This is a genomic window from Amphritea japonica ATCC BAA-1530 (assembly GCF_016592435.1).
Lineage (GTDB): Bacteria > Pseudomonadota > Gammaproteobacteria > Pseudomonadales > Balneatricaceae > Amphritea > Amphritea japonica.
This window is the reverse complement of the sequence record NZ_AP014545.1, coordinates 921,568-979,238: the sequence shown is the minus strand read 5'-3', so window position 1 is coordinate 979,238 and position 57,671 is coordinate 921,568. Positions and strand designations below refer to the sequence as shown.

At 46.2% G+C, this 57,671-nt stretch carries 39 protein-coding genes, 2 tRNA genes, 3 rRNA genes and 1 pseudogene (2 of these 45 only partly in view); 16 read left to right on the top strand and 29 right to left on the bottom strand.

Features of this window, described 5'->3' with window-relative positions:
• Window positions 1–1,800, top strand: partial view of a sulfate adenylyltransferase subunit CysN gene (cysN, locus tag AMJAP_RS04480; RefSeq protein ID WP_019621873.1) — the 3' portion only. It extends 102 nt beyond the left edge of the window; 1,800 of the gene's 1,902 nt are visible here — the last part of the coding sequence; the start codon falls outside the window, past its left edge; the stop codon is at window positions 1,798–1,800.
• 675 nt (window positions 1,801–2,475) lie between these two features.
• Here the strand turns inward: cysN and AMJAP_RS04475 are convergent.
• Complete coding sequence (locus AMJAP_RS04475) at window positions 2,476–3,891, bottom strand: mannose-1-phosphate guanylyltransferase/mannose-6-phosphate isomerase (protein ID WP_019621872.1); 1,416 nt, start codon at window positions 3,889–3,891, stop codon at window positions 2,476–2,478.
• Between the two features lie 1,103 nt (window positions 3,892–4,994).
• On the opposite strand from AMJAP_RS04475, the pseudogene AMJAP_RS04470 reads away from it, so the two are divergent.
• Window positions 4,995–5,192: pseudogene (locus AMJAP_RS04470) on the top strand (transposase); the annotation flags it as partial.
• Between the two features lie 121 nt (window positions 5,193–5,313).
• Here AMJAP_RS04470 and AMJAP_RS04465 read toward each other — a convergent pair.
• From AMJAP_RS04465 to AMJAP_RS04430, 8 genes are all read right to left on the bottom strand, one after another.
• A complete protein-coding gene (locus tag AMJAP_RS04465; RefSeq protein ID WP_019621870.1) occupies window positions 5,314–6,303 on the bottom strand; it encodes an acyltransferase family protein in 990 nt (329 codons plus the stop codon).
• Window positions 6,300–7,313 carry an acyltransferase family protein gene (locus AMJAP_RS04460; protein ID WP_019621869.1) on the bottom strand — a complete coding sequence of 338 codons (1,014 nt, stop codon included), beginning with the start codon at window positions 7,311–7,313 and terminating at the stop codon, window positions 6,300–6,302. The genes AMJAP_RS04465 and AMJAP_RS04460 overlap by 4 nt, the downstream gene beginning before the upstream one ends.
• A complete protein-coding gene (locus AMJAP_RS04455; RefSeq protein ID WP_019621868.1) occupies window positions 7,304–8,629 on the bottom strand; it encodes an oligosaccharide flippase family protein in 1,326 nt (441 codons plus the stop codon). Before AMJAP_RS04455 ends, AMJAP_RS04460 begins: the two co-directional genes overlap by 10 nt.
• On the bottom strand, window positions 8,626–9,996 hold the full coding sequence (locus AMJAP_RS04450) for an O-antigen ligase family protein (protein WP_156815202.1): 1,371 nt from the start codon (window positions 9,994–9,996) through the stop codon (window positions 8,626–8,628). The genes AMJAP_RS04455 and AMJAP_RS04450 overlap by 4 nt, the downstream gene beginning before the upstream one ends.
• The gene (locus AMJAP_RS04445) at window positions 9,941–11,029 is read right to left on the bottom strand and encodes a glycosyltransferase (RefSeq protein ID WP_019621866.1); all 1,089 of its coding nucleotides are present in this window, start codon (window positions 11,027–11,029) and stop codon (window positions 9,941–9,943) included. The genes AMJAP_RS04450 and AMJAP_RS04445 overlap by 56 nt, the downstream gene beginning before the upstream one ends.
• Entirely contained in the window at window positions 11,026–12,144 is a 1,119-nt protein-coding gene (locus AMJAP_RS04440) for a glycosyltransferase (protein WP_019621865.1), read from the bottom strand. The genes AMJAP_RS04445 and AMJAP_RS04440 overlap by 4 nt, the downstream gene beginning before the upstream one ends.
• A gap of 2 nt (window positions 12,145–12,146) precedes the next feature.
• A complete protein-coding gene (locus AMJAP_RS04435) occupies window positions 12,147–12,923 on the bottom strand; it encodes a WecB/TagA/CpsF family glycosyltransferase (RefSeq protein ID WP_019621864.1) in 777 nt (258 codons plus the stop codon).
• 229 nt (window positions 12,924–13,152) lie between these two features.
• Complete coding sequence (locus AMJAP_RS04430; RefSeq protein WP_019621863.1) at window positions 13,153–14,589, bottom strand: undecaprenyl-phosphate glucose phosphotransferase; 1,437 nt, start codon at window positions 14,587–14,589, stop codon at window positions 13,153–13,155.
• Between the two features lie 260 nt (window positions 14,590–14,849).
• On the opposite strand from AMJAP_RS04430, the gene AMJAP_RS04425 reads away from it, so the two are divergent.
• Window positions 14,850–15,359, top strand: coding sequence for a hypothetical protein (locus AMJAP_RS04425; protein WP_019621862.1), 510 nt, complete (start codon window positions 14,850–14,852; stop codon window positions 15,357–15,359).
• A 78-nt stretch (window positions 15,360–15,437) separates the two neighbouring features.
• Window positions 15,438–16,841 (top strand): O-antigen ligase family protein, encoded by a 1,404-nt coding sequence (locus AMJAP_RS04420; RefSeq protein WP_019621861.1) that lies wholly within the window; start codon window positions 15,438–15,440, stop codon window positions 16,839–16,841.
• 432 nt (window positions 16,842–17,273) lie between these two features.
• On the opposite strand, the gene AMJAP_RS04415 is transcribed toward AMJAP_RS04420, so the two are convergent.
• The 7 genes from AMJAP_RS04415 to pdhR all read right to left on the bottom strand — a co-directional run bounded on the left by AMJAP_RS04415 (window position 17,274) and on the right by pdhR (window position 29,814).
• Window positions 17,274–17,645 carry a GxxExxY protein gene (locus tag AMJAP_RS04415; RefSeq protein WP_026340129.1) on the bottom strand — a complete coding sequence of 124 codons (372 nt, stop codon included), beginning with the start codon at window positions 17,643–17,645 and terminating at the stop codon, window positions 17,274–17,276.
• Window positions 17,646–17,835: 190 nt separating this feature from the next.
• Window positions 17,836–19,221 (bottom strand): MBL fold metallo-hydrolase, encoded by a 1,386-nt coding sequence (locus AMJAP_RS04410; RefSeq protein WP_201356409.1) that lies wholly within the window; start codon window positions 19,219–19,221, stop codon window positions 17,836–17,838.
• 530 nt (window positions 19,222–19,751) lie between these two features.
• Window positions 19,752–20,759: an NAD-dependent epimerase gene (locus AMJAP_RS04405; protein ID WP_019621858.1), complete on the bottom strand. Its 1,008-nt coding sequence runs from the start codon at window positions 20,757–20,759 to the stop codon at window positions 19,752–19,754.
• Between the two features lie 683 nt (window positions 20,760–21,442).
• Entirely contained in the window at window positions 21,443–22,780 is a 1,338-nt protein-coding gene (locus AMJAP_RS04400) for a UDP-glucose dehydrogenase family protein (RefSeq protein ID WP_019621857.1), read from the bottom strand.
• 1,245 nt (window positions 22,781–24,025) lie between these two features.
• Window positions 24,026–25,963 carry a pyruvate dehydrogenase complex dihydrolipoyllysine-residue acetyltransferase gene (aceF, locus tag AMJAP_RS04395; RefSeq protein ID WP_019623349.1) on the bottom strand — a complete coding sequence of 646 codons (1,938 nt, stop codon included), beginning with the start codon at window positions 25,961–25,963 and terminating at the stop codon, window positions 24,026–24,028.
• 33 nt (window positions 25,964–25,996) lie between these two features.
• Entirely contained in the window at window positions 25,997–28,669 is a 2,673-nt protein-coding gene (aceE, locus tag AMJAP_RS04390) for a pyruvate dehydrogenase (acetyl-transferring), homodimeric type (protein WP_019623348.1), read from the bottom strand.
• 380 nt (window positions 28,670–29,049) lie between these two features.
• Window positions 29,050–29,814 (bottom strand): pyruvate dehydrogenase complex transcriptional repressor PdhR, encoded by a 765-nt coding sequence (gene pdhR / locus AMJAP_RS04385; protein ID WP_040405174.1) that lies wholly within the window; start codon window positions 29,812–29,814, stop codon window positions 29,050–29,052.
• Window positions 29,815–30,212: 398 nt separating this feature from the next.
• Between pdhR and AMJAP_RS04380 the strand changes: the two genes are divergently transcribed.
• From AMJAP_RS04380 to mnmH, 9 genes are all read left to right on the top strand, one after another.
• Window positions 30,213–31,286, top strand: a complete 1,074-nt coding sequence (locus AMJAP_RS04380) for a TRAP transporter substrate-binding protein (protein ID WP_019623345.1) — start codon at window positions 30,213–30,215, stop codon at window positions 31,284–31,286.
• 183 nt (window positions 31,287–31,469) lie between these two features.
• Window positions 31,470–31,997: a TRAP transporter small permease subunit gene (locus AMJAP_RS04375; protein ID WP_019623344.1), complete on the top strand. Its 528-nt coding sequence runs from the start codon at window positions 31,470–31,472 to the stop codon at window positions 31,995–31,997.
• The gene (locus AMJAP_RS04370; RefSeq protein ID WP_019623343.1) at window positions 31,997–33,382 is read left to right on the top strand and encodes a TRAP transporter large permease; all 1,386 of its coding nucleotides are present in this window, start codon (window positions 31,997–31,999) and stop codon (window positions 33,380–33,382) included. The genes AMJAP_RS04375 and AMJAP_RS04370 overlap by 1 nt, the downstream gene beginning before the upstream one ends.
• Before the next feature lie 127 nt (window positions 33,383–33,509).
• Complete coding sequence (locus tag AMJAP_RS04365) at window positions 33,510–36,389, top strand: FAD-binding and (Fe-S)-binding domain-containing protein (RefSeq protein ID WP_019623342.1); 2,880 nt, start codon at window positions 33,510–33,512, stop codon at window positions 36,387–36,389.
• A 16-nt stretch (window positions 36,390–36,405) separates the two neighbouring features.
• The gene (locus tag AMJAP_RS04360) at window positions 36,406–36,894 is read left to right on the top strand and encodes a universal stress protein (protein ID WP_019623341.1); all 489 of its coding nucleotides are present in this window, start codon (window positions 36,406–36,408) and stop codon (window positions 36,892–36,894) included.
• A 191-nt stretch (window positions 36,895–37,085) separates the two neighbouring features.
• Window positions 37,086–38,471 (top strand): SLC5/6 family protein, encoded by a 1,386-nt coding sequence (locus AMJAP_RS04355; RefSeq protein ID WP_019623340.1) that lies wholly within the window; start codon window positions 37,086–37,088, stop codon window positions 38,469–38,471.
• A complete protein-coding gene (locus tag AMJAP_RS04350) occupies window positions 38,468–39,334 on the top strand; it encodes a metallophosphoesterase family protein (RefSeq protein WP_019623339.1) in 867 nt (288 codons plus the stop codon). The genes AMJAP_RS04355 and AMJAP_RS04350 overlap by 4 nt, the downstream gene beginning before the upstream one ends.
• A gap of 29 nt (window positions 39,335–39,363) precedes the next feature.
• Window positions 39,364–39,969 (top strand): DUF2238 domain-containing protein, encoded by a 606-nt coding sequence (locus AMJAP_RS04345; protein ID WP_019623338.1) that lies wholly within the window; start codon window positions 39,364–39,366, stop codon window positions 39,967–39,969.
• 14 nt (window positions 39,970–39,983) lie between these two features.
• On the top strand, window positions 39,984–41,090 hold the full coding sequence (gene mnmH / locus AMJAP_RS04340; protein ID WP_019623337.1) for a tRNA 2-selenouridine(34) synthase MnmH: 1,107 nt from the start codon (window positions 39,984–39,986) through the stop codon (window positions 41,088–41,090).
• Between the two features lie 109 nt (window positions 41,091–41,199).
• On the opposite strand, the gene AMJAP_RS04335 is transcribed toward mnmH, so the two are convergent.
• The 10 genes from AMJAP_RS04335 to AMJAP_RS04290 all read right to left on the bottom strand — a co-directional run bounded on the left by AMJAP_RS04335 (window position 41,200) and on the right by AMJAP_RS04290 (window position 52,991).
• Window positions 41,200–42,138: a porin gene (locus AMJAP_RS04335; RefSeq protein ID WP_019623336.1), complete on the bottom strand. Its 939-nt coding sequence runs from the start codon at window positions 42,136–42,138 to the stop codon at window positions 41,200–41,202.
• Window positions 42,139–42,219: 81 nt separating this feature from the next.
• Window positions 42,220–42,855 (bottom strand): YccT family protein, encoded by a 636-nt coding sequence (locus tag AMJAP_RS04330; RefSeq protein ID WP_019623335.1) that lies wholly within the window; start codon window positions 42,853–42,855, stop codon window positions 42,220–42,222.
• Window positions 42,856–42,979: 124 nt separating this feature from the next.
• Window positions 42,980–43,294, bottom strand: a complete 315-nt coding sequence (locus tag AMJAP_RS04325; RefSeq protein WP_019623334.1) for a hypothetical protein — start codon at window positions 43,292–43,294, stop codon at window positions 42,980–42,982.
• 159 nt (window positions 43,295–43,453) lie between these two features.
• On the bottom strand, window positions 43,454–45,631 hold the full coding sequence (locus tag AMJAP_RS04320; RefSeq protein WP_019623333.1) for an esterase-like activity of phytase family protein: 2,178 nt from the start codon (window positions 45,629–45,631) through the stop codon (window positions 43,454–43,456).
• 375 nt (window positions 45,632–46,006) lie between these two features.
• Window positions 46,007–46,122 (bottom strand): 5S ribosomal RNA (gene rrf / locus AMJAP_RS04315).
• 142 nt (window positions 46,123–46,264) lie between these two features.
• Window positions 46,265–49,157 (bottom strand): 23S ribosomal RNA (locus tag AMJAP_RS04310).
• A 229-nt stretch (window positions 49,158–49,386) separates the two neighbouring features.
• Window positions 49,387–49,462 (bottom strand) — tRNA-Ala (locus AMJAP_RS04305).
• Between the two features lie 47 nt (window positions 49,463–49,509).
• Window positions 49,510–49,586 (bottom strand) — tRNA-Ile (locus AMJAP_RS04300).
• Window positions 49,587–49,679: 93 nt separating this feature from the next.
• A 16S ribosomal RNA gene (locus tag AMJAP_RS04295) occupies window positions 49,680–51,220 on the bottom strand.
• The 16S, 23S and 5S rRNA genes sit together here with 2 tRNA genes alongside, the layout of an rRNA operon.
• 778 nt (window positions 51,221–51,998) lie before the next feature.
• Window positions 51,999–52,991: a TAXI family TRAP transporter solute-binding subunit gene (locus AMJAP_RS04290; RefSeq protein ID WP_019622548.1), complete on the bottom strand. Its 993-nt coding sequence runs from the start codon at window positions 52,989–52,991 to the stop codon at window positions 51,999–52,001.
• A 331-nt stretch (window positions 52,992–53,322) separates the two neighbouring features.
• On the opposite strand from AMJAP_RS04290, the gene pfkA reads away from it, so the two are divergent.
• On the top strand, window positions 53,323–54,327 hold the full coding sequence (gene pfkA, locus AMJAP_RS04285) for a 6-phosphofructokinase (protein WP_019622547.1): 1,005 nt from the start codon (window positions 53,323–53,325) through the stop codon (window positions 54,325–54,327).
• A 20-nt stretch (window positions 54,328–54,347) separates the two neighbouring features.
• Here pfkA and AMJAP_RS04280 read toward each other — a convergent pair whose 3' ends face one another.
• Entirely contained in the window at window positions 54,348–55,079 is a 732-nt protein-coding gene (locus tag AMJAP_RS04280; protein ID WP_019622546.1) for a lipoyl protein ligase domain-containing protein, read from the bottom strand.
• Window positions 55,080–55,172: 93 nt separating this feature from the next.
• Here AMJAP_RS04280 and zapE point away from each other — a divergent pair, with 93 nt between their 5' ends.
• Entirely contained in the window at window positions 55,173–56,288 is a 1,116-nt protein-coding gene (gene zapE, locus AMJAP_RS04275; RefSeq protein ID WP_019622545.1) for a cell division protein ZapE, read from the top strand.
• Between the two features lie 13 nt (window positions 56,289–56,301).
• On the opposite strand, the gene AMJAP_RS04270 is transcribed toward zapE, so the two are convergent.
• Window positions 56,302–56,538 carry a hypothetical protein gene (locus tag AMJAP_RS04270; protein WP_019622544.1) on the bottom strand — a complete coding sequence of 79 codons (237 nt, stop codon included), beginning with the start codon at window positions 56,536–56,538 and terminating at the stop codon, window positions 56,302–56,304.
• Window positions 56,539–56,620: 82 nt separating this feature from the next.
• Here AMJAP_RS04270 and AMJAP_RS04265 point away from each other — a divergent pair, with 82 nt between their 5' ends.
• Entirely contained in the window at window positions 56,621–57,232 is a 612-nt protein-coding gene (locus AMJAP_RS04265; RefSeq protein ID WP_019622543.1) for a DUF502 domain-containing protein, read from the top strand.
• On the opposite strand, the gene AMJAP_RS04260 is transcribed toward AMJAP_RS04265, so the two are convergent.
• A protein-coding gene (locus tag AMJAP_RS04260; RefSeq protein ID WP_019622542.1) for an MBL fold metallo-hydrolase crosses the window boundary here: on the bottom strand, window positions 57,229–57,671 show its 3' portion. It continues 199 nt past the right edge of the window; the window shows 443 of its 642 coding nt (coding positions 200–642); its start codon lies beyond the right edge, outside the window — the gene reads right to left on this strand; the stop codon is at window positions 57,229–57,231. The genes AMJAP_RS04265 and AMJAP_RS04260 overlap by 4 nt on opposite strands.

The following is a 57,671-nucleotide window of genomic DNA, read 5'->3' as shown; positions in this document are numbered from 1 at the left end:
GATGGTAAAAGCACCCTGATCGGACGCCTGCTATACGAATCAAAGCTACTCTTTGAAGACCAGCTGGCGGCGGTAGAAGCCGAATCAAAAAAATTCGGCACCCAGGGCGACAACATCGACTTCGCCCTACTGGTTGACGGCTTAGCAGCAGAGCGTGAGCAGGGCATCACTATCGATGTTGCATACCGCTTTTTCTCGACAGATAAGCGCAAATTTATCGTTGCAGATACTCCGGGGCACGAACAATACACCCGTAATATGGTCACCGGTGCTTCCACCGCTGACGTTGCAATTCTGATGGTCGACGCCCGCCGTGGCATCCTGACGCAGACTCGCCGCCATAGCTATCTGGCATCGCTGATTGGCATTCCGCATATTGTTGTTGCCATCAACAAGATGGATCTGGTGGAGTACTCAGAGAAGACCTACACCGAGATTAAAGAAGACTACATCAAATTTGCTAAGCAGATCGGTATCGAGCAGATCACCTTTATCCCGATGTCGGCACTGGCTGGTGACAACATCACCGAGCCAAGCAACAACATGCCCTGGTACCATGGCACCACACTGATGGGTTACCTGGAAACGGTTCAAGTTGATGATGAACTGATGCAGAAAGAGCCTTTCCGCATGGCCGTTCAATGGGTAAACCGCCCGAACCTGGATTTCCGGGGTTTCTCTGGCCAACTGGCCAGCGGCGTTATCAAACCGGGAGACAAGATCCGCGCACTGCCATCGGGTAAAGAAAGCACCATAGAGTCGATCTCGACCTATGACGGCAATCTGGAACAAGCAGTCGCAGGCCAATCCATCACCCTGACGCTAAACGATGAGATTGATATCTCCCGTGGCGACATGATCACCTCAGCGGAAGAACCCGCCTCTATCGGTAAGCAGTTTGAAACCACTGTGATCTGGATGCACGAAGAAGCGCTGATGCCAGGTCGTACTTATCTGATGCAGATAGGCTCCAAAACCGTCACCGCTTCAATTACCGATATTAAGCATCAGGTCAACGTCAATACGATGGAACACCTGGCAGCCAAGAAGCTGGAACTGAATGGCATAGGCGAATGTAACATCAGCCTGGACCAGGACATCGCTTTCGATTCTTATAAAACTAACCGTGATACCGGCAGTTTTATATTGATCGACCGCATGACCAACAATACCGTCGGTGCTGGCCTGATAAACTTCGCGCTGCGCAGAAGTACCAACATTACGGTTCAACATACCGAAGTGAATAAAGATGTCCGGGCCGCGTTGAAAACGCAAAAGCCTTGCGTCATCTGGTTCACTGGCTTATCCGGCTCAGGCAAATCAACCATCGCAGACCTGGTAGAACAGAAACTACTGGCATCCGGACACCATACCTATCTTTTAGATGGTGATAACGTCCGCCACGGCTTGAACAATGATCTGGGCTTCACCGACCAGGACCGGGTAGAAAACATCCGCCGTATCGCAGAAGTCTCCAAGTTGATGGTAGATGCAGGACTGATCGTACTCTCATCCTTCATCTCACCGTTCCGCGCTGAAAGAAAGATGGCAAGAGACATGCTGGAAGAGGGAGAGTTTATTGAAATCTTTGTAAACACCCCCCTTGAGATCGCTGAAGACCGGGATGTAAAAGGCTTGTATAAGAAAGCGCGTCGCGGAGAACTTAAAAACTTCACCGGCATCGACTCGCCTTACGAAGCACCGGAAGCGCCCGAGCTAAACCTGAAAACGGTAGAAATGACACCTGAACAGGCAGCAGACAAAGTCATCGAACTCCTCAAAGAGAAAGCGATGATTTAAGGGCTATTAACCTGTAGGAGCCCCTTCCAGGGGCGATAAACCAAATCGCAGCGAGACGCAGCTCCTACAAAACCATCTACCCTGTAGGAGACCCTTTATCATGCCCTCTGGGTACCAAGGGCTATTTAATAAGATTTTTACCACAGAGAACACGAAGGACACAGAGAAGGGCTTTATTGAATCGATTTTCTCTGTGACCTCTGTGATTAGAATCTTTTCGCTCTCTGTAGGAGGCGTACCCCCACGCCGATAAAACCCTCAGCAAGCACTAAGACAAATGAACCGGCACGAGGGCGTACCTCCTACAAAAACCCGCTTTTCGGACTTCGGACAAGCAACACGTTCGGACTACGGTTTCTAACCTGTAGGAGGCGTGCCCTCACGCCGATATAATCCTCAGCAAGCACCAAAACAAATGAATCGGCACGAGGCGTACCTCCTACAAAAACCCGCTTTTTCGGAGCTCGATTTCTAACCTGTAGGAGGCGTGCCCCCACGCCAATAAAACCCTCACATCCACCAACCTATAAGAATCGGCACGAGGCGTACTTCCTACAAAAAACCGCTTTTCGGACTTCGATTTCTAACCTGTAGGAGGCGTGCCCTCACGCCGATAAAACCCTCAGCAAGCACCAAGACAAATGAATCGGCACGAGGGCGTACCTCCTACAAAAACTAAGCTCTTCCGTACCGATCCTCAAACCGAACAATATCATCTTCGCCCAGATAAGAACCCGTCTGAATTTCAATCAGCTCCAGGTCAACCTTACCCGGATTTTCCAGACAGTGAACTTCACCTAATGGAATATAGGTAGACTGGTTTTCAGTCACCAGAGAGGTCACTTCCCCGATAGTAACTTTGGCAGTACCGCTCACAACAATCCAATGTTCAGCTCGATGATGATGTTTTTGTAGCGACAACTTAGCACCCTGCTTCACCGTAATACGTTTCACCTGATAGCGATCACCCATATCAATCGAATCATACTTACCCCAGGGACGATAAACCTCCCGGTGTTGGAACGTCTCATTACGACCAGCAGCTTTGATATCAGCAACGATCTTTTTAACATCCTGAATCCTGCTCTTATCAGCAACCAACAAAGCATCAGGGGTATCAACCACAATCAGATTATCCACACCCAGAGTCGTAACCAGGCGATCAGAAGACATCACAAAAGATTTCGTCGTACTGTGAGCGATTACATCGCCATTGAGCACATTGTCACTCGCATCTTTGTCTTTAATCTCCCAAAGCGCAGCCCAACTCCCCACATCACTCCAACCAGCATCAAGCGGCAGTACAACCGCCTGCTCAGTCTTTTCCATCACCGCGTAATCAACAGACTCATCTGGACAAGCTTCAAATGCCTCTGCTTTAACCCGTACAAAATCCATATCTGTCGCAGTGTCTGCCATCGCCTTCTGGCAAGCCTCAAGAATATCAGGCCGAAATTTACCCAGCTCTTCAAGGTATCGGTCAGCACGGAACATAAACATACCGCTATTCCAGTAATACCCACCCTCAGACAAATAAGACTCTGCAGTAGCCAAATCAGGCTTTTCAACAAACTCAGCTACCGGATAAGCTTCTGTCTTTTGCGCTTCGGACTTCTGCCCTTCCACATCAGCTTTTATATACCCATAACCCGTTTCAGGGTGTGTAGGCACAATACCAAAAGTAACAAGATCCCCTTCTTTCGCCAGAGGTTCAGCCTGAGCAATTACTTGTTGAAAAATCAGCTCATTTTCAATCACATGATCCGCTGCCAACACCAGCAAACACTCACTGCCCTGCCCATTATTAACAGCCTTTAACGCGGCAAGCGCTATAGCCGGCGCTGTATTTCGTCCAACCGGCTCAAGAAAAATAGAACAAGGCTGATCTAGCACACGCATTTGCTCTGCTGCGAGGAAGCGATGTTCCTCATTACAGATAAGACTAACCTGATCTACATTTCCCAAGCGACTAACAGTCTCCTGTAGCATAGAAAGATCACTGTTAAGCGGTAGAAATTGCTTTGGATACTGAGTACGGGAGAGCGGCCACAAACGGGTTCCAGAGCCACCAGCCATAATTACAGGGATCATACGGTATGTCCTTTTTCATTTATGAAATACCACTTGGTGTGGTTATTCACGTCCCAGCATTCAACATATTAGCTTCAGACGGCTACTGATAATAGAGTCTTACTCAAAAAGCACAGTGAATGAGTTACATAGTGAGTCAATATAATATAAGCATGTAAGTATACCGACACAGACAAAATGGAGCGAGAGAAAGCACGAAGTAATACGTAAACGCTTAGGCGTTGCTTGTTACTTTTAGAAAGACTTCTATAAACCTAGTCATATGCAAAAACATCAAAAATAGGGGATAGTTGTAGTGATCTCATGCAACAAAGCTATCACGCCATCACAAGATGACATCTATTCACAGGAAAAGGATCCAATACTCTAATTGAGAAAATTAAGCAGCATCAGTAACGTTATAACGAGGAGATACAAGCCTACTTACTTATGTCAAATCATTAGCATCTTTTGATAGAAAAAACTTTTAGCCGCCTATATAAAAAATGCGATAGCTTAATGGGATTTATACCCGCCAATTTATTCGAAGTATTGCCCATAGCCATAATAAAGCAATACTAATTCAAAAAAGCTACTTGCTGGAACTAGCACGATACATCGTACTCACCCCTGTACGGGCACGCATGGTTCATTCCGCCCAAGAATGGCCATGGAGTAGCCACCTAAGTACCGCTGGCATTAACCCCACACCACCCTGGCTATCAACTGATTGGATGCTATCGGCCTTTGACCAACAAAGAACCGAGGCCACGGCAAAATATAAAATATTTGTGTCCCAAGGACTTAATCAACCATCTCATGGGAAGACCTTAAGAACCAGATTTACCTTGGCGATAAAGCGTTTGTGGATGAAATGCAATGCAAAATGGCTTTGGAGCAAAAACTGGATGATATACCCAAAGTTCAGAGACGCCAGGTAGCTAAACCTATCGCATATTACTCTGATAAATTTCAAGAGAGAGACGAATCTATAACAAAGGCGTATCAAAGCGGCGCATACAGCCTAAAGCAAATTGGAGATTACTTCGGTTTGCACTACTCAAGAGCGAGCCGCATAGTCAAACAGATAGAAGCAAAAGACGAAACCTGACCCCGGGACTCGCTATTCATCATGGGAGCGAGGATTAAATGAAAACTTTGATGGATTACTGCGCCAGTACATACCGAAGGGTATAGATCTGCGCTTGGTTTCAGCTGAAGGTGTGCGGCGAGCACAACACCTGTTGAATTTAAGGCCAAGGAAATGCCTTGACTTTAGGCAGCCAGAAGTGGTCTTTCGAGAACTGCTTCAGGCTGCATAGGATAGTGTCGCACTTAGGAGTTGAATTCGCGAATGGTAACAGTTCAAGCCCAAACGAATCAGAACAAAGATCATAGATTGAATAGAAAACTGTGGTCAAATTTAATAGACCATAGCTCTGCCTATCTCGATGATTTAAATATAGCTACTGCCTCTTTAAATGAGAACATCGCTTTAACAATCCTAAAGCGCACTAATTTATAGCATACGAAACCTATTAGGACCGCCACCATCATAGGAGCTAAAACCATTAGCAATTCATTAGTAAAACCAATTTTACCTAGAACCACCCTAGATGCCGCTGGTAATGGAAAGTGAGTGAGGTATATATACAGACTAATAACTCCCAAAAATGTAAGTAGATCCAAAACTTTATGATGTATAAAAGCAGTTAAAAAGAAACAAATTCGAATAAATGAAAATGCAAGCACTAAAGATATAAAAGGAAATAGAAAGAATGGAAAGAAACCTTCTCCTAAATAAAAAAGAGAGATTGATAAAGTCAAAAAGGTCAAAAAAGTCAAAACCAAATAACCTTTTCTATTAAAGAAATCAATTATCGTGTCAGAATAAAAATAACCAATTACATAGAAAATATAAATCCAACAGAACCTATCCATTATAGTTCCGGAGAAAAACTCAGTATAATAATTAAAAACCGACAACAAAAAGGCACCAAATATCACCAGAGTTCCATTAACGTTACGCAGAACCCAAGTAAAAAGATAAGACAACAGGAGCGCATAAACAAACCATATCGTCGGCAAAGGATCCCATAGAATATATAGTATTTCATCAATTTCCATGTTGGTATTAGTTATAGAATCAAACAACAGCCTGACTAGATAAATAATCAAACTCCACAAAACATAGATATACAGAAGTTCTGAACCTTTTTTATATACTGAACTGTTTACACCTTTGATACTGTTAACAGAAAGCACAGCAGAGATGATAAAGAAAACTGGCATCAGCCACAAACTGAAGTAGTATGAAGTCAGAGATATAGTCTCACTGGCGCTTGGAATTTTGGCTACCCCCTGAAGGGAATGAAATACAACAACTAAGCATATAGCCAGCCCTTTCGCCACATCAAAACCAATACACCTCATAGCACCCTCCTTTCAAAACTAAAATATACTAAAGATTTTTTTCGAATAAATTCAAAAACTAAGGACAGCACAAAAGTAAACGACACCAAAACGAAAAACGACTGGACAACCCCACCCAAGCCATAAATAAAATCATCAAAGAAGTAATAACACAGGAACGGATGAATCAGCCACATGGGCAATGAAACCTTACCAAATTTACTGAATATTTGTGTCAAAAAACCCTTTTCCAATACTAGGCATAGCGACAATACGACAACAGGCGTTATAAAGTTCAGTATATTCTTCCCAAGAAAACACCATATCATAAAGCAACCTGTATTTATGATCCAAAACACCAATACAGACAGAAAACTAGAGCTCTGCAGCTTCTGTATATTTATGGTATGACGAACTTTATATAGAACAACACCAAATATGAAAGATGGTTGCCAGTAAAGCAAATCATCGACCGCAAGAGTTGGATTTTGCTTCATTAGGTAAAAAGAAAACAGAAACCCTACGGCTGAAACAATCAAAAGAAATGGAAGCTTCCAGCTACGTATCACTGGAAACAAAAAAATTAAGTAAATATATATCTCAGCAAACCAAGCCTCCCTGTTATAGGTACTATCAAGTCCCCAAAAACCCATAAAAAGATTGTATACATCATACTTAAAAACTATATCTTCCGTGCCGGGATATACAGACGTGCTGGAAAAAACAAAGAAGCCTACAGATGCCCAAAGCAGGAAATAGAACATATAGGACGAATAGAATACCTTTAGCCTAGAAATCGAAGTGTACTTCCTTCTTTCAGACAGAATAGAAAAACCATAGCCTGATACAAAGAAGAAAACAGGAACACATATCTTCGCATATCCAGAGAGAGTGGTTAAGGATTCCAGCCAAATACCATCTGTAAAAGCACCTTCCGGTACACGATCTGGAAAGGCTAATAGATGATGAAAAAGCATCAGAAAAACGGCAAAGCCTTTAATCACAAGAGACTTTTTATAATCTATTTCCATAGGTAGCGAAGACTTTCCCTATTAATAATATATCTGACCGTAAGTAAAGATGAGTCAATTCCTGTAAGAGATTTTAATTTATAATAAGCCAGAGATTTCTTCAAAATCTCACTAACTACCGTAGCGACTGCCGCCCCCATAATGCCATATATAGGAATTAGAGCTAGGTTAAGAATGACATTGAGCACAGTAGAGAACAACAATATTATACTGGCTGGTTTTTCGCACCCAGTCATCATCAAAATATGAGGGCCTGCACCAAATAATGCACCGATAAGATAACCTAAACTCAGCAAGACAAGAGGCTTGTAGGAATCATGAAATCCCTCACCAAACAGGGCTACCAACCACTCTCCAAAAATGAAAAAAAACACAACAAACACTGTTACTGCCAGAAACACTAACAATGTCTGCAAGGAAATGATCTTCTTTAAATCCTGACCGGAACTATACCCCTTTGAAATAAGGGGCATAGTCACCAAGAGAAATGCAGATTCGACAAAAAGTACAAAGCTGGTATTTCGAGCAGCCACCAAATATATACCGACATCACCAAGGCTACTAAAAATACCTAGCATAATACGATCAATATACATAGCAAAACCTTCAGCTGTTGCCATGATCGCCATGTAAAACCCGGAAATAAGGAGCCCTTCCTTGAAACCAAACCTAATCACTTGCCTGAATTCTTTTACCGGGGTAGGAACCAACTTATACCTACTTACGCAAATAAAACCGATGAACATAACAGAGCAAGCATACGCTGTCAGCTGAAACAGCAATGCTAGATCCGCCCCCAGACCAATACCAAGCAAGTAGGAGAGCAGTACAAGGGTGAGCATTATCAGCGGCTGTATCAGCGCCTCAGGTACTATCGCCACCACCGGATTGCCAACACCCCTCAGGTAACTGGTAAAGATTCGTCTGGAAGCAAATATTGGCAGAATCAGCAGGCCAATCATGATCTCCAGCTTCAGATCCTCTATGGAGTCAATAAAAAAACTGGAAGCATAGAAGCTAGCCCAAACCAGAAGCGACAGGCAGAAAATAACGATAAAAGCAAAGCTCAGAATAGGATACGTCCCGTTCCCGCCATCAGGAACGTTAATATGGTTTGCGTTTTTAACAACCAACTGGTCAAAACCAAATACAACCAGGTAGATCAACACCCCTACCACCGCTAAAACGAAGCCGTATACACCGTAACCATCAGTACCAAGCTGTCGGGCTAACAGGATAGCAATAGGGTATGCTAATCCAGCAGAAATAATCTTCAGAAAGAACGAAGCACTTACTTTGGAAAGAATATCCTTCATATTTTCAGGACACCTTCGCCGCGGAGCCTTCTCAATTTAAAGTTCTTAGATATGCACAGGAAGAACATCATAAGAATCATCCATAAAAATTCTGACTGCTTAAGCGTCACCTGTTCTGTTACAGAATAAATCAAGTAAAACATAAAGATAGACATAAAATATATATACTCGCGCCTAAGTATGGTGCAACTTTTTCCAGTCAGAAATAGCTTTTTGAAGAACACAGCTAAAAACAAAAGAAAAAGAAAGAAACCCATATAACCCAGCTCAAGGTAAACATCGATCAATCCATTATGCCCATTTCTAAATGACTCTACCGTTACCCAATACGGATTATAATAGTCGAAATCTCCAGTCAACGTCTCACCCCAGAATGTTCTATAACCCGCACCTAACCACTGCCGGTCTTCTCCAATCATTAATGCGTAACTCCATATCGTTGTTCTCCCTGTAAGTGTCAAGTCTTTACCCAACGCAAGAATCATGTATTCAACAACCAAATAACCACAGGTTATAACTAACGCGGTACAGACAGTTAAGATAACCATCCGGGAATAAGTGCCAAATATAGCTCTATTTTTCTCTATGAAATTACCTACGACATAAAACCGGATAGCCGGATATAGACAGAGCACAAGCAAAGCTGAAGCGAGGGGAGTTTTAGCTTGACTTAAAATTAGAAATGCAAAAAATACTGCAGACATCATTGCAAAAATAATTTTTCTAAAATTGCTGAAAAACATAAGATAAATAGATGTAATCAACCCCAACGCCATATAGCGGCCAAAGTCATTCTTATGACCGGACAATCCACGCCAAGCCATGCTATAAGAATAATTATTAGGATCAATTCCCCAGCCAGGCAGAGCAACAGCCACAAATCCAAATCCAGCAATCAGTACGCAGACAAACCATATCATGTAAATTATATGGCTTTGTTGATACCTGCAAACAACATAAAGACAAAACAGAAAACTTAAAACAAGTGCGATCGAGCGCCTTATGCTGGTCGACGCTTCAACAGACCACAAGAAACTAAAAAAGCACAACACCAATAACAGCACTAAAGGCCACGACTGAAAAACTATAAAGAGTGCAGATTTAGCATGATTTCGAATCACTAAATAAAAACATACCCCGTAAATAGTAAGAGATATCAATTGAAATAACACATTCCCCCCCCCTCTTCCACTCACGCCGGAAAGTTTGGAGAAAAAAAGAAGAGCTCCACCAGATACAACAAAAAATATAAAAGCAATCAGGTAAAAACCCCGATCAACTCTGAACAATTCCTTCCCATAATCTGCATGTTTATTCTGCGAGAGCATCCTTGAATACCCCCAAGTAGGAAGACGCCATTTTTTCAACAGAGAAATCTTTAGAGCGTTCTAATGCATTTCTATGTAAACGATCCCGCTCGTAGGGAATGGCCAAAACATTATTTATCGATTCAGCCCATGCACTCGGGTCCCATGATTCAACAATAACCCCAGCCTCACTATCATAGGCGCAAAGTACTTCTATTTGGGGATCTATATTGCTGGAAACAACCACAGAGCCAATACTAATAGCTTCGAGTAACGAATTACTCTGCCCCTCGAACTCGCTTGGCTGCAGGTACAATTCAGCTCCTCGCATGATCGCTATGACATCATCGTGCGGTAGAGCCCCAAGGAAGTAAACACGATCGTCAACACCCTCTGATTTTGCAAGCATACTGAGCTCTTCATAAAGCTCGCCATGCCCAGCGATAACCAGACTTACACCTTTAACTTCTGCCAGGGCGCTGATCAAAACGTCAAATCTTTTCTGCTGGCTTAGCCGTCCGATTGCAGCTACATACTTCTTATCGGAGATACCGTATTTATCCAGCACATGATCAATATCATCAGCCCCGTTTACGTTCGATATACCGTTATAGATCACTACCAACTTTCTCCGGTATCGGCAGGAATAATGGTTCACTGAACTCTTCACTGCTTCAGAGTTGGCAATTACGTGGGTGAAAATTCCCCAACAACCCCAAAGACGATCCAGCCAGCGCAATACCCAATTATAGGTCCAAACCGGATTGCGGTGGGATATTGCCCTTACCCTTACACCCAACAACATCGCCACTAGAGGCACCAAAACATTGGCCAACGGCAGAAACGAAATCACAACATCAGGCTTTTCTTTCCTGATATAACCGAATAGCCTTAAGACTATGAGCAGATGTTTCACTATTAAGGACTTCTTCGAACCAACCAAAACGTCCCCATTGATCATGCCGCCTTCTTCCCCTATCCCGTAAAGATAAACAATCGTGAAGTCTGCCTCTTTTACATGAGCCTGCAGTTTGGCCATTGCTTTTTGGGCGCCCCCCATATTGTTATGAGTTACGACACCAAGAACTTTCATGCGCCTTCTCGTATAACATTAAAGTAGCCTTTCACTGACGCTTCAGCAGTAAAGGTCATACTCCTTGCCTTAATATCAAAGTTAGCGTTATTCAGTGCATCAAACATTGTTTCACTCAAAGCATTCACATCGTCTACGTCCACTAGATAGCCATACTTACCTGAATCAAGTATTTCTCTGGGGCCGCTCTTACAATCTGTAGATACAACGACAGTTCCCAGCGCAAGCGCTTCTATCAATACTGTTGGCAGACCTTCCCAAGATGAGCTCATAACAAATGCATCAGCATTTGCAATATAATCATAGGGGTTATCAACAAAGCCGACAAAATCTACTTTACCCCTCAGATCAAGGAGCTCTTTCTGCGCTTCCAGTTTTTGCCGTTCTTCTCCCTCACCTAAAATAACGGCTCTGGCATCCTGTTTACAAATAAACATTTTGAAAGCCTGCAGAAAAAGAGAATAGTTCTTTTGTATGGTCAGACTACCGACCATAACAAAAACCGGTACATCATCATTAAAATAAGGGTGAAGCTCAATTTTTTCTGAAACTACATGGTTTAATATTCTATTTGTCACCACAGGATTATAGACAACCGCCACATCTTCCCGTTTGGCAGACGTATATTCACAGACACTGTCTTTCACCCCTTCTGAAACCGCAATAATCTTCTTGGGTGCTTTATAAATGACTTTGGCGAGCAGATATGCAAGCTTAACGCTACGCTTCCTAACAACCTCATAATTTCTCTGCATTTGATTGTGTTCAACGATAAACAACTTCTCTCTGAAGCCACCCAACAGACTAGCAATACATGCAGTCACATTCGCGTGAGTCATATGAGATATGACCTTATCTGGCTTTATTTTTTTAACAACATTCTTCAGTTCCCAGAAAGACGTAGCCATGCGCATGGATTTGAGCTCAATAATATTGACAGTTTCGCTAATCTGTCTAGCCATCTCCCCTTTGTTGTTAACTACAATAATTGTGGTCTTTACGTCGTGCCTGACCAGTTCATTACAAAGCGAGATGGAAACCCGCTCTGCACCGCCACCGCGGAAGTCATGCATAAAAACCGCGACATGCTCTTGGTTTATAATCTTTTCAGACATACTTAGCCCCTTTCCTTCGAAAACCTGTGTTTCAGAACACAATAGATAGCATGAGGGTTTGTCGTCAGGTAACGGTAAAGTAGCTTTGTAGGGTTCGTGGACATTCGGTGAAGCCATTCAAGACCTATTTCTTGCACCCAACGAGGCGCTCTCGAATAGTCTCCGGTGATGTAATTATAACAACCTCCACATGTAATAATTACCGACACCTTGAGGTTTTTCCGGTTACGGATACAGAACTCCTGCTCTTTAGGCTTACCCAAACCTACCCAGAGAACATCCGCACCCGATTCATTTATCAGCGCGCAGATTCTCTGCTCATCTTCGCCAGAGAAGTATCCATGATAAGTGCCGGCAACCTTAAAGTTTGTATAGCGTTCCTGCATAATAGCTGCGGCATTATTTACAATCTCTTCCTTACCACCAAGTAAGAAGTGCTTCAGCTCGCTGTTATAGAAATTCGGCAGATCGTGGATCATATCCGTTGTTGCGCTTCGCTCTTTAATAGAAGGACCTTGAGTCCACCCTGAAAAGGTGACTACGCTTTGACCATCAGCATGAATTAAATCAGCAGCTTTTAGCAAGTTCATTGACTCTTCGCTTCTATTAGCTATAGATATTGCATGGCCGTTATTACTAAAAATCAAGATCGGTGTAAAAGGTTCTCGTTCTTTGTTAGTAGCGCAGTATTCCCCAATAACCTGTGCGAGTTCTTTTCGATTCAAACACGCTGTTTTAATCCCACCAACATTCGTGGTTAATACTTTAGAAATATCCACATTTCTTTCCTAGAATTTTAATTCTATTTTTAAAAAACCTTAAGCTAAGGTGTATATCTAAAAAATTGGCGTCTAAATTTATACGAAAGACACTATCACCTTAACCAGTACATTCTGTATTCTGCGCTAGATCAACATAGCCAATACCAAATACTATGACTTTAAATTATTTATACTCTTTAAAATGAACATACAATATCTGACTATTGACTTACCAATCTCACTAAAATCAATAAATATCTTTAGCTAAAAGCGATATTGGAGTTTTAATCAAAATTTTCAAATCCAGACTCAACGACCAATTATTGATATACGCCAAATCATACTCAACCCGTTTTTCCATTTTATCTAGGGTTTCCGTTTCACCTCTGAATCCACTAATCTGAGCTAAGCCTGTAATACCTGGTTTAATGCGATGACGTGAAAGATAGGCATTTACTTTGTCGGAGTAATAATCGTTATGTGCTACCGCATGAGGCCGTGGACCTACCAGTGACATTGTGCCCTGCAGTACGTTTATAAACTGAGGCAGTTCATCGATCGAGGTTCTCCGGATAAAGGCGCCTATTTCTGTTATCCGTGAATCGCCTTTAGTCGCCTGCTTTACTTCTGCATCATCATGAACTTTCATGCTGCGAAACTTCCAGACCTTAATGATCTTTCCATCCCAACCATGCCGATCTTGCTTGAAGAACACGGGTCCCTCTGATTCACGTTTGATCATAATGGCGATAGCTAGCATCAACGGGCTGAACGCAATTAACGCTAAGGTTGCCAGAATTTTATCCATCGTATTTTTTAACACAATGTGACTACGGCGAGATGTCATCGGGCTTTCATTCAAGGAGATTAGCGGCATACCGGCCACTTCACGAATCGAGTGATTTAGCAGACTCAGGCCAAAGATATCCGGCACCCAGATTACATCGACATTCATATCCAACAGATCGATATGTAGTGCTTCGATAATTTCAGATTCTGCGACAGGCAGTGCGACATAGATTCGCCGTACGTTGTAATCCTGAATAAGTTCTCTAAGACCTTCTGCTCTACCTAACAGCGGTAGAGGCAGGTCCAGGACTTCATCATCCTGAAGAGGGTTATCATCAGAGTGTACAAAACCTAATACACGGTCCGGCAGCCACCGGTTTGAATTCAGGTTGTTAACCAAATTGATGGCAAGATCTCCGGTACCTAATACCAGCGTGGGAATCTCACGGGAAAACATCACTTTATAATGCTTATACAGTGCGCTCAGGACCGTCATGCTGATTAACTGAAGAATATAACCGACTACAGCCCACTCAATCAGCACTTCACGTGAGAATGCTTCACCGCTTTTTGTGACAAAGCCCACCAGAGCTAAGAGTAGTAGTACTTGAAACCATGCCGTAAACAGACGAAAAGAACGTTTGTAGAAACCATGAGATTGCCGGTATACACCCCGACGGCGATAGATAATCCAGACGCATAAAATCGCTACAACGCCCAACAACCGATAACTAGGAGGGACATCACCCAGTTTAATGAAGGTAAAAAGAAACAGAGAGCCACAGACAATGATGAGATCAGCAAGATGCTGGACCCAGAATGCGAGCGATTCGTGATTGTTTAATAGTCGCCGTTTACGCGCAACACTGCCGTAAGGCGTAACACTGATATTCATGCTACTGCACAACCCTGTTTTGATCCATTTAACGCGATCTACATCTCCGTACATCCATGATCGCGTTGATTTTTTACATTGTTACCGGTGCAGAATTGATACGCTTCTTTTAGCATGCTGCACTGCAATATAATTGCGCGTATATTCTACTATTTTATTACGTGCAACAGCAAATTTTGTTTACATTTAGAGACAGTGATTGATACACTCTTGTTCATATCAAGTATCGATGTGCGCATACGCACAAGGAGCACGCTACCATGCGCAAGATTATCATGGGTGTAGTAGCAGGGATGTTGTTGCCGTTGTACCCTGCCCAGGCAAATATTCAAACAGATCTTAAAGCCGGTTTACCGCTGACTGACGTTATTCAGAATGCCATTACTGAAGTTTCATCTGTCGATAAAATTCTTTCAAAACTACTGGTTAACTGTAAGCCAGAAGCCGATATAGTCACCTGTAAAGCAGGTAGTGCTGAGTCTATTATCAGCGCCGCTGCCAGTTCGTTTTCTGATGACACCGAAGCACTGCAGACCATCGGCCAGATGGGCTTAGATGCAGGCCTAACAGAAGAAGAGCTAACTCAGATTGCGCTTAATAATGGTATTGACCCGACTGCTATTCTGCCCGTCACTGCTGCGGGTAACCCGCAAGGCCAGGGCCAAGGATTAAATATCGCACCCGGACAGACAGGCAATCCTGTCACTCCTCCTCCTTTTGGTAGCAATGCCGGTGGCGGTGGTGGTGGTAACGCCAGCCCAAGTGCCTGACGTAACGTTGATGAATAAAGCGCTGCAAAGCGCTTTTTTTCTGCCCTCTAAAAATATCTACACTTGTATTCGCGAACTATGATCAACACATCTACTTCTGAACACAGCGACCGTTCATCAATACACGATCGCTGGATTTTTATTGCTTTTCTTGTGTTGTTAGCCTGGATTCCTCTACCGCTGGGTAGCAATAAACTCTGGGCCATGTCAATTTTGTGTTGCGGTGCGTTATTTATCAGTGCTGCCTGGCTGTATCTCTTTAGCCTAAACAAGGTCGTAATAAGCAAGAGCATTAAAAACAGCCTCCCTGTTATCGCCTTATTCAGTACCGCACCTGTTTTCGCTTTTATCCAAAGTGCTGTTTCTAGCGATAACCCACTCGGCTCTGTCGACTCGTACGCAAGTGCACAGGCAGGAATGCTCGGTATCTCCTTTATCTTAATTTTTTGTCTGGCTCTCCTACTGGTAAACAGTCAAAAGCGCATAAAGCTACTCGCTTACACACTGGTTTTCTGCGGACTGTTTCAAGCAGTTTACGGCAGCATGATGACACTGACGGGAATTGAGTATTCGTTTTTGATACCTAAAGATGCTTATACTCGCCTGGCCACCGGGACTTTCGTTAACCGGAACCACCTTGCCGGCTATCTGGTACTTACCCTGAGCCTCGGTATCGGCATTATGATATCGACACTTAACCTGCAATCCGCTTCAAACTGGCGAGAGCATTCTCGACGGTTATTAACCACCCTGTTAGGACCCAAAGCCAGATTAAGAATACTACTTATTATCATGGTTGCAGGCCTTGTCATGACTCATTCACGTATGGGGAATACCGCCTTTTTTGCCAGCTTAACCCTTGCAGGTCTCATCACTCTATTCTTGAGTAAGCGCTCGACTAAAGCGACTATTATTCTGATCAGCAGTTTGATTGTTATCGATATATTTGTCGTCGGCACCTTCTTTGGCGTTGAGAAAGTTGCAGAGCGCCTGCAAACCACCAGCGAAGAAACAGAGACCAGAGACGAAGTAAACGCTTACACATTAACCGCCATTCAAGATAATTTATTCACAGGAACAGGGGCTGGCACTTACTACACCAACTTCCCGGCATACCGTGAATACGATGCTGGCCGTAGCTTTTACGACCATGCCCATAACGATTATTTTGAGTTCGCCAGTGAGTACGGAATCATTGTTACCGGCTGTTTGATACTGGCGGTGTTGTTAGTCTTTATCTCGGCAATCAAGGCCCAGATGAAACGCAAAACACCTCTGATGCGCGGCATTGCCTTTAGCGCTACGATGGCGATTATCGCGTTAGCTATACATTCGACGGTTGATTTTAATCTGCAGATTCCGGCGAATGCCGCGACTTTTATGGTGATATTGGCATTGGGGCAGATTTCTTTGTTTCATAAGAAAGATATAAATTCACCACAGAGGACACAGAGAGCACAGAGGAAAAGCCAATCACTTTGAAGGGCACACTCTCGATATCCACTTATACAGACAGACCTCTCAGTGTTACCTGTTGTAAAGCGTATCTACCAAAAAAATATCACCACAGAGGACACCGAGAGCACAGAGAAAAAGCCAATTTAAGGTTTAATCTCTGAAGGAGCTGCTTTTAGCAGCGAGATCTATAAATAATGTTAACTACAGAGGACACCGTACCCAGGGGCCATGCTAAGGGCACTTAAAAGATCGACAACATAAAAGGTTTCTCTGTGTCCTTTGTGTACTCTGTGGTAAATCGATCTTTTTAAGCCCCAAACACTCTAAATAATGAACCACAGAGGACACCGAGAGCACGAAGTAAACCAATTTAGAAAACCCTTCCTCTGTGCCCTTCGTGTTCTCTGTGGTGCAAAGCTCTTTCTAATCAGCCCTTCGCCCTATATGAGATGCAACTCATAGGACTACGCGCTTCAAGCCATTCGTCAGTTTGTTAACATTAAAGTTAATTATTAGACCCGTTTTAACCCCTGATAATTTCAAGTAAGTAATTAACTGCGCTGTATGGATTGGCAATAGTTTATCCACAGCTTTCAGTTCAAGAACAAGCTTATCAGGAAACAAAATATCTATTCGATAACCGGCCTCAATACTCATACCCTTATAATGAATAGGCAGCAATACCTGGGCCTTAGCATCCAACCCAGCGAGTGCCAATTCATACATCAGACAACGTTCATAGCTCGACTCAAGCAACCCAGGCCCTAGCTGTCGATGAACTTCAATAGCGCAGCCTATAACCTTATTTGTCAGAAAATCCATTTCCATATCGACCTCCATTTTTAACAACTCAATCAATAGTGACACAAACAAAACAGATATCACCACAGAGTACACAAAGGACACAGAGACAAAGGCAAAGGCAAAGCATAGCAAGAACTTAAAGCCCCTCTCTGTGGTCCTCCGTGTCCTCTGTGGTATACCAAAATTTTTGACCTATCGCTTTAATAAGAGACTTCTAACCCGGAATTAATATCTCGGCTGCTGGGCAAATCTCTTGCATCTCAGTCTTCAAAATCCGTTTAGCATCGTTGTCGCCGTGGACGATTCGGATCTCTTTTGGTTTGTGACCCATACGTTTTACAAAGTTAATAAGGTCTTTTTGATCGGCGTGGGCGGAGTAGCCGCTGATACTGTGTACCTGGGCTTTGATATCTATCTTTTGATTATCTAAATAAACATAGCCACCGCTCACTCTGTATTTCTCAGCACCGTATTTTTGTATATCTCGACCGGGCGTTCCTTTGGCCTGATAGCCCACAAAAAGGACATCTGTTCGTGGGTCTGGCAGCAGTTCTGTTAGGTAGTTTACAATCCGTCCACCAGCACACATTCCACTTGCAGCAATAACGATAGCAGGCCTTCCACTGCTTTTGAGATAGTTAACCAGTTTCAGGTGGTCTGCATGGGAATCGATGGTGATTAACTGATCAAACGATAACGGATGGCGCCCTTCTATTTTTCGCGATTTTGCTTCGGCATCCCAGAGATCGCTTAATTCACGATAATGCTCTGTAAACTTCGCCGCCAATGGGGAATCAACTATTACGTCAATCTCTTCCCAGGATGAGCCTTTCTGCCTGTGGATAATATCTTCGAGTTCATAGAGCAGCTCCTGGGTTCGACCAATACTGAATGCGGGGATCAGTACTGTGCCTGCATCTTCTAAACAACGACTGATGATCTGCTGTAAGTTTTGACGCCGGATACGACGCTGCTCATGCTGCTTATCACCGTAGGTGCTTTCGATGATTAAACGATCTGTACGCCAGGGTGATTTTGGCGCTGGCAGTAGTGGTGCGTAAGGGGCACCAAGGTCACCGGAGAATAGAATGCGCTCTTTCTGCTGACCAACGAGACAGTCAAACTCAATATAAGCAGAGCCCAGAATATGACCTGCCGGGTTAAACCTGAATTTAAGATTGTCACAGCTAGTTGCGTGATGCCATTGGCGATATTCAACCGGCTGTATCAACTGATGTAACAGGGTTAAGAACTGTCTGATCAGGTTCTTATCTCGGGTAACCCCTATCTTAAGGGTATCTTCCAATACTAACGGCAATAACCGCGCAGTTGCTTCACTGGCATAGATGGGGCCGTTAAACCCTGCAGAAATCAGTGAAGGAATACGCCCTACATGATCTATATGACAGTGAGTTACAAACAGCGCTTTAACTGTAGTAATCGGGAAGTTGAGCTTGAGATTATCAGACTCGGCGCCGGCTGATTCTGCCCCCTGAAACATACCACAGTCTATCAGGACACTAGTATCATCATTAAGAAATAGCTCATGACATGAGCCGGTGACGCCGTTAACAGCGCCGTGGTGTTTTATATCGATCATATGAACCTCCATGTTCATTAATGGACTGATGTCCGTGGTTGGACGCTTCGCCTGTCTGAGACCTTAAAAATAAAAGTCTCTAACCACAGAGAACACAGAGTTACACCGAGGAAAAACAAATCACTTATTAAAAAACCTTTTCTTTGGACCTCTGTGCCCTTGGCATACACATTAAGCATTTCTCTGTGGGTCCCTGTGACCTCTGTGGTGAACAGCTCTTCTTTCAGAGCAATCGCCCCTAGAAGGGGCTCCTACAAGGTAAAACGGATACCTTAAGCCTTATAAAAGAGCCGTTGTCCGTGGTTCGGAGGATTCGCTTGCCTGAGACCTTAAAACATAAAAGTCTCTAACCACAGAGAACACAGAGTTACACCGAGGAAAAACAAATCACTTATTAAAAACCTTTTATTGCCCTTGGCGTACACATTAAGCATTTCTCTGTGGGTCTCTGTGTCCTCTGTGGTGAACAGCTCTTCTTTTAGAGCTTAATCGCCCCTAGAAGGGGCTCCTACAAGGTAAAACAGATGCCCTTAAGCCTTATAATACTCTTTGTACCAGTCGACAAATTTTTGCATGCCGTCTTCGATCGTGGTGCTGGGTTTGAAGCCGGTAGCTGCTTGCAGGCTGTCGATGTCGGCATAGGTCGCTGGGACGTCACCGGGTTGCATCGGCAAGTATTCTTTTTGCGCTTTTTTGCCTGCTGCGGATTCAATCGCTTCGATGAAGCGACTCAATTCTATCGGCTCATTGTTACCGATATTGAATACTCGGTAGGGAGCACTGCTGCTATCGGGGCTGGTTCTTGGGTTGTTTTCATCTACTTGTGGAATCACATCCTGAATACGGATAACCCCTTCGACAATGTCATCCACATAGGTGAAATCACGCAGCATTTTACCGTGATTAAAGACCTTGATCGGCCGATCTTCCAGTATCGCGCTGGTAAACAGGAACGGCGCCATGTCCGGGCGCCCCCAGGGACCATAGACCGTGAAGAAACGCAGTCCTGTGGTTGGGATACCGTATAGGTGTGAATAACTATGCGCCATCAGCTCGTTAGATTTCTTTGTTGCTGCGTACAATGAAACCGGGTGATTTACAGCATCTTCAGCCGAAAATGGCATTTTGGTATTCATACCATATACCGAGGAAGATGAAGCGTAGACCAGATGTTTTACATTATTCTGACGACAGCCTTCCAGAATGGTCATCATGCCGGTCAGATTAGAGTCAACGTAAGCAAACGGATTTTCCAGTGAGTAGCGAACGCCTGCCTGAGCGGCCAGATGAATAACCCGGTCAAAACCGCTCTCTGCAAAGAGTGCCTCCATCCCTTCCCGGTCGGACAGATCCATTTTCTTGAAAGTAAATTCGGGGTACTGTTCGAGTCGCTGCAGCCTGGAATCTTTTAGGGTTGGGTCGTAATAATCATTGAGATTATCCAGACCGATCACCTTATGACCCGCCTGACAGAGCCGCTCTGATACAAAATTGCCGATGAAGCCGGCAGCGCCGGTGACTAGATAGGTTAGTTGCATAGGACAGCCTGAATAAGGAAGTTTTAGAATTGATGTAATTATCGCTGCTGGAAGCAGCTCCTACAAGGGTAGAGTCGATATAAGAACCAAAGTCTGTGGCCCGAACGCGTTGCTAGTCCGGGGTTCGAAAGAACTGCTTTTGTAGGAGCTGCGCCCTCGCGGCGATTCATTTGGCTGAGTGCCAGCTGATATTATTATCGGCGTGAGGGCACGCCTCCTACAGGGTAGAATCGAAGTCCGTGGTCCGATTAAGAATCGAGGTCCGAGCGCGTTGCTTGTCCGGGGTTCGAAAGAACTGCTTTTGTAGGAGCTGCGTCCTCGCGGCGATTCATTTGGCTGAGTGCCAACTGATATCATTTTCGGCGTGGGACACGCCTCCTACAGGGTAAAGTGCCAAAAAGACTTTAACCACTGAGGACACGGAGATCACAGAGGAGACCCATTTGCGACGTCTCTTCTCGGTGATCTCTGTGTGCTCGGTGGTAAATAAGCTCTTACTAAACAGCCCCTGAAAGGGACTCCTACAAAGGTAGAACCGAGGTCCGATGTGAGAAAAATATTCTAACCACTGAGAACACCGAGTACACAAAGGTAAACTTTTTATTTAAAGCTCTTCTCAGTGCTCTTCGTGTTCTCTGTGGTTATAACTCACTTTTGTAGGAGGTACACCCTCGTGCCGATTCTTAGCCCTTTATAGACAAACCACGGCCGATTGCGTAATAACTAAAGCCACGATCATCCATACGTTGTGGATCGTAAAGGTTACGGCCATCAAAGATTACCGGCTCGGCCAGTTCACTTTTTATCAGGTCGAAATCCGGGGCACGGAAGCTCTGCCACTCGGTGCAGATAACCAGCATATCAGCGCCATTCAGTGCCGCTTCTTTAGTACCCATCAGATTCAGATCGGAACGTGAACCATAGATGCGCTGGGTCTCTTCCATCGCTTCCGGGTCAAAGGCTTGTACCTTCGCACCCGCTTCCCAAAGAGTTTCCATCAGCACTCGGCTGGAAGATTCTCGCATATCATCAGTCTTAGGCTTAAACGACAGGCCCCACAAGGCGACGGTCTTACCGGCCACATCACCGTTAAAGTGACGGTTGATCAGCTCAAAGAGTTTAGCTTTCTGCTTTGCGTTAACAGACTCAACGGCTTTGAGGATCTGAGAGTCATAACCGATCTGCTCAGAGGTTTTTACCAATGCCTGTACATCTTTCGGGAAGCAAGAACCACCGTAACCGCAGCCTGGATAGATGAAGTGATAGCCGATACGCTCATCAGAACCGATGCCATTACGGACGTTCTCGATATCTGCACCTACCATCTCAGCGATGTTCGCCATCTCGTTCATGAAGCTGATCTTGGTTGCCAGCATGCAGTTAGCCGCATATTTAGTCAGCTCGGCGCTGCGAACATCCATAAAGATAATGCGATCATGATTACGGTTAAACGGCGCATAGAGCTCAGACATCACATCTTTAACATGGTCACTGTCTGTACCGATAACGATTCGATCCGGGCGCATGCAGTCACTTACTGCGGCCCCCTCTTTCAGGAATTCAGGGTTAGATACGATATGATAATCCAGCTCGGCATTTCGCGCCGCCAGCGTTTCAGCGACGGTAGCACTAACCTTATCACCGGTACCCACTGGCACTGTGGACTTATCAATAATAATTTTAGGATCTTGCATGTAAGTCGCGATGGTTTTAGCGACCGCCTGTACATATTTCAGGTCGGCAGAGCCATCTTCATCCGGTGGAGTTCCAACCGCAATAAACTGGATTTCGCCAAATTCTACAGCCTGTTTAGCATCAGTGGTAAACAGCAAGCGCCCTGCTTCATAGTTTGACTGAACGATCGGTGTTAAGCCTGGCTCATAGATGGGGATGATCCCATTCTTCAGGTTTTCAACTTTCTGAGCATCTACATCAACACAGCAAACTTCGTGGCCAACTTCTGCCAATACAGCAGCCTGAACCAGCCCCACATAACCTATACCAAAAACTGTAACCTTCATGCGCTGTTTTTCCTTTGCAGCAATTCCATTTGGACAGAATTATACCAACTATAATGCTGCAATTGCGAAATAAATAAGTACTGATTAAAGCGTACTTCTATGGCGGAAATATTAGCATAGCAATTAGCCTAAGTCCGTTGTCCGAACCTTCCCCGTTGCAGGAGTTCCTTCTTAGGGACGATAAAATCAAATACCACCACAGAGGACACCGAGAACACAGAGAAAATCCACTTGAGAAAGCTCCTCTCTGTGTCCTTCGTGCTCTCTGTGGTTAAAACGCTCTTTTGTTATTCTTGCTAGATTATCGCGGCTGTAAGCCGCTCCTACAATGTGCTTTTAGAAGCTACGCTCTCGCAGCGATTCATTTGGTTTGATGCCTACTAAGGGCTTCATCGGCGTGAGGGCACGCCTCCTACCGGGTAGAATCTAGGCCTGAAAGAGCAGGCATTTGTAGAAGCAGTGCCCTTGCGGTGAAAAATAAAACACCACCACAGAGGACACCGAGAACACAGAGAAAATCCACTTAAGAAAGCTCCTCTCTGTGTCCTTCGTGCTCTCTGTGGTTAAAACGCTCTTTTGTTATTCTTGCTAGATTATCGCGGCGGTAAGCCGCTCCTACAATGTGCTTTTAGAAGCTACGTTCTCGCAGCGATTCATTTGGATTGATGCCTACTAAGGACTTCATCGGCGTGAGGGCACGCCTCCTACAGGGTAGAATCTAGGCCTGAAAGAGCGGGCATTTGTAGGAGCTGCGCCCTTGCGGTGAAAAATAAAACACCACCACAGAGGACACCGAGAACACAGAGAAAACCCACTTAAGAAAGCTCCTCTCTGTGCCCTTCGTGCTCTCTGTGGTTAAAACGCTCTTTTGTTATTCTTGCTAGATTATCGCGGCTGTAAGCCGCTCCTACAATGTGCTTTTAGAAGCTACCCTCTCGCAGCGATTCTTTTAGTTTAGTGCCTACTAAGGGCTTTATCGGCGTGAGGGCACGCCTCCTACAGGGTAGATCCGGGGTTCGAAAGAGCGATCAATCAGCAGTACTGATTAAAAAAAAAGCCCCTTCTCAATCATGAGAAGGGGCTTGAGTCATGGGTATAGAATAACCATGGAAAACTGAAACTAGGTTGATGCGGCAGCCTGCACGCTACCGCATCCAGCGCGGCGTTTAGCGCCGTGCCACCAGCAACCCAAAATCAATAGATTCAGGTTGCCGGAAACTGTGTAATTTAGGCGTTACGCCCTGATTACATCGCCATGCGACGTACGTCGCTCAGTAGCTGATTCAGGTAGGTTAAGAAGCGACCTGCATCACTGCCATTGATAGCGCGGTGATCGTAAGACAGGCACAGTGGCAGCATCTTACGTGGCTCAAACTCTTTACCATTCCAACGCGGTTCGATATCCGCTTTAGAAATACCCAGAATAGCTACTTCAGGGGCATTAACGATCGGCGTAAAGCCAGTACCGCCGATACCGCCCAGGCTTGAAATAGTGAAACAAGCACCCTGCATCTCAGCAGGCTTCAGCTTACGGTTCTTCGCTTTACCCGCCAGCTCAGTTGCTTCCAGTGACAGCTCATAGATGCTCTTCTTATCTGCATCTTTGATCACAGGAACCATCAGACCGTTTGGCGTATCAACCGCCATACCGATGTTTACATATTTCTTGTAAACAACGTGCTCGCCATCTGCGTGCAGTGAAGCGTTAAACTTCGGATGCGCTTTCAAAGCAATCGCGATTGCTTTCAGCATAAATGGCAGTGGTGTCAGCTTCACGCCTTCACGCGCAGCCTCTTCCTTCATACCGGCACGGAACGCTTCCAGATCGGTAATATCAGCCTTATCAGTCTGAGTTACGTGTGGAATATTCAACCAACAGCGAGACATATTCGCCGCTGTTAGCTTGTGGATCTTAGACATCTTGACCATTTCGATTTCGCCAAACTGGCTGAAATCAACTTCTGGAATTGCCGGAATACCCGAGCCACCAGTGACGGCTGCAGCAGCAGGCTTCTCAGCCAACTTCTTCAGCGCACCTTTAACGTAGGCCTGAACATCTTCTTTCAGGATACGATTACGTGGACCAGTACCCGTTACCAGAGACAGATCAACACCGAATTCACGCGCGATTGCACGTACCGCAGGACCGGCATGAACGGTTTTGTTTTTCTTCTCTAGCGCTTCACGATCAACAGTGCCGGATGCTGCAGGCGCAGGAGCCGCTGCTTTCGCCGGAGCCGCAGCAGGTGCCGCCGGAGCAGAGGCTGCTGGAGCCGCTGCCGGTGCAGAACCACCCGCTACTTCTAGCTGCATCAATAGCTGACCTTCATTGACCTGGTCGCCATCTTTGATCTTCATGGACTTAACCACACCCGCTTTAGGGGCTGGTACTTCCATCGACGCTTTATCAGTTTCCAGTACGATCAGTGAATCGCCTTCTTCAACGCTGTCGCCGTCCTTAACCAGAACCTCAACAACATCAACATCGGACGCACCGCTCAGATCAGGAATCAGAACATCTTCTACGCCACCGGCAACCGGAGCAGGCGCGGCAGCTGGCGCAACAGCTGGTGCTTCTGCCGCAGGAGCAGGGGCTGCAGCAGGTGCTGCTCCTGCTACTTGCAAGTCGCACAGATGATCACCTTCAGTAACAGTGCCACCCTCTTTAATCTGCATTGACACAACCACACCCGCTTTAGGTGCTGGTACTTCCATCGATGCTTTGTCTGTTTCCAGAACGATCAGGGAGTCGCCTTCTTCAACGCTATCGCCATCCTTTACCAGGACTTCAACAACATCAACATCGGTCGCACCACTCAGATCGGGAACCAAAATCTTTTCAACCGCACTGGCAGCAGCAGGTGCAGCAGCAACCGGTGCAGGCTCTGCCGCAGGAGCAGGAGCAGGTGCAGCAGCTTCAACCGGCGCAACTTCATCAACTACAAGGCCGGTATCCAATACCACAATCGCCTGGCCTTCGTTACATGTGCCGTCCGCTTCAACCAGAATTTCTTTAATCGTACCGGCGTGGGTAGAAGGCACCTCCATGGATGCCTTGTCAGTTTCAAGGACGATTAGAGAATCGCCCTCAACCACTGTGTCACCAACTGCTACACAGACTTCAACAATATCTACGTCTGTAGCGCCACCAATATCAGGAACCGTAATGTTTACAGTACTCACGTTTTTATCCTCTCTTAAAAGTTTAGCTTCGGGTTACACAGTCCAAGGGGCTGGTTTTTCCGGGTTAATGCCAAACTTCTGCATCGCTTTGGCTACAACAGAACGCTCTACCTTGCCTTCTTCTGCCAGGGCAGTCAGTGCAGCAACGGTGACGTAGTATCGGTTAACTTCGAAGAATTCACGCAGTTTGCTACGTGTATCAGAACGACCATAACCATCAGTACCCAGCACTTTATAAGTACGTGGGATATATTCACGCAGCTGATCTGCGTATGCACGCATGTAGTCAGTCGATGAAATAACCGGGCCCTGGCGATCTTTCAGACAGTCTTCCAGATAAGAGGTACGCGCCTCTTCTTCAGGGTGCAACATGTTCCAGCGTGCTACCGCTTGTGCATCACGACGAACTTCGTTGATAGAGGTGGTGCTCCAGATATCAGATTCAACACCGTATTCATCACGCAAAATATCTGCCGCAGCAATCACTTCACGCAGGATCGCACCACAACCCATCAGCTGTACCTTCATGTCGGAATCGTTACCTTCCTTGAAGACGTACATACCTTTAACTATCGCTTCCTCAACGCCTACTGGCATCCCCGGATGAGCGTAGTTCTCGGTTGTTGTTGTGATGTAGTAGAACTTGTTCTCTTTGTCCTGGAACATACGCTTCAGGCCGTCCTGAACAATCACGGTCATTTCGTAGCCGAATGTCGGATCGTAAGAGACACAGTTCGGGATCATCTGCGCCATCAGGTGAGAGTGACCATCCTGGTGCTGTAAGCCTTCACCATTCAGCGTAGTACGACCAGATGTTGCACCGATCAGGAAGCCACGTGCCTGCATATCACCTGCAGCCCATGCCAGATCCATGATCCGCTGGAAGCCGAACATTGAATAGTAGATGTAGAACGGCACCATGGTGCAGTCGTTGTTACTGTATGAAGTGGCACACGCCATCCATGCCGACATTGCACCCGCTTCGTTGATACCTTCTTCAAGAATCTGACCCGTCTTAGACTCTTTGTAGAACATGATCTGATCAGAGTCATGAGGTACGTAACGCTGACCGGCCGACGTGTAGATTCCCAGCTGACGGAACATACCTTCCATACCAAAGGTACGCGCTTCATCCGGTACGATTGGTACGACCCGCTCGCCCATGCTCTTATCTTTAACCAGCGTACTCAGTACACGGTTCAGTACCATCTGCGTGGACATCTCACGCTTACCACTGTCTTTCAACTGTGCAGCAAAGGTATCCAGTGGTGGAATTTCCAGCGCATCAAAATCGCTACGACGGGTTGGGTAAACACCACCCAGCTTTTGACGACGGTCCATCATGTACTTCATTTCCGGAGAATCCGGAGACGGACGGTAATAAGGAACTTCTTTCAGCTGATCATCGGTCAGCGGAATATTGTGGTGATCACGGAAATCTTTCAGATCATCCATCGCCACTTTCTTCATGGAATGGGTATCGTTCTTCGCCTGACCCGACTTACCGGTACCATAACCTTTAACGGTTTGTGCCAGAATAACGGTTGGCTGACCTTTGTGATCCATCGCAGACTGATAAGCCGCGAATACTTTATATGGATCGTGACCGCCACGGTTCAGGTTCATGATATCGTCGTCTGACAGATCCTTAACCATTTCCAGCAGCTCTGGGTATTTACCGAAGAAGTGCTCACGGGTATATGCACCACCGTTCGCCTTGTAGTTCTGCAGTTCACCATCACAAACTTCGTTCATCCGCTTAATCAGCAGACCTTTATCATCATTTTCAAACAGTGGATCCCAGTGACGACCCCACAGACACTTGATGACATTCCAGCCAGCGCCGCGGAACACACCTTCAAGTTCCTGAACAATCTTACCGTTACCCCGTACAGGCCCATCAAGACGCTGCAGGTTACAGTTAACCACGAAGACCAGGTTCTCAAGGTTCTCACGACCCGCCAAAGCGATCGCACCCAGAGATTCAGGCTCATCACACTCACCATCACCCAGGAAAGCCCATACTTTACGATCACCACGATCGATCAGCGAACGAGCAGACAGGTAACGCATTACGTGCGCCTGATAGATCGCCTGAATAGGACCCAGACCCATAGATACCGTTGGGAACTGCCAGAAATCAGGCATCAACCAAGGGTGAGGATAAGAAGACAAGCCAATGCCGTCTACTTCACGGCGATAGTTATCCATCTGCTCTTCAGTCAGACGACCTTCAAGGTATGCACGGGAGTATATGCCCGGAGAGATGTGACCCTGGAAAAACACCAGATCACCTTCCTGCTCGCCTTCTGAACCACGGAAAAAGTAGTTGAAGCCAATATCGTACAAAGTAGCAGAAGAAGAGAAGCTTGAGATATGACCGCCAAGGCCATCAGCATTATCGTTGGCGCGCATAACCATTGCCATCGCATTCCAACGAATAAAGGAACGAATTCTACGTTCCATAAACAGGTCACCCGGCATGCGGGATTCATTTTTGGGGGTAATTGTATTGCGGTATGGGGTGGTCAGGCTCGTGCCTGCATCTACGCCTAGCTCTGACGCTTTTTCACCCAGCTTTTGCAGAATATAGTGAGCACGATCGCTGCCTTCATTTTTAGCAACAGACTCAAGGGCTTCCACCCACTCACCAGTTTCGATTGGATCTACATCGTCGATAAATTCTTGCACTTTGCCTTTCTCCATTATTCTTGTCGTGTACTCAAAACCGGGAAGCCCAATCTTTCCCAGTGCAGAAATAAACTTTGAGACAGCTAGAAGTATTAACGGAAAATCAGACAAAAGAACAGCTACTTAAGCTGTACTTAATTAAGTTTTTACGATTTAAGTTCTCTTTAAAGAACGATCAACACCAAAAACACGCGTTTCATAATCACTTTGCCCAACTCTCCAGCACTTCTATGGCGCCATTCAGAGCTTGTTAACAGGTTTCATGCTGCATCGCAGCAAGCCTGCCTTTTTTTATAGTGGTGCTTGATTTTGTAGTAATACTACATAAAAGTGTGATTAATGTCTATAGCGACTACAAAATCACCACTCCATGTAGTTTTTATACAGAGGCAGTATTACAGAGGGGTGACGTCGGCGCGACGCAGTGCTCTTTTGAGGCGAGTGTTCTCTTTACCCTGCTCCAGCAGTGCATCTTCTACATAAGCGAGGTGATCATGGGCAGCCTTGCGCGCCTTTTCTGGCTCCCCCGCCAGGATCGCATCCATTAGCACTGAATGCTGTTCATGTATTTTTCCGCGAATCCCGGATTTTGGATAGATATCCTTAAGGTTTTCCCAAATATGCTGTCGCAACAAACTAAAGAGGGCACGCATCATGTGCAGCAAAACCATGTTATGAGTGGCTTCGGCGATTGCCAGATGAAAGTCCACATCGGCTAATACTTCTTTATCAAACTCCTTTCTATCGTGATAACCCTGCAAAGCATCGTAACAGGCACGAATATTTTCTTTATCCGCAGGCGTGCTTCGCAGTGCTGCGTAATAGGCAGATACGCCTTCGAGGGCATGACGAAACTCCAACAGATCATACTGTGCTTCCGGGTGTGTTCTGAAAAGCTCCAGTAAAGGATCGGAGAACGCCCCTCCCAGCTCTTCTGAAACATAAGTTCCACCGCCCTGACGACTGATCAAAATCCCTTTGGTGGCCAGCTTCTGAACCGCTTCTCTTAAGGAAGGACGTGAAACTTCAAACTGTTTGGCCAGTTCTCGCTCAGGCGGTAACTTCTGACCAGGCTTGAGCGTACCTTCGAGCACCATCTCTTCCAACTGACCCATGATTACATCGGATATCTTGGGTTGTTTTACTCGCTGATACGCCATCGTTGTTTCTCCACCCATCGCCCTATGTGGGCAACTACGTCTTTATGTTCTCAACCAGCTTATGTGCCAGCCATATTTAGCAGCCAAATCAGCCAGTGTCAGACGTGAACTATATAGAAGCACACCAAACACACCAAATAAAAATTGGTCTGACCATAGCAAACACCCTGCTTTCTTATTGATTTTAATAAAAAATAGCGCTTTTTCAGAAGATACGTCTACTTTTAATACATAAAAAAGCATTGACAAGCGATACCTGTAACTTTTAAGGTAGCGACTAATTGCATGGTAAATTGGTATTACCAATTATTCAAGAACATTTTTTTAAGGCTTCCGAATGGCCTGTTCTGAATCAGGCAAATTAAGATAAAAACAACAAAACATCACGAGGATACACCATGAATACATTTTCAAAGTCTCTGGTCTCCGCTGCAGTACTCTCAACCGCTTTGACTGCCGCAACGACAACTGTTCAGGCCGCAGACCGGGTTCTTCTAAAAACACCTATCGCTTTTGGCTCTCACCTGCCAGCTTTGGGTACTCCCATTAAGTGGGTATCTGAACAACTTCCTGTGATGAGCGACGGCTCTGTTAAGATGAAAATCTACGAGCCAGGTAAATTGGTAGGCGCAAAAGAGATTCTGGATGCCGTGTCTTCAGGAAAAGTTAACTCCGGTTATGCCACAGCCGGCTACTGGCAGGGTAAAATGCCAGCCGCAGCTCTTTTCTCTGCAGTGCCATTCGGCCCTGAAGCAGGCGAGTATATGGCTTGGTTGTACTACGGCAACGGCATGAGCCTGTATCAGGAAATGTACGATACTAACGGCTTCAACGTTAAAGTTATTCCTTGTGCCATTATCTCTCCGGAAACATCTGGCTGGTTCAAGAAAGAGATCAATAAGCCTGAAGACCTGAAAGGCCTGAATATGCGTTTCTTCGGACTGGGCGCTTCCGTCATGGAGAAACTGGGCGTATCTACTTCACAGCTGCCCGGTGGTGAGATCTTCGGTGCACTGGAGAAAGGCGCAATCGATGCGACCGAATTCTCTCAACCAGCCATTGATAAGCTTCTTGGTTTACACAAAATTGCCAAATATAACTACTTCCCTGGCTGGCATCAGCAAGCAACTGTCTTTGAGCTGCTTGTTAACAAAGATGCCTGGGGCAAAATGTCTACAGGACAACAAGCTATCGTAGAAAACACCTGTAAAGCATCCATGACTAATGCGATTGCTGAAGGTGAGTCTATGCAGTTTGAAGTCATGGCCAAAGCGAAAGATCAAGGCGTAAACATTCGTTACTGGAATGACGAAATGCTGAAAACCTTTGAAGAAAAATGGGACGAAGTTGTTGTTGAAAAAACAGCTGCTGATCCTTTCTTCAAGAAGGTTTGGGATGATCTGAGCACCTTCCGTGAAGGTTATAACTTGTGGGAAGCTAACGCATTCTTACCACGCGCTAAGAATAACTAAGCACTAAACTCAAGCAGGGGGATAACTCTATCCCCCTGCCTTTCTATCTATACTGTATGAAAACCATCTGTAAAACAGATGCTTTCGCGCGTCTATTTTTCAGAGTTTTTTCAAAAACTTATACGTATTAGCCTGACTCAAGCTATACATAACTATAACAATAACTGGTAAAGGTGCATTATTGTGAATGAGCCAAGCAGCCTGCCCCGCGTTCCACTCGCGGACAGCATTGACCGGATGATACAGAAGATCGGACATCTCATCGCCTGGTCCTATGTCCTCCTAGTCCTTATCATTATTACTCAGGTAGTGCTTCGTAAAGGCTTCTCAAGTGGTCTGATCATTTTTGAAGAGCTCCAATGGCACCTGTATGCCGTAGGCGTGATGTTTGGTCTGTCTTATGCGCAAACGACCAATTCGCATATCCGGGTTGATCTGTTTTATTCCCACTTCAGAGCTAAAACAAAAAATGTAATTGAGATCCTTAGCATCCTGTTTATGGTGCTGCCTTTTATCGCTGTCATCTTTATCCACAGCCTGGATTTCGTTGCAGAGTCTTATCGAATTAACGAACACTCAGAGTCACCATCAGGCCTTCCTTTTCGCTGGCTAATCAAAAGTGTGATCCCCCTTAGCATGGGATTGTTAGCCCTCGCTGTTTTATCCCGCCTCTACCGGGATACCGTTTTACTGTTTAAAGGTGACCTGTAATGGAAATTAATGAGATTCTTGTTATCGCGATGTTCCTGTCGTTCATCGCACTTCTGTTTACCGGCATTCCCGTCGCCTGGGTATTAGGTGGCATCGGTATCGCGTTTGCTTTCATTGGCTATCTGGCCGATACCTACTTCGACACTATCACCGGATTAGACTTTCTGACGCTGGGTTTGGTGGTTAACCGGCTCTGGAAGATTATGGACAACTGGATTCTGGTTGCCCTGCCCATGTTTATCTTTATGGGCATTATGTTGGATAAGTCTGGCGTTGCCGAACGCCTGATGAATTCGATGCAGGAACTGTTTGGGCGAGTCCGTGGTGGTCTGGCTATTACGGTAACGGCTATTGGTATTATTCTGGCTGCATCGACCGGTATCATTGGTGCTTCGGTCGTTTTGCTAGCCGTAATGTCTCTGCCAGCTATGACTAAACAGGGCTACTCTATGCCACTGGCGCTGGGTACCATTGCCAGCGCAGGCACACTGGGCATTCTGATTCCACCCAGTATTATGCTGGTTATTATGGCCGATCAACTGGGTCTGTCGGTTGGCGACCTGTTTATGGGCGCAGTCTTCCCGGGCCTGATGCTGGGAGCCATGTATATTGTATATATATTGGTTACCGGTTGGTTAAAACCTGAATCTGCCCCCGTTCCAGTAGATGCAAAACCTGCAGACATGGCCACTGTGGTTAAAGTTATCAAAGCAGTACTACCAACACTGTTGCTGATCTTTGTTGTTCTGGGCTCTATTTTCGGTGGTTTTGCGACCCCAACAGAAGCTTCAGGTGTCGGCGCATTTGGCGCAACCCTGCTAGCGCTTTATAACCGTAAGTTCAGCTTTAAAGTGCTGAAAGAAGTGATGCAAGGCACTTACAATACGACGGCCTATATCTTCGCTATCTTTATCGGTGCTACCTGTTTTGCTTTAGTACTGAGAGAGCTGGGCGGTGACGAGCTGATTGAATCATTCCTGACCGGACTGCCTTTTGGTCCTTATGGCATTATCTTCTTTATTCTTGGCATTATTTTCTTACTGGGATTTTTCCTGGACTGGATCGAAATTACGCTGATTATTCTCCCATTGCTGGCCCCCGTCATATCGGCTCTGGGGCTCGATATCAATGGCTATGGCGTCGTTGATAATCCTGAGCTGGTGTGGTTCGTCATGTTAGTGGCGATGGCATTACAAACCTCGTTCCTCACACCCCCGGTAGGTTTTGCCCTCTTCTATCTAAAGGGCGTATGTCCGCCGAATGTAAGACTGACTGATATTTATAAGGGTGTTATTCCGTTCATCATTTTGCAATTGATCGGCTTACTGATTCTGGTCTTCTGGCCTCAACTGGTACTCTGGTTACCTGCAGCAGCATACGGTTAACCTGGCAACACAGGGAAGGAGCACGAATCTCCTTCCCTCTCTCCTTATAAAAATATAATACCGGCCCTTTGGGTCTGACAAATACCGGGCGGCTCCTGTGCATTCGGCTGCCTGAGGCGAGGTTCTTATGAAGCAGCAATACCAACAATTCATGCAACTGCTACAGGAATTTCTGCCCGCTCAGCAGATCATTTCTGACCCTCTGCGCACCCTGGCCTATGGCACCGACGCCAGTTTCTATCGCCTGATTCCACAATTGGTAGTACGCCCTGAAACAGAACAGGATGTCGCCCGCATCATTAAGCTGGCCCAGCAACAAGCAATTCCGGTTACCTTTCGTGCAGCCGGAACCAGTCTCTCCGGTCAGGCTATTACAGACTCGGTGTTAATTCAGCTTCGCGATGGCTGGAGGAACTATTCAATTAATGAGGATGCCAGCCAGATCAGTTTGCAGCCAGGTGTCATCGGCGGCCAGGCAAATAAAGCACTGGCTCCCTTTAATAAAAAAATCGGCCCTGATCCAGCGTCCATAAACACCGCGATGATTGGTGGTATTGCCGCGAACAATGCTAGTGGGATGTGCTGTGGTACGGCGCAAAACAGTTATCGCACCTTACGGAGCATGAAGCTAATACTGGCCGATGGTACATCATTGGATACCGGCGATAGTCAGTCTGTTGCGGACTTTAGAAACAGTCATAAGGGCCTGTTAATCGCCCTAGAATCACTTGCCCGACAGACCTGCAGCAACGAAGGTCTCCGCCAGCGTATCGAACATAAGTACCGTCTGAAAAATACCACCGGTTATGCACTCAACTCTCTGGTGGATTATGAAGACCCGATCGAGATCATGAAACACCTGATGATCGGCTCTGAAGGTACTTTAGGCTTCATTTCTGAGATCACCTATAACACAGTTGATGAGCACCCTAACAAAGCTTCAGCACTGATCTTTTTCCCAACGGTTCGCACCACCTGTGAAGCCGTCGCTATTCTGAAGCAGACTCCCGTATCCGCGGTTGAAATGATGGACCGGGCAGGCCTGCGTTCAATTGAAAATAAAGCAGGTATGCCCGACTTTATTAAGAACCTGCCCGATGATGCCGCTGCGCTGCTGGTCGAGACCCGCTCAGGTTGCCCGGATCATCTTGCCCAGCAGGTTGCGGTAATACAAGCATCGATAGCAGCACTTGAAACGGTTCAACCCGTTCAATTCACGACTGACCCCACTGAATATTCAAAGTACTGGGCGATTCGTAAAGGGCTGTTCCCGGCAGTAGGCGCGATACGCGAAACAGGAACGACGGTCATTATCGAAGATGTTGCCTTCCCTGTGCCTCAATTAGCCGATGCGGTTCACGACCTGCATCAGATTTTTGAAAAGTGGCATTACAATGAAGCGCTGATTTTTGGTCACGCACTCGAGGGTAACCTCCATTTTGTTTTCACTCAGTCGTTTGATTCCCAGGCTGAAACTGAGCGCTATGAAGGCCTGATGGATGATGTCGCCAATATGGTGGTGGATAAGTATGATGGTTCACTGAAGGCAGAGCACGGTACCGGCCGTAATATGGCACCCTATGTTGAAAAAGAATGGGGCAGTGAAGCTTATGCCCTTATGTGGGAAATCAAAGAACTTTTCGACCCCGAAAACATCCTTAACCCCGGTGTTTTACTTAACCGTAACGCCCATGTTCATCTGGAAAATCTTAAACCATTGCCGGCTGCTGACTCACTTGTGGATAAGTGCATTGAATGTGGATTCTGTGAGCCGACCTGCCCTTCGCGGGATCTGACCCTGACACCACGCCAGCGAATTGTTATCTGGCGAGAGATTGCCCGTCTGGAAGCCAACGGAGAAGATCCGCAGCGTCTTGCCGAGTTACGCAAAGAATACCTTTATCAGGGGATTGATACCTGTGCGGCCTGCGGGTTATGTTCCACCACCTGTCCTGTAGAGATCAATACGGGAGATCTGACCCGCTCTGTGCGCAGTAGAAACAATGAGAATCATACGAAACTGGCTCAGTGGCTGGCAGAGCATTACGGTGGCGTAATGAAAGTGAGTAAGGCTGCATTTATAGGTGCGGATCTGACTCATGCCCTGCTCGGTACTAAGGCGATGAGCACTATCTGTGATACCTCCCGTAAGATTTCCGGCGGCCGGGTACAGAAATGGACACCATCAATGCCAAAGGCTGCCACTAAGATTAACACCCAGCGCCCGATTGTAAATCCGGACGCACCGAAGGTTGTTTATCTGCCCAGTTGTGCCAGTCGTGCGATGGGACCTGCCCGGGGGGATGAGGATCAGACCTCTCTGGCAGATAAAACGGAACAATTGCTACGCAAAGCCGGTTTCGAGGTTATCTACCCTGAAAACCTGGATCAGCTATGTTGTGGCATGCCTTTTCAGTCTAAAGGGATGTTTGATGCAGCAGCATTTAAAGCGTCTGAGACTGAAAAAATGTTACTCAAAGCTACGCGAAATGGTGAGTATCCGGTGCTTTCAGACACCAGTCCGTGTAGTATTAGACTAAAGGATAACGTAGATCAGCAAATCAAACTTTTGGATACCGTAGAGTTTGTCCATGAGTACTTGCTTGATCGGCTGGTCATTACGCCAGCTAAAGAGACAGTGGCATTACACATTACCTGTAGTACAACCCGAATGGGCGCTGCAGATAAGCTAAAACAGATTGTTGAAGCTTGCGTTACCGATGTAGTGATACCCGAAGACATAACCTGCTGTGGCTTTGCCGGCGATAAAGGGTTTTCGACACCAGAGCTGAATGAATCCGCTCTGAGAACGCTAAAACCAGCGGTTGAAGGATGTAATACAGGCTATTCAACCAGTCGCACCTGTGAAATAGGATTGTCACACCACAGCGGTATAGATTACAAATCGATTATTTATCTTCTGGACCGGGTTAGTCAGCCTAAACTGAGTAATCGGGATACAACCCCAGAGAACAAACTGATACAAGCGCATACGCCTGATCAGTAAACTGAGGAAATTGAGCATGGCACTCCCTGAAATCAAGACAATTCTGTACACAACTTCTTTGGGCAAACATACCCGCCCTGTTTTCAGACAGGCGGTTAACCTTGCTCAGACACTTAATGCACGTATCGTCGTGTTGCACATCATTGAGCCTATCGGCGAACTGGGGCACGCGCTGATCCAAAACTATCTGCCAGAAGACGTCGTCAATAAGATGCATGATGAAGGTATCGATGCTGTTATGGAGCAGATGAAAACCCGAATCGATAAGTTCTGTGTAGAAGAGCTCGGCTCACTGGATAAAAAAGTAGACCTGAATCTTGAGCAGGTTATCGTTGAAGGTAACTATACCGATTCAATCCTTAAAGCTGCTGCGAACTACAATGCTGACATGATTGTAATGGGCTCAGAAAACACCTTTGGCCATCACAGTCAGACGACCCGCCAGGTTATTAAAGGCGCTAAAGTACCTGTACTGGCAGTCCCGACTGGTAAGAAATTCGCTTAACGCGTTATAGCTGGCGAAAATCTGCAACGCAAAGCACGTTAGCCTCTGAATAAGCCTGTCTTACGACAGGCTTTTTTTTGTCAAAAAAATAGGGTTAACTTGGCCGCTGAAAATAATATTTTCATCTTAGTTTCAGTTTGTTAGCTCATAATATTCGGACAAAAATCGGGTCCAAAAAGTCAGGACAACTCATGGAATTGCCACTCATCATTGCGGTTGCTGCCGTAGCAATATTTTCAGTCTTTATTACCCCAAAGGCCAAAAGCAACGGAGCCTTCTTCAATGGGCTATCGCCCAAAGGAAAGCCACCCGGCCTGTTAATGCTTACCTTTTCACAGGTAACTACCTGGATTTTCGCGCGCTCCCTACTTAATGCAGCCATCCTTGGTTTTTATTATGGCATCTGGGGAACTGTGGCCTATGCAGCCTATTACCTGTCTTTTCTGACGGGAGCCAAGATTATAGATTCCGTTAGATTTAAACATGGTTTTGACAGCATTCAGGCTTTTTTAACCGACCGGTTTGGCAAATGGGGAACGCAGTGCTACAACTTTGTCGTCGGCATCCGCTTAGTTAGCGAGGTATTTGCTAACATTCTGGTGATCGGCATACTCTTTGGCATTGCAGGTAGTAGCTCTTACACCATAGCCGTGGCTCTTTTCGCAATCGTCACACTTGTCTACTCTATGCTCGGCGGGCTTCACGCATCCTTGCGAACCGATCTGTTCCAGATGGTTCTTTTTTTGATTCTGCTGGCCGCACTGACAATTGTCGTGATAACAACAGGTCACCTTAATACCGCTACGCTGATGTTTAAAAGTTTCTCTATTAGTGATCCCGGCCCGGTACTTATTGTGGTTGCTTTACTACAGATCTGGAGCTACCCAATGCATGACCCCGTGATGATGGACCGGGGCTTCCTTGCAGATAGAGAAACCACTCTGAAAAGTTTTTATCATGCCGCCTGGATCAGCTTTGCCTGCATCATGCTCTTCGGCAGTTTTGGTATCGTAGCAGGAGCCAATGCCGGCAGTGGCGAGACCATGAATCAGGTTCTGTTGCGTATCCTCGGTGAGAACCCCATGCTGCTCTTCAACATAACGCTGGTGATATCCGCTATGTCGACGCTGGATAGCACTCTGTCGAGTGCCTCTAAGCTGGTCGCCGTGGATATGAGATGGATTGAGCCCTCCCGGGCGAATGGCAGAATCACGATGGCAGTGTTTGTGATGCTCGGTCTGCTCCTGGTCTTCTGGGGCAATAAAGACCTGTTCAGCGCTGTCGCTGTCAGCGGTACTGCATCAATGTATCTGGCCCCGGTAATATTCTTCTCACTATGGGGTGGTCGAACGGATATCCCGCTATGGAGTTATTTAGCCAGCTTTGCGATTGCTATTACCGGCGCGGCACTCTACTTTACTGAATCTGCCGGGCATTCTCAGTTGCTGGGGGAGAGTCATAAGTATACTAAACTGCTGTTTATCTCCCTAACCGTTCTTATCAGCGGGTGCTTGCTGTTCTGGGCAGGTATCGTCAGCCAAAAGCAGCAACCCCAACTTAGTAGTACTACTGGATGAACCGTATAGGCACAAACTTCAGCCCGGACGAAACCAGGCCATTACTGATTTTTGGCGGGCCCTACAGCAACCTGCAAGCAACTGAGCAGATTCAAGTCGTAGCGTCCGAGCTGAATATCCCTGCGACTAATATTCTCTGCACAGGTGACCTGGTGGCTTATTGCGCCCAGCCTGATGAAACAGTGGAGCTAATTAAACGCTGGAATATAGCCGTCGTCGCGGGTAATTGTGAAGAGTCTGTGGCAAACGGTTCGGATGACTGCGGCTGCGGCTTTGTCGAAGGCAGCAGCTGCGATCTCCTCTCTGCCCAGTGGTATAACTACACTCTGCCCAGAGTCAGTTCACAAAACAAAGACTGGATGAAACAGCTGCCAGACGAGATTCGATTCAATTATGGGGGGCGCAGCTTTTCGGCGATTCACGGCGGAACAGATTCGAACAATCAATTCCTTTTTTCCTCTGACTCTCAAGCTGAAAAACAGCAACAGATTACAGCATCCCGCAGCGATATTATTCTCGCCGGACATTGCGGCTTACCTTTCGGGCAGAATACTGAACATGGATATTGGCTAAATGCCGGCGTTATCGGTATGCCTGCCAACGACGCCTCTGCTTTAACCTGGTATATGTTAATTTCTCCGACCGATGATCATCTGGTTTGCAGCTGGCATAGATTAAGCTATGACCACAACGAAACAGCAATTCAGATGCAGAAAGCCGGGCTCAATAATGGTTATATGAAAGCGCTCTCCTCCGGTTTATGGCCCAGTCTCGATGTGCTGCCTGAATTCGAAGCAAAACAAACAGGTAAAACTCTAACCCTGGCTGAGATCAGCATCCCCAGAGCCGCTGATGCTATTTAAGGACTGATAAATCACTTATACTGCGCTGTATGCGAATTCTCTGGATCTTAATCTTCTCAGCCGTCCTTCTCTGGTCCGGTATTAACCCCAAAGATCAGTTTACCTGGTTTCTGGAAGTCGTACCGGCGCTGATTGGGGCGCTTATCTTATTATTTACACTCCGCAGTCACCCTTTGACACCGTTGTTATACAGCCTGATTCTAATTCACTGCATCATATTGATGGTCGGCGGACATTATACCTATGCCGAAGTCCCCCTCTTTGATCAGCTATCGGAACTGTTTGGCTGGCAACGTAATAATTATGATAAGGTTGGTCACCTGGCGCAGGGGTTTATTCCGGCAATCATCGCCCGGGAGATCCTTATCCGGGCTCAAGCAGTTAATGGCCACCACTGGCTCAACTTCCTGACAGTCTGCTTTTGCCTCGCTTTTAGTGCGTTTTATGAACTCATCGAATGGTGGGTGGCAGAACTGACCGGCGAATCCGCCGAAGCATTCCTCGGCACTCAGGGATACGTATGGGATACCCAATCCGATATGTTCCTCGCCCTGATCGGCGCTTGCGCCGCGCTCATACTACTCAGCCGTTGGCATGATCAACAGCTCAGGCAACTTAACTCAAAGATTACATAGCCACAGACATAACTATGCGTGAAGACACCAATAAGTACCTTGAGCTCTTTATTAACAACACCCCAATGGTTGATCTTCGAGCGCCTATCGAATTCAACCAGGGGGCGTTTCCTTCGGCCATAAGCCTTCCGCTGATGACGGATGATGAACGTGAAAAGGTCGGTACCTGCTACAAACAGCAGGGACAAGACGCCGCCATAAAACTGGGCCATCAGCTGGTCTGTGGGCAAACAAAAGACCAGCGCATGGAGCTTTGGCTGAACTTTTGCCGCAACAACCCTGAGGGCTATATCTATTGTTTCCGCGGCGGTTTACGCTCGCGAACCACGCAACAATGGCTAAAAGAAGCCGGGATAGATTATCCACTGGTACAGGGAGGCTATAAAGCGTTAAGAAACGCATTACTGACGACATTGGCTGATCTGCCAAAGTCGATGCCTTTTCATATCGTAGGAGGCAAAACAGGTTCGGCCAAAACATTAATGGTAAACACTCTCGGAAATGCGGTCGACCTTGAAGGCGCAGCCCATCATCGTGGTTCCAGTTTTGGCCGCTTTGTTGAGCCACAAAACAGCCAGATCAACTTCGAAAACGTTACCGCAATAGAGATGTTAAAAAGGCAAAACGCTGGCTTCCAGCAACTGGTCTTTGAAGATGAAGGCAGGAACATCGGCAGCGTCGATCTACCAGTTCCGCTCTATCAGGGAATGCAGGCTGCACCTGTTACCGTAATTGAAGATCCACTGGATGTGAGATTACAAAGATTGCTACAGGAATACGTCATCGACATGGTTGCCGACTATACCCGTGTGCACGGTGAAGAACAGGGTCATGTCCTATGTGAAGAATACCTCTTATTAGGTTTGGATAAAATCAAACGAAGACTGGGTGATCAACGCTGGCGGACGCTGCGCGAAGAGATGCAAAAGGCTATTAAAATGCATCAACAGGGATCTGGATATGAAGCCCATCTGAACTGGCTTGCTCCTCTTCTGGAACTGTATTATGACCCCATGTATGAGTACCAACTCAGCCAAAAGAATGAACGAATTATCTATCGCGGTAACTGGCAGGAATGTCATGATTATCTGTCAGAGGTAACCGCTAACAAAGACCAATAGCCTGGATAAAAAAGGCCGGCTAAAAAGCCGGCCATAAAATTTTCTCATTCAAAGCTCGAAGGGGTGACCTCAGAATGAGCGTTTTTCAGATTGCTACTCGCTAACAGACTCAGAACTTAACCCGCATGCCTGCCAGGTAACCCAGTTCAGAATCATCTTCATCGCTATCAGCAAGCTCAGCGAAAACAGATACGTTTTTCTGGGTAGGGAACTTGTATGTCACATTGGCATACCAGGTAGCAACTTCATCGGTTCCATCTTCGTCAACGTTGTTATAACCGACAGAGGCTTTAGTTGTTTCTGCTACTTTAAACGTTGCTACCAAGTTATATACATCGACATCAGTGGCTGTAGACAGTTCAGCAGTACTGTAATCTGCTGCCAGCTCTGCAAACCCAGCATCAAAGGAAGCCATTACACCGTATGCCTCCTGGCTATCATTTGAGCCTTCTGCTTCATATGTCAGATAAGAAAGACCAACCTGCGCAACGCCAAGGTCTGCAGCGACGAAGACATCGAAAGCAGAATCGTTATCAGCAGCGGAATTACCCTGTGCTTCTAGCTCTGTTGATGCAGAAACGTAAACATTACCAAAGTTTGCATCAAGACGAATAACATCATCGCCATCTTCAATCAGCTCATCAAATGCATCCCCCGCTTCTTCGTAAGATGCTTCTACACCAAACTCATCAGACGAAAGATCCCGTTTACCGAAACTGACGTCGATATCGCCAAAGCTAAGGCCTAAGTAAGCTTCTTCAAGATCACTACGCCCATCATACTTATCATTCGCAGAGTCATCATAGGAAAAATCTAACTGACCAAAGGCTGTCATGTCGCTACCCAGATCATATGTAACACGATTTTTTAATTCAATATCATCAAATTCGAGGTCAAGATCTTTATCTTTGCCCACTTTTTGACGTAGCTGCAGTTGAAAGTCGCCTTTAAGGTCATACTTAAGGCCATCAGCTTCGTAGATAGTTGCAGCATTTACAGCACCAGAAGAGGCTGCCGCTATAGCAACAGTCAAGATGATTTTTTTCATTTCTTACTCCAAATAATAAAAATAAAAACAACAAATTTAAAAAGGCAATCCATGCCACTTCATTATAAAAACTACAATATATTACTGACCAACAACCGAAGACTTAAACCTATTACGCGTATCAACATCAGCTTTTAAATACCAATATTCCAGCATTATTTCAGGAAGGTTAATTCGGTTATATTCGTTAAGAAATTTATTCTGCGGGGGGCTTTTTTCTGAGACAAAAACATTACTAATTGATATATCCCCTCCTGATTCATTGAGCGTTTTTAGTTCAGCTTCATAATCTCTGTTTATTTGAAAACCTGACTTCAAAAGTGGTTTAGAAATATACTTAATCGAGCGATCAAAACTATCTTTTAGTATCCAAAGCTTACCAGCGTTAAACCTTTTAAATTCAGAAAGCCTTTTAATTTCAGGAGTTAACAAGCTAATCGTTTTATCTGTTACGCTAAATACAAGTACATGAAGGTCTGAATTTTCAACATTAAAGCTACCAGAAGATCTTATCTCTGTTGAGTACTGAACCAGAATTTGATTTTTTCCGTTTGGCAATACAATGTTATCGGCATGGTCAAATAGAGAGCTACGATTAATTTCAGCCCCATTTACAGCAATAAGAGTAATACCTGACCCAACAGACAAATTAATATCTGCCCTTATCGAAGAACAAAACAGAATTAAAACAAAGAAAAAACTTAAACTAAAGCGCATACACACTACCTAAAAAATCATGTCGATATTTAATGGCAGTGATAATAGTAGAAAATAATTACATAAATATTACTTATTAATTTACATAATATTAAAAAGACAAAGACAAGTAAGAACAGAAAATTCAGATAAGTGTTTTCAGTTTTTCTTTTACCAAATCCTGATCAACTTCAGCCGGAATATCAGTGATTCTCCGCCCCTTAGGGAAAGCTTGAGATGAGATATAATTTCTTATCATGGAATCACGCTTATCCTGATCAGAGCGTCGATCGATGACGGAGATGCGCCGCTCCTGACCAGAATAGCTTTCGAATAAAATTTTCTGATGCCATTCATTAGCTAGATTTAATGTCACAAGCTCAGGACTAATCCGCACACCCGCTTCATCTATCCAATAAAACACAATACCACTGTCTGACAGGTCTTTAACCAACTCCATGATCATTCCCCCCGGATGATTACAGCAACGCAGTTTTACTGCATATACCAATACAGTCTAGTCCGGAGAAACAAAAGATGTAGAAGTTGTTCATATTTCAGTTGTATAGCAGACAAAAAAAAGGCGGCCAATGGCCGCCTTTAAGCTATCAATTAGTTGTTACATCTTGCCAGTGCTAAAGAACAAAGTCTCACCGGAGCTGTCGTCGACACCATCGTTGTCAGTAATGGCATAACCCGTACCCATAGCATCCACTGCAAAGCCTTCTATCTTATCCTGAACATACCCATTCAAAGAACGTAGATCGGGCATAAAGTCCCGCACCAGCATCTTTTTAACTATCGGCAAATCAGATCCTATTACAGCAGGCTTCAGTTGGTCTATAGAAACACTATAAAGACGCTTAACGACAGCATTCTCACCCAACTGATTATCACGCTCGATGATATAAACATTATCACCGTGCTTAACGATCTCAGAGAGACCTATCCAGCCTTTCTTGGGTGTTTCAAGCGGATAACGTACTGCACCCCAGCTATTTGTCTTTAAGTTATAAGATAGTAGTTTTACCTGATCTTCAGGGTCGTCCTTCCAGGGACGTTGAATTGCGATCCACAAACTATCACCGACCATAGTGATACCTTCTGCACCGTACTTCATCTCATGCTTCAACAGCTCAACCGGAAAATCGATCGAGCGGTCAATTTCACCTTTACTGTTTACATGGTGAATAGCATGCGGAATCTGTTTAGCCTTTTTACCCTCTGATGCGAGCCAGAAACCTCCCTTACCATCCGCAGCGATCCCCTCAAGATCAAGTTTTTGAGCGGTTTTACCTTCGTGCAGAACAGGAGTTTCTGTGGTAATTTGAGCCGGAAATTGATTAGCATCAATCGTGAAAATAGTCGGCTGATTAGCATAGAAACTATCATTCACAGCATACAGTACACCAGGTTTAGCCGGATCTGCCGTAAGACCTGATAACGCACCCCAGCCAATTGGCTTACCTTCACTGGTCAATGTCGAAGTAATCTGTGGGTAAGCCGCTGGCGCATCAGTGAGGCTATATATCATTACATGGGCTCGAGGGCCTTTATCATCAATAAGGTCTTTCTCGTTGGCACTCACCAACAAGTTACGCTGCGGGATAACGACCGCAGACTCAGGGGCCATCCCGGAGGGCAACAACTGTATAAACTCAGGTGCTGCACCTGTATCACGGTAAACACCAATGACAGATGCTCGTTCTGAGAGGATAAAGATATAGGTCTCACCGCCGAACTTGCCTACAGCAACACCTTCAGGCTCGCTGCCTTTTTTACCCGAACGTTTTTCAGGATAATGGCCTGCCAGAATAATCTCTTGCTCAAAAGAGGTACCTGATTCAAACAGCTCGCGTCCATCTTTATGAAAGATAGTAAAACCACGTGAACCGCCATTCATGTCTCCCTCATTGGCGATCACGAAACGGTTATCATCGATCCACTTAACAGAATCAGGTTCTCGCAAACGGGTCTGGCTACCGGTGAAATCAAGCTTCTTATCTTTCTTGATATCAATACCTTCCAGCTCAACACTACCTGCAGAGAAGTGATTTAGAAGCTTACCGCTGGCGGCATCAATAATTGCTAAATGATTATTCTCTTGCAACGTAACAACGATCTCATTACGACTGTTAAAATCAACAAACTCCGGCTCAGGATCACTAGCACCAATCTCTGCCAGCCCTGTCATATCTACATTAGTCATCTTATCGCATTGAAGCTGACCTTTATTAACAGGGACGATCGCTACCCAACCCGCTGGAAGTTGCGGCAATTCACCATCATTCAGGTCTTCATCACGCTCATTCTCAATAGCAACAGCAACATAACGCCCATCCTTCGACACGGCGATAGAGTCTGGCTGACCACCCAGATCACAACGAGCCAACTCATCCCGCGATTTTAGACCCAGCGCAAGCAGGTAGCCTGAAGGCTGAGTATAACTCTCGGAAGTATTTACACCGGCAAAAACCGTTTTACCACCAATAGCAACAGATGTAGGTTCACCATCCAGCTTAACTATGCCGCCAGAATCAGGTTTTCTTGCGTCCGTGATATCAACAAAACCCAACGCTTCAAACGGGCTATCAGAATAAACGAGAGTCTTCCCATCTTCGCTAACTGCAATGATTTCGGGCGAAGTTTCCTGACTCTGCTCAGTACCTTCCGGCAGGTTGTGAATAGTTCCAAAGCTGGCAATACGGTTGAACGAATCGGCGTGTACATGGGCAGCAGTGGCCGAAAGGGCAATAGCTAATGTTAAAAGCGCTTTTTGAAAACGGAAGGCGGGCATCGGAGTACTCCATCATAAGAAAATTTGATGCGGAGATACTAGAGAGGACTTGTGACAGACTGGTGACTCAAGTATTACGAAATTATTTAGAGCAGTTGCTAGAAAAAGCATAGACCCCAGTGATAGCATTCTCTGCTATGTCTTTTGTATGTAGGAGCCGTGCCCTCACGGCGAATGAATAACCTTACAAAGTTATCAATTACATTGACTGATATGACTCATAAAGAAGGCTTTTGCTCTTACGCTTTTTCCAGCCACGAGCAGGCGCGTAGCGCCGTTCTAGCAGCGACGCAGTCGCGTCTGCGCCTGTTTTCTAAATCCCAGACACGAAAAAGCCCCGACCAAACTAATGATCGGGGCTGTCTCTTATTTGAAGCTTGGCGATGACCTACTCTCGCATAAGGAAACCCTACACTACCATTGGCGCTAAGACGTTTCACTTCCGAGTTCGGTAAGGGATCGGGTGGTTCCATCTCGCTATGGTCGCCAAGCAAAACTGGTTGCTCTAACGATTGAACATTGCTGTTCAAGCGTCATTTGAATCCTGTAATCAGTCGGAGAGTATGTACAAACTCTTATCCGTCTTGCATATATCGTCTTTCAATCAGATGACCCAAACGCTTTTGGCGTTATATGGTCAAGCCTCACGAGCAATTAGTACTGGTTAGCTCAACGCCTCACAACGCTTACACACCCAGCCTATCAACGTCCTGGTCTTGAACGGCTCTTCAGGGGACTCAAGGTCCCAGTGAGATCTCATCTTGAAGGGGGCTTCCCGCTTAGATGCTTTCAGCGGTTATCCTGTCCGAACGTAGCTACCGGGCAATGCCATTGGCATGACAACCCGAACACCAGAGGTTCGTTCACTCCGGTCCTCTCGTACTAGGAGCAACTCTTCTCAAATCTCAAACGTCCACGGCAGATAGGGACCGAACTGTCTCACGACGTTCTAAACCCAGCTCGCGTACCACTTTAAATGGCGAACAGCCATACCCTTGGGACCGGCTTCAGCCCCAGGATGTGATGAGCCGACATCGAGGTGCCAAACACCGCCGTCGATGTGAACTCTTGGGCGGTATCAGCCTGTTATCCCCGGAGTACCTTTTATCCGTTGAGCGATGGCCCTTCCATACAGAACCACCGGATCACTAAGACCTACTTTCGTACCTGCTCGACGTGTCAGTCTCGCAGTCAAGCGCGCTTATGCCTTTATACTCGATGCATGATTTCCGACCATGCTGAGCGCACCTTCGTACTCCTCCGTTACTCTTTAGGAGGAGACCGCCCCAGTCAAACTACCCACCACACAATGTCCTCGATCCCGATAAGGGACCTGAGTTAGAACCTCAATAGTACCAGGCTGGTATTTCAAGATTGGCTCCATCTGAACTGGCGTCCAGATTTCAAAGCCTCCCAGCTATCCTACACAAGTAATATCAAAGTCCACTGCGAAGCTATAGTAAAGGTTCACGGGGTCTTTCCGTCTAGCCGCGGATATACGGCATCTTAACCGCAATTTCAATTTCACTGAGTCTCGGGTGGAGACAGTGTGGCCATCGTTACGCCATTCGTGCAGGTCGGAACTTACCCGACAAGGAATTTCGCTACCTTAGGACCGTTATAGTTACGGCCGCCGTTTACTTGGGCTTCGATCAAGAGCTTCGCCGAAGCTAACCCCATCAATTAACCTTCAAGCACCGGGCAGGCGTCACACCCTATACGTCCACTTTCGTGTTTGCAGAGTGCTGTGTTTTTAATAAACAGTCGCAGCCACCTAGTATCTTCGACCAGCGCTAGCTTAGGGAGCAAGTCCCATCACCAGCACCGGCGTACCTTCTCCCGAAGTTACGGTACCATTTTGCCTAGTTCCTTCACCCGAGTTCTCTCAAGCGCCTTGGTATTCTCTACCTGACCACCTGTGTCGGTTTGGGGTACGATTTCTTGTTATCTGAAGCTTAGAAGTTTTTCCTGGAAGCATGGCATCAACCACTTCACCCAAAAGAGGGTTCGTCATCAATTCTCAGTCTTATAAGGACCCGGATTTTCCTAAGTCCTAAACCTACAACCTTAAACACGGACAACCAACGCCGTGCTGGCCTAGCCTTCTCCGTCACTCCATCGCAATAACAAAAAGTACAGGAATATTAACCTGTTTCCCATCGACTACGCTCTTCAGCCTCGCCTTAGGGGTCGACTCACCCTACCCTGATTAGCATTGGATAGGAACCCTTGGTCTTCCGGCGGGGGGGTTTTTCACCCCCCTTATCGTTACTCATGTCAGCATTCGCACTTCTGATACCTCCAGGATGCCTTACAGCTTTCCCTTCAACGGCTTACAGAACGCTCCTCTACCATGCTATAAATAGCATCCGTAGCTTCGGTGTATGGTTTGAGCCCCGTTATATCTTCCGCGCAGGCCGACTCGACTAGTGAGCTATTACGCTTTCTTTAAAGGGTGGCTGCTTCTAAGCCAACCTCCTAGCTGTCTAAGCCTTCCCACATCGTTTCCCACTTAACCATAACTTTGGGACCTTAGCTGACGGTCTGGGTTGTTTCCCTTTTCACGACGGACGTTAGCACCCGCCGTGTGTCTCCCATAATTGCACTCTACGGTATTCGGAGTTTGCATCGGGTTGGTAAGTCGGGATGACCCCCTAGCCGAAACAGTGCTCTACCCCCGTAGGTGAGATATGAGGCGCTACCTAAATAGCTTTCGAGGAGAACCAGCTATCTCCGAGCTTGATTAGCCTTTCACTCCGATCCACAAGTCATCCGCTGGCTTTTCAACGACAGTCGGTTCGGTCCTCCAGTTGATGTTACTCAACCTTCAACCTGCCCATGGATAGATCGCTCGGTTTCGGGTCTAATCCTAGCAACTGAACGCCCTATTAAGACTCGGTTTCCCTACGGCTCCCCTATACGGTTAACCTTGCTACTAAAATTAAGTCGCTGACCCATTATACAAAAGGTACGCAGTCACGGTCTCAAGGACCGCTCCCACTGCTTGTACGTACACGGTTTCAGGTTCTATTTCACTCCCCTCACAGGGGTTCTTTTCGCCTTTCCCTCACGGTACTGGTTCACTATCGGTCAGTCAGGAGTATTTAGCCTTGGAGGATGGTCCCCCCATGTTCAGACAGGATATCACGTGTCCCGTCCTACTCGATTTCACTGTGTATAAGTTTTCAAATACGGGGCTATCACCCACTATGGCCGCACTTTCCAGAGCGTTCTTTTAACTACAACACAGCTTAAGGGCTGGTCCCCGTTCGCTCGCCGCTACTAGGGGAATCTCGGTTGATTTCTTTTCCTCCGGGTACTTAGATGTTTCAGTTCCCCGGGTTCGCTTCTCAAGAGCTATGTATTCACTCAAGAGATACCCAGCTTATACTGGGTGGGTTTCCCCATTCGGAAATGTCCGGATCAAAGGCCGTTTACCGCCTCCCCGAACCTTATCGCAGGTTACCACGTCCTTCATCGCCTCTGACTGCCAAGGCATCCACCGTGCACGCTTAGTCACTTGACCATATAACCCAAAAGGGTCTGTCAAAGTCACTGATTAAACTTCATTTGTCATCTTTCGATGACTGCTGAAATAACGATACATTACGCCGGATAAGCGCTTGTACATTTTCTTTCTCGTTTTGTTACAGGATTCAATTGTTAAAGAGCGTTTAAAGCTAAAAGCTTTAAAAAATAAACATCAGATGATGTGTATGTTTTAAAACTTTAGAGACCATTTAAAGTTCAGTAAATGGTGGAGCTATGCGGGATCGAACCGCAGACCTCCTGCGTGCAAAGCAGGCGCTCTCCCAGCTGAGCTATAGCCCCAATGATTAGTACCATCTTTCGTTCTACTCGTGAGTATGACGGAAGATTGGTAGGCCTGAGTGGACTTGAACCACCGACCTCACCCTTATCAGGGGTGCGCTCTAACCAGCTGAGCTACAAGCCTATCGCATAAAAAACAGCCTCTCGGCTGCTAGTTGCTCTCTCTATCAGTGATCAGATAATTCGTGTGAACGCTTGCTAAGAATCCGCTATCGTTTAAGGAGGTGATCCAGCCCCAGGTTCCCCTAGGGCTACCTTGTTACGACTTCACCCCAGTCATGAACCACACCGTGGTAACCGCCCTCCCGAAGGTTAAGCTAGCTACTTCTGGTGCAATCCACTCCCATGGTGTGACGGGCGGTGTGTACAAGGCCCGGGAACGTATTCACCGCGACATTCTGATTCGCGATTACTAGCGATTCCGACTTCATGGAGTCGAGTTGCAGACTCCAATCCGGACTACGACCGGTTTTCTGAGATTTGCTCCCCCTCGCAGGTTTGCGGCCCTCTGTACCGGCCATTGTAGCACGTGTGTAGCCCTACTCGTAAGGGCCATGATGACTTGACGTCGTCCCCACCTTCCTCCGGTTTGTCACCGGCAGTCTCCTTAGAGTTCCCACCATTACGTGCTGGCAAATAAGGACAAGGGTTGCGCTCGTTACGGGACTTAACCCAACATTTCACAACACGAGCTGACGACAGCCATGCAGCACCTGTCACAGAGTTCCCGAAGGCACTAAGCTATCTCTAGCGAATTCTCTGGATTTCAAGAGTAGGTAAGGTTCTTCGCGTTGCGTCGAATTAAACCACATGCTCCACCGCTTGTGCGGGCCCCCGTCAATTCATTTGAGTTTTAACCTTGCGGCCGTACTCCCCAGGCGGTCTACTTATTGCGTTAGCTGCGCCACTAAGAAATCAAGTTTCCCAACGGCTAGTAGACATCGTTTACGGCGTGGACTACCAGGGTATCTAATCCTGTTTGCTCCCCACGCTTTCGCACCTCAGCGTCAGTATCAGACCAGGTGGTCGCCTTCGCCACTGGTGTTCCTTCCTATATCTACGCATTTCACCGCTACACAGGAAATTCCACCACCCTCTTCTGTACTCTAGTTTGCCAGTATCAGGTGCAGTTCCCAGGTTGAGCCCGGGGCTTTCACATCTGACTTAACAAACCGCCTACGCGCGCTTTACGCCCAGTAATTCCGATTAACGCTCGGACCCTCCGTATTACCGCGGCTGCTGGCACGGAGTTAGCCGGTCCTTCTTCTGCAGTTAACGTCACAGCTAGCAGTTATTAACTACTAACCTTTCCTCACTGCTGAAAGTGCTTTACAACCCTAAGGCCTTCTTCACACACGCGGCATGGCTGCATCAGGCTTTCGCCCATTGTGCAATATTCCCCACTGCTGCCTCCCGTAGGAGTCTGGACCGTGTCTCAGTTCCAGTGTGGCTGATCATCCTCTCAGACCAGCTACGGATCGTCGCCTTGGTGAGCCATTACCTCACCAACAAGCTAATCCGACGCAGACTCATCTAATAGCGAAAGGCCCGAAGGTCCCCTCCTTTCCCCCGTAGGGCGTATGCGGTATTAATCCAAATTTCTCTGGGCTATCCCCCACTACTAGGTAGATTTCTACGCGTTACTCACCCGTCCGCCGCTCGTCATCTTCTAGCAAGCTAGAAATGTTACCGCTCGACTTGCATGTGTTAGGCCTGCCGCCAGCGTTCAATCTGAGCCATGATCAAACTCTTCAGTTTAAATCAAGAATGTCGGAAAAAGACATTCTGTAAATCTAGCTCAAAGCATTAAACAATTTCACATAAAAACAAATAAATGTATTCACGTTGGTCGTTTGCTTTGATAAAGCTTTTTGCTTCATCTCAACAAGCGCCCACACGAATTATCTGATCAAACTGTTAAAGAGCGTTGCTAGCAACTCTCAACCGTTTCCGGTGAGTCGTCTCAAGCGAGGTGCGTATTCTACTCAACACCCTGATGAAGTCAACCATTTTGTTTCATAATTTTTAACAAATTATCAAACCATCCGATCTTCTTCCTGTTCCGTTTAATCCAACTAAAAAACACTGTTTTTCAATCAGTTATATTGAACAGCTCAACCTGCCTCAGCGACCGTTTCCAGTGGCTGTCTCAAGCGAGGAAGCGCATTCTACATTCATGAGTGGAGGAGTCAACATCGGGAGCACAAAAAAGTGAATATTTTATGAAAAAGTCTGCACTTCGAGGAGGCTAGCAGCCCGACCGTCGCTACGTGAGTAGCTAGACGCGGTTGCACCGCTTGCGAGGAGCGAGGAGAACACTCTTTTTAAACAGGGTAAAAACCTAATTCGTAAGAGTAACTTGCTTGAGCAGCATGCCCCCTTTAAACAACAAAACCGCCTGCCGGCGGTTTTGTGTTCATACCCTTTCTAGCGAGGAAACGCAGTTTCCAGTCTAGCCACTAGCAAGCGAAGCGTCTGATTCAATTAACAAGCAACGCAGTCGCGTTTAGCTACTAACACCCAAAGGGCCTTACTTTTATTCCAGCACCTTTATATACCCAGCTTCTTTAAAGTATTTCAGAGCACCGGAGTGAATAGGCTCAGTGCCTGTCGCTACTGCCATATCCTCCTTATTCAGATTTGCAAAGGCAGGGTGCAACTTACGAAAAGTATCAAAGTTTTCAAATACTGATTTGACCAACTGATAGACGACCTCTTCCGAAGTATCAACGGATGAGACTAAAACACTCTCAACACCAAAGCTCTTAATGCTTTGATCATTCCCGCGATACATACCACCCGGTATCATCTGAATCTGGTAATAGCTGTTTTCCTTCACTAACTTATCAATTGCAGGCCCACTTACATCGACCAACACACTGTCACATGAAGTAGTCGCTTCTTTAATAGCGCCACTTGGATGACCGATCATATAGACCATGGCATCAATTTCATTACCACACAGAGCACTTGCCTGCTCAGATGCATTCAGTTCCGCAGCCAGTGCAAATGTTTTTTTACTCCAGCCTTTTGCTCTCATAAGTGTTTCCATAGTGCCCCGCTGCCCGGACCCCTCAACACCGATGTTAACTCGCTTCCCCTCTAGATCATCAATTGTTCTGATACCACTATCTGCGCGTGCGACAACCGTAAAAGGTTCAGAATGAATTGCAAAAACGGCTCTAAGATCACGGTTAGCGCCATCCGCAGAAAATTTACTACTACCGGCATAAGCATGATAAAGCCAATCTGACTGGGTAATTCCGAAACTCAGATCCTGCTTGCTCAGTAGTTTCAAGTTCGCAACGGAGCCTGCTGTACTTTCTGTTGAGCAGCGAATGCCATGCTCACTCCGGGATTTATTTACCAACCGACAAATCGCGCCTCCAGTAGGGTAATAAACACCTGTAACGCCACCCGTGCCGATAGACACAACCTCTTTTATCGGGTCAGCAGCTAATGCGCCCATCGAAGCAATACCTACGCCAACAGCCATTATTAACGAGATAACTGTGTTACGAAAAGCCATACTCCACTCCTTTGAATATCAAAACCCAAATTTATAAACTAACTGAGACTATAACCGTATCAGAAGGACACGCTTATTATCGTGCATACAGATACCATATTACGTGCAGGATCAGCAACTTACGACACCATTTTTCTGCGTATTTAACAAAGGGGTTATATCCCATAAAGGTAACCGTTACCTATTACCTACTTTTAACAATGTTTAACCCCGCCCCACACAGTGATAACACTGCACTCATCACCATCAGCACAATTACATTTTAATAATATGTTGCCTTAAATTCTTAAGCACATACTATTAATGTTATTCACAGCTTTGGGACGCCGCTATGTATAACCTTCCTGAATTAGAAAAAAGCACCAATATCAAAGCGATTGCAGTAATGACCAGCGGCGGTGATTCACCCGGCATGAACCCTGCTGTCCGGGCTATTACTCGTTCTGCCTTAAATCAGGGACTGCGGGTTTTTGGCATCAATAGAGGTTATAGCGGACTTATTATTGGCGATATTTTTGAGCTTAAAAGCACCCATGTCACTAATATCATCCAACGGGGTGGAACCATCCTTAAGAGCGATCGCTGCCCCGCGTTTAAAGATCCGGTAGTACGTAATCAAGCGGCTGAAATTCTTAAAAAACATGAAATTGATGGCCTAATCGTGATTGGTGGTGATGGATCATTGACCGGGGCACATTATTTTACCCAGGAAACAGGTATTCCAGTCATAGGTTTACCCGGTACTATAGATAACGATATATACGGCACTGATGATTCGATCGGTTTTGACACTGTCCTCAATACAGCGCTCGATGCCATTGATAGAATTCGGGATACCGCAGTTTCCCATGAGCGTATATTTTTGGTTGAAGTCATGGGGCGAAACTCTGGTCATATTGCATCTCAAGTTGGCATTGCCAGTGGTGCCGAGATGATTATTGTCCCTGAAGTCGATTTTAAACTCGAAACCCTCTGTTTTTCTCTTGCCAGTCATCGCGCTCAAAGCAAAGGAGGTAGCGGCATCATCGTCGTTGCAGAAGGGCCAGCTCCTGGACTGACTTACCGGTTAGCAAAGCAACTTGAAAGCCATGGAGAAAAGCCCGGTGTATCTATTTTGGGTTACATACAACGGGGCGGCCGCCCTACCGGCCATGACCGGGTGCTGGCATCCTGCCTGGGGGCATCTGCTGTGACTTATCTGATGGCAGGATTCACCGATATAATGGTTGGCGTGATTAATAGTCAAATTACAACCACACCATTGCAGGATATTGTAGAGAAGAAAAAACCTCTCAACCCAGACCTCGTTGAACTGGCCCAGCTGTTACATAAATAAGCAGCCGATTCTAATTAAATTTAGAACTGACTCTGAAAATCAGCGGGCAACCGTGCAATAAAAGCCTTTATCAGATCAGGCAGTAATTGCTCTGCACTGACACCCGAGAGACCTTGCGCATCACTATTTAACGCCTGTAATGATACGCCTGGTTCCCGGCTTCCCACGACAATTGAACTAAGCTCATCCCAGTCACAAGGGTAAAGATGAAGACCGCTTACCAGCGCAACACCTTTACGCTTACGGATCTGGGCTAAACCCACCAGCTTTCGTCCATCTTCGCTAACAATCTCACCATGGGAGAGCGACGCATAGCACGCCCATTTCAAATTCTCTTCCTGACTAATCACTTTCGATTGCTCGATCAGCTGTTGATCAACCCCTTTACAAGGAACCCGGCATGCCAGCAAAGCCTCTATCCAGATCTGCTCCAGCCAACTGAAAATTTCAATAATATTCTGTGCCGCTACCGGATGATCCGGGGGTATGAAAACGGTCACACTCAGCATCCAGGGCCCTGCTAATACCGCTCCACCACCTGAACGACGCCGTAAAATTGGCAAGCCAGCTTCCTGGGATCGCTGCTCCTGATCTTCATTTGGCCGCTGTGAACAGCCCATGATGACCGCCGCCTGATCATATTGCCAGAACAGCACATGGGGAGACTCAACACCGGCTTCAAGAATATCACTGATACGCTGCTGTTCATCTGGCATTGAGCCGACAACCAACGGCAGAGGCGTACTTAGCATTTTTCGCTCCTAGGTTAGAGACAGGAAGATTAACCTATCCCTCCACCAGGGAAAACTATTATCATGCGGTAGGCAAAAATTGGATCTTATGTGATGCAGTCAAACTTTATCGATATTTATCACGGTGAGCTCACTTTAAAGGGTTATCAATCAGACCCAATACAGTTAGCGCTGGCCACTGATCTCAACCCAATATATCAGGCACTGCAGACTGGAACCGCTATCCAGAGCAACACATCAGGCATTTACATTTGGGGGCCTGTTGGTCGGGGGAAAACCTTTTTGATGGACCTTTTGTTTTCCCACCTACCCGATGAAATCAGCTTAAGACTTCACTTTCACCGTTTTATGTCAGAGATCCACCAGCAGCTTCATCAACGACAAGGACAATCTAACCCCGTAGCACTCATCGCCGCTCAACTCGCCAAGCGCTATAAGCTAATCTGCTTTGATGAATTTTTTCTCAATGATATTGCCGACGCGATGATTCTTGGCGCTCTGATTAAAGGGCTACTCAATCACGGAGTCATTCTAATCACCACCTCGAATCGCCCCCCTGAAGAACTCTGTAAAGATCCCTTATTTCAAGATCGGGTAAAACCGATCATCACAATGATCAACCAGCAAATGCAGGTATTCAACCTGACGGGAAATACCGATCACAGGTTACGTAGCCTGACACCTTCTCCCTGTATTTTTCATAAAGACGAGGAGCTGACACAGCATTATCAGTCAATCAGCAATACCCCACCCGCCTATGACACTGTCTCAGTACTGCAACGGCCCATCCCTGTTCGCGCCCTCAGCCGTGATTGTGTCTGGTTTGATTTTGATCACCTTTGTGAGGGTGCCCGCAGTCAACTGGACTATATCGACCTGGCCAATCGCTTTAGCTATATTTTTGTTAGTCAGGTTCCACAACTTGGAAGTCGTACCCGAGAGCAAATTAAAGCCCGAGGCACAGAAGATGGCAGCCAGGCCGTGAAAGCAGGAGAGCGACAGATATTACTAGGAAATATGGACGACCCGGCCAGACGCTTCATCAGCCTGGTAGACGAGCTCTATGACCGGAGTGTGAATTTGTTCCTGAGCATAGAGGTCCCACTGGAACAGATTTATCATGAAGGCAGTCTTACCTTTGAATTCGCCCGCACCTTCAGTCGACTAACAGAGATGCAGTCACTGGAGTACCAACAACGCCAGCATTAGTGGCGCTTTTTTACTAATGTAGATCAGCATCTATGACCAATTTACCTAACTCATAACACTGATTTATCGCCTCCTCTTCAGAGTTCGCGATTACCTGGTTCTCCGGAACCTGCTCCAGATCACCCGCATTATGGAAAATCGTATCTTTAAGATCCTTGTGATAAATTTTAGGTTCCAGCATCCAGCGATTATGGCCGATGTTCTTCACCATGGCGGTGATACGGTAGTTCCCATAGTTGATCTGATTCATAAATTACCTCCCAGATCATTGAGCATGGGATAATTATAGTTAAACCACCCGTTACTACTGGTTTTCAACAGGATTTTTTTTCATGAAGCTATTGTTGCGATTTTTCTTTCAGGGCTTATTGATACTGCTGCCTTTTGTATTGACCATCTATCTGGTTTTTCTGATCTTCACAGCGCTGGATGAAACACTGTTTTCCGCTGCCGGATCCCTGATCAGCAACTTCATACCTGACCTTAAACCCGGACTGGCAGAAACACTGCTGGGCATCCTGCTCACCGTGGTGGCGATAATCCTGACAGGCCTGGCCGGCTCTCTCTATCTGACCCGCTTTCTGATGAATATCATAGGCTCCCTGATGGAGCGGATTCCCGTCGTAAAATTACTCTATAACTCACTAAAAGACCTGTTTCAGGCATTACTGGGTGACCAGAAAAGCTTTGATAAGCCCGTCATGGTTTATCTGAATAGAGAAAAAACGATCAAAGTAATGGGGTTTCTGACATGCGAGGATCTGAATGACTTCGGACTCAGCGATGATGTCTCAGTGTACTTGCCTGATTCGTACAACTTCTCAGGAAACCTGATCATCGTTCCTCGAGATCAGGTCATACCTTTGGCGGTAAGTCCGGGACAAGTTACCACCTTTATTGTTAGTGGCGGCGTTTCAACCACCACAGGGAGTGCCAAAGACTAACCCCTGGAATCACTGACAAAGGGGTTCGTCTGCCTTTCATGGCCTAAGGTCGACATCGGACCATGACCTGGAATAAAGGCCACCTCATCCCCCAGAGGGAACAGCTTCTCACGAATTGAACCAATCAAAGTATCATGATCGCCCTGAGGGAAATCTGTACGACCTATAGAACCCTGGAAAAGCACATCACCCACCTGAGCCAGCTGACTTTCAATACTATAAAACACCACATGCCCTGGGGTATGTCCCGGACAATGCAGAACCTGAAGTGTTTCCTCGCCTACGGTCAGGCTATCACCATCTTCCAGCCATCGGTCAGGCGTAAACATCTCTACCTGCGGAAAGCCAAACATCTGGCTTTGTTGTGATAAAGCATCAATCCAGAATTTATCGCCAATGTGCGGCCCTTCAATCGGAACGCCTGTTTGCTTCGCCAGTT

Excerpts from the sequence above, each read along its gene's own strand:
- AMJAP_RS04335 (WP_019623336.1), bottom strand. The coding sequence starts at position 42,138 with ATGAAAAAAATCATCTTGACTGTTGCTATAGCGGCAGCCTCTTCTGGT.
- AMJAP_RS04265 (WP_019622543.1), top strand. The coding sequence starts at position 56,621 with ATGAAGCTATTGTTGCGATTTTTCTTTCAGGGCTTATTGATACTGCTG.
- AMJAP_RS04280 (WP_019622546.1), bottom strand. The coding sequence starts at position 55,079 with ATGCTAAGTACGCCTCTGCCGTTGGTTGTCGGCTCAATGCCAGATGAA.
- zapE (WP_019622545.1), top strand. The coding sequence starts at position 55,173 with ATGCAGTCAAACTTTATCGATATTTATCACGGTGAGCTCACTTTAAAG.
- AMJAP_RS04400 (WP_019621857.1), bottom strand. The coding sequence starts at position 22,780 with ATGAAGGTTACAGTTTTTGGTATAGGTTATGTGGGGCTGGTTCAGGCT.
- AMJAP_RS04330 (WP_019623335.1), bottom strand. The coding sequence starts at position 42,855 with ATGCGCTTTAGTTTAAGTTTTTTCTTTGTTTTAATTCTGTTTTGTTCT.
- AMJAP_RS04415 (WP_026340129.1), bottom strand. The coding sequence starts at position 17,645 with ATGGAAATGGATTTTCTGACAAATAAGGTTATAGGCTGCGCTATTGAA.
- aceE (WP_019623348.1), bottom strand. The coding sequence starts at position 28,669 with ATGGAGAAAGGCAAAGTGCAAGAATTTATCGACGATGTAGATCCAATC.
- AMJAP_RS04455 (WP_019621868.1), bottom strand. The coding sequence starts at position 8,629 with ATGAAGGATATTCTTTCCAAAGTAAGTGCTTCGTTCTTTCTGAAGATT.
- AMJAP_RS04405 (WP_019621858.1), bottom strand. The coding sequence starts at position 20,759 with ATGCAACTAACCTATCTAGTCACCGGCGCTGCCGGCTTCATCGGCAAT.
- AMJAP_RS04350 (WP_019623339.1), top strand. The coding sequence starts at position 38,468 with ATGAACCGTATAGGCACAAACTTCAGCCCGGACGAAACCAGGCCATTA.
- AMJAP_RS04380 (WP_019623345.1), top strand. The coding sequence starts at position 30,213 with ATGAATACATTTTCAAAGTCTCTGGTCTCCGCTGCAGTACTCTCAACC.
- AMJAP_RS04430 (WP_019621863.1), bottom strand. The coding sequence starts at position 14,589 with ATGAATATCAGTGTTACGCCTTACGGCAGTGTTGCGCGTAAACGGCGA.
- AMJAP_RS04445 (WP_019621866.1), bottom strand. The coding sequence starts at position 11,029 with ATGAAAGTTCTTGGTGTCGTAACTCATAACAATATGGGGGGCGCCCAA.
- AMJAP_RS04325 (WP_019623334.1), bottom strand. The coding sequence starts at position 43,294 with ATGGAGTTGGTTAAAGACCTGTCAGACAGTGGTATTGTGTTTTATTGG.
- AMJAP_RS04425 (WP_019621862.1), top strand. The coding sequence starts at position 14,850 with ATGCGCAAGATTATCATGGGTGTAGTAGCAGGGATGTTGTTGCCGTTG.
- pfkA (WP_019622547.1), top strand. The coding sequence starts at position 53,323 with ATGTATAACCTTCCTGAATTAGAAAAAAGCACCAATATCAAAGCGATT.
- AMJAP_RS04460 (WP_019621869.1), bottom strand. The coding sequence starts at position 7,313 with ATGGAAATAGATTATAAAAAGTCTCTTGTGATTAAAGGCTTTGCCGTT.
- pdhR (WP_040405174.1), bottom strand. The coding sequence starts at position 29,814 with ATGGCGTATCAGCGAGTAAAACAACCCAAGATATCCGATGTAATCATG.
- AMJAP_RS04465 (WP_019621870.1), bottom strand. The coding sequence starts at position 6,303 with ATGAGGTGTATTGGTTTTGATGTGGCGAAAGGGCTGGCTATATGCTTA.
- AMJAP_RS04290 (WP_019622548.1), bottom strand. The coding sequence starts at position 52,991 with ATGGCTTTTCGTAACACAGTTATCTCGTTAATAATGGCTGTTGGCGTA.
- mnmH (WP_019623337.1), top strand. The coding sequence starts at position 39,984 with ATGCGTGAAGACACCAATAAGTACCTTGAGCTCTTTATTAACAACACC.
- AMJAP_RS04365 (WP_019623342.1), top strand. The coding sequence starts at position 33,510 with ATGAAGCAGCAATACCAACAATTCATGCAACTGCTACAGGAATTTCTG.
- AMJAP_RS04475 (WP_019621872.1), bottom strand. The coding sequence starts at position 3,891 with ATGATCCCTGTAATTATGGCTGGTGGCTCTGGAACCCGTTTGTGGCCG.
- AMJAP_RS04420 (WP_019621861.1), top strand. The coding sequence starts at position 15,438 with ATGATCAACACATCTACTTCTGAACACAGCGACCGTTCATCAATACAC.
- AMJAP_RS04270 (WP_019622544.1), bottom strand. The coding sequence starts at position 56,538 with ATGAATCAGATCAACTATGGGAACTACCGTATCACCGCCATGGTGAAG.
- AMJAP_RS04345 (WP_019623338.1), top strand. The coding sequence starts at position 39,364 with ATGCGAATTCTCTGGATCTTAATCTTCTCAGCCGTCCTTCTCTGGTCC.
- AMJAP_RS04360 (WP_019623341.1), top strand. The coding sequence starts at position 36,406 with ATGGCACTCCCTGAAATCAAGACAATTCTGTACACAACTTCTTTGGGC.
- AMJAP_RS04320 (WP_019623333.1), bottom strand. The coding sequence starts at position 45,631 with ATGCCCGCCTTCCGTTTTCAAAAAGCGCTTTTAACATTAGCTATTGCC.
- AMJAP_RS04355 (WP_019623340.1), top strand. The coding sequence starts at position 37,086 with ATGGAATTGCCACTCATCATTGCGGTTGCTGCCGTAGCAATATTTTCA.
- AMJAP_RS04370 (WP_019623343.1), top strand. The coding sequence starts at position 31,997 with ATGGAAATTAATGAGATTCTTGTTATCGCGATGTTCCTGTCGTTCATC.
- AMJAP_RS04410 (WP_201356409.1), bottom strand. The coding sequence starts at position 19,221 with ATGATCGATATAAAACACCACGGCGCTGTTAACGGCGTCACCGGCTCA.
- AMJAP_RS04440 (WP_019621865.1), bottom strand. The coding sequence starts at position 12,144 with ATGTCTGAAAAGATTATAAACCAAGAGCATGTCGCGGTTTTTATGCAT.